The sequence below is a fragment of the Microbacterium sp. GCM10027623 genome (assembly GCF_042666935.1).
Taxonomy (GTDB): Bacteria; Actinomycetota; Actinomycetes; order Actinomycetales; family Microbacteriaceae; genus Microbacterium.
Genome location: NZ_JBHTHE010000001.1, coordinates 283,557 through 340,813, shown reverse-complemented (window position 1 = coordinate 340,813; position 57,257 = coordinate 283,557). Strand labels below are relative to the sequence as shown.

Genomic DNA, 57,257 nt, shown 5'->3' with positions numbered 1-57,257 from the left:
CAATGACCACTCCCACCATGGCGACGCAGTCGCCGACGCCCCCGCAGCAGGACTCCGTCGTGCAGCGCGCGGTGTCCTCCATCGTGCGTGCACCGGTCTTCGGTGCGAGCATCGCCCTGATCGTCGCGATCATCGCCTTCGGCATCATCTCTCCCCGCTTCCTGGCGGCGGGGAACATCTCGCTGATCCTGCAGCAGTCGGTCGTGATCGGCATCCTCGCCGTCGCCCAGACTCTGATCATCCTGACGGCCGGGATCGACCTGTCCATCGGCGCCATCGCCGTGCTCGGCACGGTGGTGATGGCGCAGATGGCCGGCGCGATGGGGCCGGTCACCGCCCTGCTCGCCACCCTGGTGGTCTGCGTCGTGCTGGGTTCGCTCAACGGCGGCCTGGTGACGGTGCTCAGACTGCCCCCCTTCATCGTCACGCTCGGCACGTTCACCGCGATCGTCGCGATCACCCATCTCTACGCCGGCTCGCAGACCTTCCAGGTGAGCGATGCCCTCCTCACGTTCCTGGGCACGACCTTCCACATCGGCAGCTTCGTCACCACCTACGGCGTGGTCGCGATGCTCCTGGTGTACGTCATCGTCGGGTACGCGCTCACGCAGACGGCGTGGGGAAAGCACGTGTACGCCGTGGGCGGCAATCCGACGGCGGCGAAGCTGTCGGGCGTGCGCAGCGACCGGGTGATCTTCTCGGTCTACCTCGTCTCGGGGGTGATCGCGATGATCGCCGCCTGGGCGGCGCTCGGCCGCATCCCGAACGCGGACCCGAACGCCTATCAGAACGCCAACCTCGAGACGATCACCGCCGTCGTGATCGGCGGCACCAGCCTGTTCGGCGGGCGCGGTGGTGTGCTCGGCACGCTCATCGGAACACTGATCGTGGGAGTGCTGCGCAACGGCCTCACCCTCGCCGGGGTCGACAACCTCTACCAGAACATCGCGACCGGTGTGCTGGTGATCGTGGCCGTCGCGGTCGACCAGTTCATGCGCCGCAAGACGACGCGCTAGAAGACCGGAGGAGAGATCAACATGAGTGCGAACGATCAGGTCGTCCCACGGCCGATGGCACTGCAGGCCCGCGGACTCGTCAAGCGCTACGGCAGCGTGACGGCCATCAACGGCGCGGATTTCGATCTGCGCGACGGCGAGGTGCTCGCCGTGATCGGCGACAACGGCGCCGGCAAGTCGAGCCTCATCAAGGCGCTCGCCGGTGCGGTCGTGCCGGATGCCGGCGAGATCCGGATGAACGGCGAGGTGGTGAACTTCCGCAGCACGGGAGACGCCCGCGCGCACGGCATCGAGACCGTCTACCAGGATCTGGCGGTGATCCCGGCGCTCGACATCGCGTCGAACCTCTACCTGGGTCGCGAAGTGCGACGCAAGGGCTTCCTGGGCACGGTGCTGCGACGACTGGACATGCCCGCGATGCGCGCCGAGGCGGCCAGGCACCTCTCGGAGCTGAAGATCGGCATCAAGTCGGTCAGCCAGTCGGTCGAGACCCTGTCCGGTGGCCAGCGGCAGGGCGTCGCCGTGTCTCGCGCAGCGGCATTCGGCCGCGGCGTCATCATCATGGACGAGCCGACGGCGGCGCTGGGCGTGCGCGAGTCCGGTCAGGTCATCGAGCTGATCAGGTCGATCCGCGAGCGCGGCATCCCGGTCGTGCTGATCAGCCACGACATGCCGCACGTCTTCGAGGTCGCCGACCGGATCCACGTGCACCGCCTGGGCCGTCGCGCCGCGGTCGTGGATCCGCGCGAACGCAGCATGTCCGAGGTCGTCGCCCTGATGACCGGCGCCGAGCGTCCGACCGATCGCGAGGCGGCCGGAGGTGAGTGAACCGCGTCCGCGCGGAGTGTTCGCCGGGTTGGCGACGCTCGACGTGGTCCACCGGGTCGCCGCCCCGCCGTCGGGCAACCAGAAGATCACCGCCGCCGCCCAGTTCATCGCCGCCGGCGGGCCGGCCGCGAATGCCGCCGTCACCTTCGCCGCTCTGGGTGGTGACGCGACCCTGGTGACCGCGCTCGGCAGCTCGCCGGTGGCGCGGGCGATCACGGGCGAGCTGCGGGAGGTCGGGGTCGAGGTGATCGACGTGCATCCGGACTTCTCGGGGAGCGCTCCCGTGTCGTCGGTCATCGTCACCGAATCCAACGGCGACCGTGCGGTGGTCGGCGCAGACGCGCTGGGCATGCAGGCCCCTGCGCCAGCGGCTGACGCCCTCCGCACCGTGCTCGCGGGCGCGGATGTCGTGCTCGTCGACGGTCACCATCCCGCCGTCTCGGTCGGCGTCGCGCGCGCCGCGCGGTCCGCGGACATCCGGGTGATCGTCGACGCCGGCCGCTGGAAGCCATCGATGCCGGATGTGATCGGCGCGGCGTCGGACGTGGTGGCATCCGCCGACTTCCGGATGCCGGATTCCTCGAGCTCCGAGGACACCGCGGCACAGCTGGCGGGTATGGGTGCGCTCACCGTCGTGGTGACCGACGGTGCGAACCCGGTTCGGTGGTGGCGCGGCGATGATGCGGGTGTCATCGCCGCGGAGGCCGTCGCGGCGGTCGATACGCTGGCAGCCGGTGACGTGTTCCACGGAGCATATGCCTTCGCGTCGGCGAGAGGTCTGCCGCTGGATGCGATCATCGTCTTCGCGTCGAGGGTCGCGGCCGTGCGGTGCACCCTCGTGGGGCCGCGCTCGTGGCTGTCGGCCATCGCCGAGGTCCCCTTGGTACGAACGCCGTTGGCATGAGGAGTCGAGTGAACACTGTGCAAGGGGTCGAGCTGTCGTTCGCGCAGCTCGTCGAGAGAGCGACGACGCTGGCGGGGCAGGGGCGACGCGCGCTGCTCGGCATCACGGGCGCGCCCGGGGCGGGCAAATCCACGCTCGCGGAGCGGCTCGTCGACGAGCTCGGCCCCGAGACGGCGGTCTTCGTGCCGATGGACGGATTCCACCTCGCCAACCGGGAGCTGGTGCTGCTGGACCGCCTCGAGCGCAAGGGAGCACACGACACGTTCGACGGCTGGGGCTACGCCGCTCTGCTGACGCGGCTGCGCGATCAGCGGGTGCGCGCGGATCAGGGGGTCGAGGGCGTCGTCTACGCCCCGCAGTTCCGCCGCGATCTGGAGGAACCGGTGGGTTCGGCCATCCCGGTGCGGCCGGAGGTGCCGCTGGTCGTGACCGAGGGGAATTATCTGCTCCTCGACGGGCCGGCGTGGACGCGTGCACGGGAGACGATCGACGAGGTCTGGTTCCTCGCACCCGACGAACCGCAGCGGATCGCCCAGCTGATCGCCAGGCACGAGCGCTACGGCCGGTCGCCCGAAGAGGCCAAGGAGCGATCACTCGGCAGTGATCAGCGCAACGCCGAGCTGATCGGTGCGACGGCGAGCCGCGCCGACCTGGTCGTCACTCTGACCGACCGCCTGCTCTGACCGCGGTTTAGGCTGTCGGTATCGGAGGTGCAGATGACCGAGCCGACGCAGGATCCGAATGACGTGGAGCAGGACAAGCCGCCCATGGCGCTCAACGCGCAGAACAAGGCGGAGTTCGTCGAGACGGCGATCCAGCTGGCGATCCGGCGCGGCGACTTCGACGATCTGCCCGGCGCGGGCAAGCCCATCGAGGGGCTCGGAACGCATCACGACCCGGACTGGTGGATCCGTCGCAAGATCGAGACCGAGAACCTCTCCGGCCTGGGTCCGCCCGCGCTGCTGCTGCGCAACGAGGATCGCGGTCTGGACGACGAGCTCGATCTGCTGGCGGGCGAGGACGACGTGCGCGAGGTCGTCGAGGACTTCAACCGTCGCGTGATCGCGGCGCGGCGTCAGCTGCTCGGCGGACCGCCCGTGGTCACGAGGACCCGGGATGTGGAGGTCGAGATCTCGGCCTGGAGGGCGCGCCGTGCTGCCGCCGCGGCGAATCCGCAGCCGGATGACACGGTTGCGGAGACGACGGATGCCGTCGCGCGACGCGGTCTGTGGCGCTGGCTGCGCCGCTGACACAGGCGCCGGTTCGCCCGGTACCGATCAGGGCAGCGGTCCCAGGGACTCCCTCTGGGCCCGTTCCATGACCTCTTCCAGATGCCCGGCGCGGAACGCGCGGGGGGAGACGCCGTTGACCCGGCGGAACTGCCGGGAGAAGTAGTACGGGTCGGTGTAGCCGACAGCGGCCGCGATCGCCTGCACGCTCAGGCGGGTCGTCAGCAGCAGTTCGCGGGCCCGAGCGCTGCGCAGGCGGGTGAGGTACTCGATCACGCCCATGCCCGTCGTCGACTTGAACAGGGCGGCGAAGTGCGACGGGCTGAGGTTCGCCATCTCGGCGAGTTCCGCGACGCCCGCCCTGGTCCCCAGGTTCTCCCGGAGGTACGCCATCGCGGCGTGCACGCGGGATCCGGGTCCGCTGCCGCCACGCAGTCGGTCCGCCCGCAGATGCGCGAGAAGATGCCAGGCCGCCCCTGAGGCCTCGTAGAGCGAGGCGGCCGTGTCGTCGACGTCGAGCTTCTCGACCACCTGCGTGATCAGGGCGGTCGCGGCGTAGACGTCATGCAGGCGCAGCACCGGCGAGGCCGAACGATCAGCCGGCTCGGGCAGCAGGCCGGCGACGTCCTCTCCCGCCACGTGCATCCACCAGATGCTCCACGGATCGGTCTGATGGGCGACGTACATGTGCGGTCGGCGCGCGGGGATGATCACCGCGTCGCCGGCGGTGACACGGTGCGCCGTGCCCTCCAGGACGACGCGTCCCTCACCGGCGGTGCAGATGATGACGATGGTCTGCTCGGCACCGGACGGCCGCACGCGGCCGTGGTCCACGGCATGCGGGAAGAACCCCGCGTCGGTCACGAGCAGGCGGTCGGTGATGGGCGCCGCGAGCGCGGCTGACGTGATCGGCACGGGCAGCACCCGTAGGCGCTGACCCGGGAATCCGTCGCGGACGAGCATGCGGCGACTCTAGTGCAGGATCAGAGGATCATCCAGGTTTCTCCGAAGGAACAGACATTCAACCCGTCCCGGCGAGGTGCCTACCATTCCCGTATGGTCACTGCAGACAGTCAGCTCGGGCGGTATTCTCCGGTCCCGCCGGCCCCGCATCTGCCCGGTGCTCTCACGATCACCCTCTGGGATTTCTCCTGGTACGTGCGCACGGGCGAGGGGGAGCCGTTCGCGGATCTGGACGCCGCGGCCGCCGCAGCCGTCGAGCGCGGATACAACACCATCCGGATCTGCGCCATGCCGTTCCTGCTGTTCGGCTCGGGTCTCGACACCTCGGACGTCTCGCTGGACCGGCTCGGCGGCGAGTACGCCCAGGGCGTGCGCTGGTACGACGTGAAGTCGCCGACGCGCTTCGACGGCCGCGCGCTGCTCGTGGAGCTCTTCGAGGCGTGCCGGCGCCACGGCCTGTTCGTGATCCTCTCATCCTGGGAGTACCAGCAGTCGGCGTCGTTCTCGACCGACGACAGGTGGTGGCGTGCGCTGGACGCGGTCGATCCCGAGCGCCGCGCGGAGCGGCTCGCGGAATCGTTCTCGGGGATGATCGACTACCTGCGCGAGCGCGGTCTGGACGACCGGGTCGCCTTCGTCGAGCTGCACAACGAGGTCACCACCGGCCACCTCGCCGACGGTCTGGACGTGGGCGACGAGACCGCGCGCGTCATCGCCATCGAGCCGCGGCTGAGCCGCGGCATCAGCCGCTTCCACGACCTGCAGCCGGACGTGCCCGTCACCGTGAACTACGCACGGGTGCCGGTCGGCGCCATGCGTGCCATCCCGGCCGAGGTCGATGTCATCGTCGTGCACCCGTACGTCTACGGGGTGCTCGACGAGGTGACTCAGGCGTTCGATCTGCGCGGCGCGCTCGCCGACTTCCCGCGGGAGGCGGTCGACGCCGCCGGACTGCTGCGCGCCGGAGCCCCGGAGGCCACCTCGTGGGTGCTGCCGGCCGAGACGGCATGGAAGATGGACGCGACCATCGTCGGCAAGCCCGAGATCTTCATGCACGACTGGATGGATGCCGAGGCCTTCGACCGCTACCTGTACGAGCGGTACGAGAGCCACCGCGTCGAGATGCACCGCGTGCTGTCGATCTGGCTCGATGTCGCCGCCGATGCCGCCGCGGCCCGCGGAATCCCCCTGGTGCTGGGTGAGGGATGGGTGGGCTACACGCCGCTGCGCAGCTGGTTCGAAGAAGGACCGGTCGGTGCGGCGTACTGCCGCTTCGCCGTCGCGGAGTCGGCGCGGGTGGGTGCGTGGGGCACACTCGTGTGCTCGAACGCCGCACCTCACCATCCGATGTGGGGGGAGACCGCACTCCAGCAGGAGTGCAACGAGCTGTTCATCCAACGCCGGTCACAGCAGTGATCCGGCCGTCGTCGAGGAGGACGATCATGGCAGATAAGTGGGAGATGTCACGGCGCGGGTTCCTGGTGAGCTCGCTGGGCGCGGGAGCACTGCTGCTCTCGTCGTGCGCCACGGGCGGAACCGGCCCCAGCGGCGGCGGAGGCGGTGGGGGCGGCGGAGGCGGCATCGTGCTGCAGTCCTCGCTCTCCGATCCCGCACCGAAGAAGGCGCTCGAGAAGCTCGTCGCCGGCTACAAATCGGGAGGGGTCACCCTCAACACGGTCGCCATCGAGCAGTTCCGCGCGCAGCTGTCGACCTACCTGACCTCCGCGAATCCGCCCGACGTGCTCACCTGGTACGCCGGCTCCGTCGCGCGCGACTACGCGAGCAAGGGACTGCTGCTGGACATCTCCGATCTCTGGGAGGGATCGGGCGCGGCATCCGGCTACTCGAAGGCGCTGAAGGACCTCTCCACCGCGGATGACGGCAAGCAGATCTTCATGCCCACCAACTACTACTGGTGGAGCGTGTTCTTCCTGAAGTCGCACTTCACGGAGTGGGGCGTGCAGCCGCCGACGACGTGGGACGAGTTCATCTCGCTCTGCGACAAGCTCAAGAAGGACGGCATCCACCCGCTGGCCAACGGCATCGGATCCACGCCGTGGATGGCGTCGGGGTGGTTCGACATCCTCAACCTGCGCGTCAACGGCGCCGATTTCCATAAGGAGCTCCTCGCAGGAAAGCACTCCTTCGACAGCGCAGAGGTGCGCAAGACGATGTCCTACTACGCGCAGCTCGTGCCGTACTTCGATCCGAACATGGCCTCGTACGCCTGGCAGGACGCGGTCACCCCGCTCGTGCAGGGCAAGGACGCCATGTACCTGACCGGTGCGTTCATCAGTCAGAACATCACCACCGGCGACCCCGACGACCTCGACTTCTTCACCGTCCCGGTCATCGACCCCTCGATCCCGCGTGCCGAGGAGGCGCCCACCGACGGCTACTTCGCCAGCGCCAAGACGAAGGACCCGAAGGCGACGAAGGAGTTCCTCTCGTTCCTGGCCAGTCCCGAATCGCAGCAGCAGTTCATCGAGGCGTCGCAGTCCTCCAACCTCCCCACCTCGCCCGACGTCGACACGAGCAAGTTCTCGCCGCTCGTGAAGAAGGGGCTGGAGATGCTGAACGACACCGAGCAGATCACGCAGTTCTTCAACCGTGACTCGTCGGATGCGTTGCAGACGACGGCGGATGCCGCGCTGACGAGGTTCCTCGCGCAGCCCAAGGACGTCGACGCCATCCTCAAGGAATGGCAGACGGCCGCCGAGCGGGTCTTCGACGCGTGACGGTGATGACCGCCGGTCGGACGGACGACGCCACGTCCCTGATCACGACGGGACGCAGGCGCCGAGGACCCCGACGGGTTCCCCCACTGGTGTGGGCGTTCCTGCTCATCCCGCTTCTCGTCGAACTCGGGCTCGTCTTCTGGCCGGCGGTCAACAGCTTCTACATCTCGCTCACGCGATGGAACGGGGCGGGGGCGCCGGAGTTCGTCGGCCTGAAGAACTTCGAGAACCTGCTCACCGACCCGGTGTTCGGCACCGCGTTCGTGAACAACGTGATCTGGGTGGTTGGATTCGGTGGCGCGTCGGTGGCCCTGGGGCTCGCACTCGCCGTCGCCCTGAACAAGCCGCGCCGCGGAGTGGGCTTCTACCGCAGCGCCATCTACCTGCCCATGGTCTTCTCGCTCGCCGTCACCGGCCTGTTCTGGCGACTGCTGTATCAGCCGGACGGCGCGGTCAACACCTTCCTGGGCCTGGTGGGGCTGGAGAGCTGGGAGAAGCAGTGGCTGGCCGACCCGGACCTGGCGCTATACGCGGTGCTCATCGCGGCGGTGTGGCGGCAGGTGGGCTACATCATGGTGCTCTACCTCGCCGGGCTGAAGGGCGTGGACCCCGCCCTGGAGGAAGCCGCCGCCGTCGACGGCGCCAGCCCCTGGCAGCGATTCTGGCGCATCGTCATGCCGCAGCTGAAGGGGGTCAGCTCGATCGTGTTCGCCGTCACCGTGATCGACTCGCTGCGCACCTTCGACATCGTGTGGGCGATGACCCGCGGTGGCCCCTACAACTCGACGCAGCTGCTGTCGACGTACATGTACCAGACGAGCTTCAGCGTGGTGGATCTCGGATACGGCTCGGCGATCGCCGTCGTGATCTTCCTGCTGGCCATTCTCTTCATCATCGGATACCTGGTGCGCGCCTCGAGGGAGGAGGACTGAGATGAGCGCAACGACCGTCGCCGCTCCGGTGGCACCCGCCCCCTCGGCATCCACGCCGCCGATGCGCCGCCGCCGCAGACACTGGATCTTCCACGTCGTCATGACGCCGATCGCGATCCTCTGGATCCTGCCGCTCGCGTTCGTCGTCCTGGTGGCCTTCCGCACGTTCGCCGACCTGACCTCCAACGGGCTGGGGTCGCTGCCGCAGTCCTTCACCCTGGAGGGCTTCGTGACCGTGTTCCGCGACGGACTCGGCGGCGGGCAGGCGCTGATCAACAGTGTCGTCGTCACCGGCTTCACCGTGGTGTTCTCGCTGCTGCTGGCATCCTGGGCGGCGTTCGCGCTGAGCAGGCACAGCATCCCCGGGCGGCGCGCGGTGCTGCTGGTGATGCTGGCCGGCAACCTGCTGCCACCGCAGATCCTGCTGATCCCCGTCGCACGCATCTGCGAGAGCCTCGGCATCGCCGACACGCTGCTCGCCTTGATCATCGTGCAGGTCGCGTTCGGGCTGGGCTTCTACACGTTCGTGCTGCACGGGTTCATGCGCTCGCTGCCCGGCGAGATCTTCGAGGCGGCCAGGGTGGACGGCGCGGGCCCCCTGCGCACCTATCTGCAGATCGCGATGCCGCTGTGCCGCCCGTCGCTCGCCGCGCTCGCAGCCCTCGCCACGACCTGGGTCTGGAACGACCTGCTGTGGGCGCTCACCGTGCTGCGCACCGAGTCGAAGTTCCCGATCACCGCCGAGCTGCTGAACATCCAGGGCGGCTTCGTCAGCCAGTGGAACGTGGTCGCGGCGGGTGCCGTGATCGCGGCCATCCCCACCGCCGTCGTGTTCTTCGTGTTCCAGAAGCAGTTCGTGTCGGGGCTCGCGATCGGATCGGGCAAGTAGATGGTCCGGCCTCAGTGGACGCTCCGCACCGCTCGGACGCAGTACGTGATCAGTCTCACCTCCGACGGGCGCAATGCCGTGCTGGATCATTGGGGTGCGCCGCTGGAGGCGGTGCCCCGGTACGACCAGTCGCATCGGGTGCTGAGCCACATCACCGAGACGGATGCGCTCCCGCTCGAGTACGCGTCGGACGGACAGCGTCACACCGCCTTCAGCGAGCTCCGCGTCGACCGCGGCGACGCGGGCACGGGAGCGATCTGGACCTTCGATCCCTCCGCGCAGGTGATGACGGATGCCGCCGGCGACGAGCTGGTGCTCACCGCGGTCGATGAGACCACGACGCTGCGCCTCGAGGTGAGATACCGCACCTCTCGCGCCCACGATGTGGTGGCCCGGCGGATCCTGTTGGTCAACGGCGGCCCGGATGCGATCACCCTTCCGCGGGCGTTCTCGGCGGGATGGAACCTGCCGATCGGCCAGCGTGCACGGGTCGAGTACCTGGCGGGCTCCTGGGCGAGGGAGTTCCAGCGCCGCAGCATCGACCTCGACTGGGGCACGTTCTCGATCGGCAGCAGCGACGGCATCACCGGGCTGCGGTTCAGCCCCGTCGTCGCCGTCACCGGTCTCGACGACCACGAGCACGCGCCCCGCTCCGCACCCGTGGCCGGGTACGGCATCGCGCTCGCGTGGAGCGGATCGTGGCGGATGCAGGTCGCCTCCTCGTCCGTCGGCGAGCACGTGCGGGTCTCGGCGGGAGTGGACGACGGCACCACGACTGTGACCCTGCTGCCGGGGGAGCGGTTCGAATCCCCCGACAGTCTCGGTGTCTTCAGTGCCGAGGGCGTGGCCGAACTGCCGCAGCGCTGGCACGAGTACCAGCGCACCCTGCGCCGCGACATCCGACGACCCATCGTCTACAACTCCTGGATGGCGACCGAGTTCGACGTGACCGTGCGGCACCAGTCGCAGCTCGCGCGCCTGGCGGCCGACCTCGGAGTGGAGACCTTCGTCGTCGATGACGGCTGGTTCCTCGGACGAAGCAGCGACAGGGCGGGACTGGGGGACTGGACGCCCGACCCCGGCAAGTTCCCCCACGGACTCGCCGAGCTCGCCGACCTGGTGACGGAACTCGGCATGGACTTCGGGCTCTGGGTCGAGCCGGAGGCGGTCAGCCCCGCCAGCATGCTCTTCGCGGAGCATCCCGACTGGATCCACCGCGCCGAGGGGCGCCCGCTGCTGACCGTCCGCAACCAGTACGTGCTCGACTTCGGCCGCCCCGAGGTCATCGAGTGGGTCGAGCACATGCTGCGCGAGGCGCTGGACTCCGCCCGCATCCACTACCTGAAGTGGGACATGAACCGCACCGTCTCCGACGGCGGCCGCGCCGACGATCCGCACGGACGCGAGTGGCCGGTGCAGCACGCCCGCGGCTATCACCGCGTGATGGACATGCTGCGACGCGAATACCCCGAGGTCGTCGTCGAGGCCTGCGCGTCAGGGGGCGGGCGCATCGACAACGCGGTTCTGGCCGTCTCGGATGTGGTCTGGCCGAGCGACCAGGTGGGGGCGCGGGACCGGCTGGTGATCCAGGACGGCTACCTGAGCGCGTACCCGGCGTGGGCGATGAGCTCGTGGGTGAGCGATGACAACGGCCATCGGGACCGGCGTGCGGTCTCGCTCGGCTATCGGTTCGCGGTGTCGATGTGCGGCGTTCTCGGCATCGGATCCGACCTGCTCGCCTGGTCGGTCACGGAGCGCGCCGAGGCCGCGCGCATGACCGCGGTGTACAAGGACATCCGCCGCATCGTGCAGGACGGCACCGTCCGAACCACGGGGGCGCCCGACCGCGACCTGTACACCGTCACGTTCTGCGGGCCGGCGGAGGATCCCCGGGCGGTGGTCTTCGTCTTCGACAGCGACCGCGATCGCACCAGGGATCGGGAGTTCCCGCGCGTGCATCCCGCCGGGCTCGCGCCCGACGTCGCCTACCGGGTGGATGCGACGGGGGAGACGGTGACGGCGGCGTCGGCCGCCGCGCTCGGGCTGCGGGTGCCGTTCGCCTGGGCTCCCGATGCAGAAGTGCTGGTGCTGACACCAGCAGGGTGAGCACGCGCAGGATGACGCCGCCGGGCGGCGGTGTCGATCATGCCCGCTCAGAGGATTCGACAAAGGAAGGTGGCCGCGACATGCCCCGCAAGGAGACCGTGCCGGAAGAGAGAGTGCGCCCGGTGCGCGATGAGCGCGATGCGCGTCCCCCCGCCGCGCTGCAGGCACGGCTGGATGCCGGCGAGGCGATCGTCTGGGAGTCCGTGCTCACTCTGCCGACCTACGAGCCGGACGAGCCGGTGCGGTTCCCGGTGTACCTCGACAATCGCGTGTACCAGGGCTCGAGCGGGCGGGTCTATCCGATGCCCTTCGTGGAGGGTGTGGCGCGTCAGCCCGTGGACCACGCCTGGCGGGCCGTGCACCTCGAGAATCGTTACATCCGGGTGACCGTCCTGCCCGAGCTGGGCGGACGCATCTACACCGGCTACGACAAGACCACCGGATACGACTTCTTCTACCGCAACCACGTCATCAAGCCGGCACTGGTGGGACTGGGTGGGCCCTGGATCAGCGGGGGAGTCGAGTTCAACTGGCCGCAGCACCATCGGCCAGGCACCTATCTCCCCACCGACGCCGATCTCGTGCTCGGCGACGACGGGTCGGCGACGGTCTGGTGCCGTGATCACGATCCGTTCGCGAGGATGAACGGCATGCACGGCATCCGTCTGCATGCCGACCGGTCGGTGGTCGAGATCATCGGCACGTTCCACAATCGCACCGAGCAGCCGCAGACCTTCCTGTGGTGGGCGAACGCGGCGGTGCGCGTGCACGAGGACTACCAGTCCTTCTTCCCGCAGGACGTCGGGTTCGTCGCCGACCACGCCCGCCGGGCCCTCACCTCCTTCCCCGCGGCGGACCGGCCCTACTACGGCGTCGACTACGCCGCACGCGGACGGGAGACGCCCGGCGCCGATCGGATCGACCGGTACGCGAACATCCCCGTGCCCACCTCGTACATGGTGGTCGAGACGAAGGGGGAGTTCTTCGGGGGCTACGACCACGCGGCCGGCGCCGGCGTCGTGCACTGGGCCGACCGGCGCGTCTCACCCGGGAAGAAGCAGTGGACCTGGGGCGACTCGCCGTTCGGACACGCGTGGGATCGGCACCTGACCGACGGCGACGGACCGTACGTCGAGCTGATGGCGGGCGTGTACACCGACAACCAGCCCGATTTCACGTGGTTGCGCCCCGGTGAGGTCAAGCGGATGCGGCAGGTGTGGTTCCCGATCCCCGCCATCGGCATCGCCCATCAGGCGAACGAGGATGCCGCGGTGCATGTCTCCTTCGACGAGCCCGGCGTCGTCTCGGTGCGCACGGCCGTGACGCGTCCGATGCAGGTCACGGTGCGGGTGTCGGTGGACGGTGACCGGCTCGGCGCGCACGACGTGGCGCTCGAGCCGGGGCAGGTCGACGTGCGGCTGGTCCGGCTTTCCGACGGCACGGATGCCGGCGACGTGCGCGTGCAACTCAGCGAGGGCCCGCGCACAGTGCTGGAGTGGCGCCTGTGCCGGCCGAGCGAGGAGGAGCCGTGGCTCGCGACGGTGCCGCCGCTGCCGAAGGACACCGAGACCGTCGACGAGCTCTACCTGACCGGGCTTCACCTGGAGCAGTACCGTCACCCCACGCGTCTGCCCGCGCCGTACTGGGAGGAGGCGATCCGCCGGGATCCGGGAGACTCCCGCTCCCGGCTGGCCCTGGCCTGGCGCGCGTACCGCAGCGGACAGTACGCGCTCGCCGAGGAGCACCTGCGGATCTCGATCGTGCGGCAGACCGCGCGCAACGAGCGGCTGCGCGACACCGAGCCCTATTACCTGCTCGGTCTCGTGCTCCTCAGGCTCGGCCGCGAGGAAGAGGCGCTGGAGGCGCTCGGGCGCGCCGCGTGGGACGGGGCATGGCATCGGGCGGCGACGTTCGAAGCCTCCTGCCTGCTCGCCCGTCAGGGCAGGACCGCTCTGGCCCGGAGGGACGCGGACGACGCGGCGCTGGACGGCGTGGAGCCACGGCTGACCGCACTGCGTGTCGTCCTCGCGCGCCGCGAAGGGGATCGGGAGGCGGCCGACCGGATGCTGAGGGAGGAGATCGCCCGGGGCGTTCCCGACGATCTGATCCGACACCTCGCCGACGGCTCGCTGCCGACGGACGGGCTGCGGCTGCTCGACCTCGCCGTGGACCTGGATCACCTCGGTGAGACCCCGGCGGCGATCTCGGTGCTGCGCTCCGCCGCGCTCGCACCGGCGGGTCCGGCGGGCAACGCCGCTCCGGTCGCCCACTACCTGCGTGCGGCGCTGCTCGTGCGGCTCGGGCGGCGCGACGACGCGGCGACCGCGCGTCAGGAGGCCAGGGACGCCGATCGACGATGGGCCTTCCCGTCCGGCCTCGATGCCCATGACGCTCTGGTCTCCGCGCTTCACGCCGAACCCGGCGACCCGGTGGCGGCGGGCCTGCTCGGGGAACTCCTCTACCAGGAGGGACGCCGCACGGAGGCCGCGGCGCTGTGGGAGCGCGCCGTCGACAGCGGAACCGATGATCCCGTGATCCTCCGCAACGCCGGACTCGCCGCCTACAACGTGACGCACGACGATGCGCTCGCCTGGCGTCGGTACGAGCAGGCGCGCGCGGCGGATCCGCACGACCCCCGGCTGCTCTCGGAGCAGGACCAGCTCGCCGCGAAGCTCGGGCATCCCGCTCGGGACCGGCTGGCACGGCTGCAGGCGGCGCTGCCGCTGGTGGACAGGCGCGACGACCTCGCGATCGTCTACGCGGAGCTGCTGCGGTCGACCGGCGACCCCGCGGGTGCGCTGGAATGGATGAACTCCCGTCAGTTCCAGCCCTGGGAGGGCGGTGAAGGTCGGGCGCTCGCCGCCTGGGATGCGGCGCGTTCGGCGCTGGGCCTGCCCCGGATCGATCCGCCGCAGAGCCTGGGCGAGCACCGCCCGGTGCACGTGCCGCCGGTGGCTGTGCACGAGGACGGCAGCACCGACTACTTCGCCACGAGCCTTCCGGAATCGCTGCTGTTCCATCGCGACCGGCGGGAGTGAGGGTGTCACCGGTTGTCCTGGAGGCGGGCGGCGTGCGGGCTGCGATCGTCCCGGAGCTCGGGGGACGGATGCTGTCGCTGCGGTTCGACGGCCGCGAGGTGCTCTGGCGTGACCCCGAGCTGCTGGACGACGAGCTCCGGACCCGGCAGCCGGTCGCGCGCCCGCCGCTCGGAGCCGGGTTCGGGCAGTGGCAGAACTGGGGCGGCGACAAGACCTGGCCGGCACCGCAGGCCGGGGCCGGTGGGGGATGGCCGGGGCCGCCGGACGGGGTGCTGGATTCCGGGCCGTACCGGGTGCTGGACGGCGGCCGTGATTTCGTCCGGCTGCGCAGCGGCACCGAGCCGCGCACGGGTCTGCGCATCGAGCGCGAGCTGAGGGCGGAGCCGGGCGCGCTCGTCGTCCGCAGCACACTGGTCAACGTCTCGGGCCCTGCCGCCCGCTGGGCGGTCTGGGAGGTCGCCCAGTTCCCCTTCGGCGCCGATGATCTGGCATCCGATCACGCTGGGATCCACGTGCGCGTGGCCGGACAGGCGCGACCGGTCGTGCTCCACGATCCGATCGGCTCCATCGGCTGGAGCCGTGACGCCGGCACGGTGAGCGCGCAGTTCTGCGCGGCGGTCGGCAAGCTGGGCTTCCCCGGCGCCACCGGGATCGCCGAGCTCGTGCACGCCGACGGGCGCGGCGTGCGCATGTCCTTCGCGACGACGACGGGAGCCGAGTACGCCGACGACTCGCCCGTGCAGCTGTGGATGCAGACACCCGTGGACCGCCCCCTTCCCGGACTCGAGGGGATGAGCGCTCGAGCGCGCTACGTCGAGCTGGAGGCGCTCAGCCCGCTGCGACTGCTCGAACCCGGCGACCGGGTGACACTCGACGTGCGGTGGCAGCCGGTCGAGGGCAGGTCGTCACCGCGACGGGGAGGCGTCTCTGACTAGGCTGGCGGCGTGGCATCGGACCCGTCCCCGTCCCCGGCATCCGGCAGCCGCGCGGATCCCGCGCTGATCCGACTCGTGAGGCGGATGCCGGAACCGATCGTGGCCGTGCTCGCGATCGCGGCGGTCGTGCTCGGCGTCGTGCTCGTCGTGCGCCCCACCACCGCACTCGGCGTGCTGGCGCTGCTGATCGGAGCGGGCCTGGTGCTCGGCGGTGCGCTCGAGCTGGTCGTGCCCGTCGTGCGCGCCGGTCGTGTCCGGATGCTGATGAGCGCGGTGCTGGTGGTCACGGGCGGTGTCGTGCTGGTTCTTCCCGGGCTGACCGTCCGCGCGCTCGCGATCATCGTCGGTGCCGTGCTGATCGTGCGCGGAGCACTCGGCGTCAGCGCGATCGTCGCGCGCGATCGCACGCTCGACCGGCGCGTGGCCGAGGTGCTGCTGGGCGCGGCGGGCGTCGTGTTCGGTCTCCTCGCCATCGTCTGGCCCGACATCACCCTGCTGGTCGTCGCGGTGACGTTCGGGGCCACACTCGCCATCGCGGGGGCGGCGGCGCTGCTGCGGATGCTGCGCGCCCGCCGTGGCCGCCGTCCGCGAGCCTTCCGGCGCGACACCGCAGCGCGCCGATGGACGCGCACCATCGGAGCCGTCTGCGCCGTCGCGCTCGCTGCGGCCGCCGTGGTGACCAGCATCGCCCTGCGCGGCGGCACCCCGGTCGTCGACGACTTCTACGTCGCCCCGCGCACAGTGCCCTCCGAACCCGGGCAGCTCATCCGCGCCGAGGAGTTCACCCGCGGCGTGCCCGACGGCGCCGTCGGATGGCGCATCCTCTACACGACCACGCACGGAGACGGCAGCGCCGCGATCGCCAGCGGGCTGGTCGTCGCTCCCGCGAACGGACGACGGCATCCGGTCATCGCCTGGCACCACGGCACCACGGGCTTCGCCCGCGCGTGCGCGCCCTCGCTGGCATCCGATCCGTTCGGCTCAGGCGCCCTCTACGTGCTCGACGACGTCATCGCGCAGGACTGGGCGCTGATCGCCACCGACTACATCGGCCTGGGCACCGAGGGGCCGCATCCGTACCTGATCGGGCAGGACAGCGCCAGGGCCGAGCTGGACGCCGTGCGCGCGGCGCGTCAGCTCGAGGGCGCCGACCTCGCCGATCGCACCGTCGCGTGGGGGCACTCGCAGGGCGGCGGTGCGGCGCTCTGGTCCGCCGCCATCGCCGCGGACTACGCCCCGGACGTGCCACTGTCCGGCACGGTCGCACTGGCGCCGGCATCCGATCTGATCGGCCTCGTCGAACGTCTGCCGGACGCCACCGGAGGCAGCGTGTTCGCCTCGTTCGTGATCTCCGCCTACAGTGCCGGCTATCCCGATGTCTCCTTCCGCCGGTATATCCGCCCCGGCGCCGAGGTCACGGTGCAGCAGATGGCCGGACGCTGCCTGGCCTCTCCCGAGACGTTCGTGTCGGTGCTGGCGCTGCTCGCGCTGGTCGACGATCCGAACATCCTCGCGGCCGATCCGACGACCGGCGCGCTGGGCGAGCGATTGCGGCAGAACACTCCGCCCGTCGCTCCCGGACCGATCCTGCTCGGGCAGGGCAGGGCGGACGACCTCGTCGACTTCGGCATGCAATCCGCCTTCGCGACGAAGCTGTGCGCGGAGGGGGGAACGGTCGACTTCCGCGGCTACGACGGCCTCGGCCACCTCGGGCTCGTGGAGGCCGAGTCGCCGGCGATCGCGGACGCCTTCGCGTGGAGCGCAGACCGCTTCGCCGGGGAGGCCGTGCCTGCCGGCTGCCGCTGAGGCGCGCGCGGGCTGCCGCTGCGACGGGTGCGCAGACGGAGCGTCGGCACGCGCGTCATGTCGGCGCAGGAGCATAGGCTTGCAGGCATGACAGACGTTCTGCCCTCCGGCCTCGCCGTCTCCGAGTTCACCCCCTCCATCCGTCCCCAGGACGACCTCTACCGCCACGTCAACGGCGCGTGGCTCGAGTCCGCCGAGATTCCTGCCGACAAGGCGCGCTGGGGCTCCTTCCATCTGCTCGCCGAGCAGGCCGAGAAGGACGTCCGCGCGATCATCGAGGAATCGCAGGATGCCGAGCCCGGCACCCTCGCCCGCAAGGTCGGCGACCTGTTCACCAGCTTCATGGACACCGAGCGCATCGAGGCACTCGGTCTCACGCCTCTGCGGGAGCAGCTCGCGAAGGTCGACGCGATCGACAGCATCCCGTCCTTCCTCACCGCCATCGGCACCCTGGACCGCGAGGGCATCGCCGCGCTGATCGGCGTGTTCGTCGAACCCGACCCCGGCAACCCGGAGCGGTACGTCCCCTTCGCGGTACAGGCCGGCCTGTCGCTGCCCGACGAGAGCTACTACCGTCAGGACAGCTTCGCCGAGACCCGTGCCGCGTACCGCGCGCACCTGGAGCGACTGCTGGCGCTCGCGGAGATCGACGACCCCGCGGGAATCGCCGATCGCGCGTTCGGCCTCGAGCACGAGATCGCCTCGCACCACTGGGACAACGTCGAATCGCGTGACGCGGTCAAGACCTACAACCTGAAGAGCTGGGCCGAGTTCCAGCAGCTCGTCGGCATCGACCTGGCGCCGTGGCGCGATGCGGTGAGCGTCGCCAACGCGGACGCGTTCGACGAGGTCGTCGTGTACCAGCCGAGCTTCTTCGAAGGACTCGGCTCGCTGCTCGTCGAGGACCGCTTGGACGACTGGAAGGCCTGGCTGCGCGCCAAGATCGTGCACGGCCTCGCGGCCTACCTGCCGGAAGCCCTCGTCGACGAGAACTTCTCGTTCTACGGCACCGAGCTCACCGGGACCCCCGAGGTCCGCGAGCGCTGGAAGCGGGGCGTCTCGCTGGTCGAGGGCTCGCTCGGCGACGCCGTCGGCAGGATCTACGTCGAGCGGCACTTCCCCGCCGAGTCCAAGGCCGCCATGGATGAACTGGTCGCCAACCTCATCGAGGCGTACCGCCAGAGCATCGAGAAGCTCGAGTGGATGGGGGCGGAGACGCGCAGGAAGGCGCTGGACAAGCTGGCCACCTTCCGTCCCAAGATCGGCCATCCCGAGGTCTGGCGCGATTACGACGGCGTCGAGATCGCCGCCGACGACCTGGTCGGCAACGCCCGCCGCGCGACGGTCTTCGAGCACGACCGTCAGATCTCCAAGGTCGGCGAGCCCATCGACCGCGACGAGTGGTTCATGCCGCCGCAGATGGTCAACGCGTACTACAACCCGCTGATGAACGAGATCGTGTTCCCTGCGGCGATCCTGCAGTATCCGTTCTTCGACCCGCACCGCGACGCGGCTGCGAACTACGGCGGCATCGGCGCGGTCATCGGCCACGAGATCGGCCACGGCTTCGACGATCAGGGCAGCCGCTACGACGGCGACGGACGCCTGCAGGACTGGTGGACCGACGAGGACCGCGCCGCGTTCGAGAAGCGCACCAAGGCGCTCATCGCCCAGTACGACGCGCTCGTGCCCCTCGGCCTCAGCGAGGAGAACCACGTCAACGGCGCGCTCACGATCGGTGAGAACATCGGCGACCTCGGCGGCCTCGGCATCGCGCTGAAGGCGTACGAGCTCTCGCTCCGCAAGGACCCGTCGGTCTCGGAACCGGTCGAGGGGCCCGTCATCGATGGTTACACCGGCGTCCAGCGCCTGCTGCTGTCGTGGGCGCAGGTGTGGCAGCAGAAGAGCCGCGAGGCGGAGACGATCCGACTGCTGACGATCGACCCGCACTCGCCGAACGAGTTCCGCTGCAACCAGATCCTCAGCAACATCGACGCGTTCTACCGGGCGTTCGACGTGACCGAGGGCGACGCCCTGCACCTGCCCGAGGACCAGCGCGTCACGATCTGGTGAACGCGTCGTGATCCCGCCGGTCCGAGATCGGATCGGCGGGGTTACGATAGCCGGGACGGTCGGGCGGCATCCCCCCTCGCGTGCCACCCGGACACCGTCGCTTCCCCCATCCCGTGAGGAATCACGCGTGAGCTCTCACCCCGGTCAGGCGCCCGAGCCCTCCGACGGCACGCCCGGTGCGCCTGTCGACGAGATGGCGACCGCATCGCGTCGCTCGCATCGCGGCGGACGTCGCACACCTCGTCGCGCAGCGGCCGGAAGGCGCTCGTTCACCCCCACGCTGCGGGCCCTGGAAGAACTGGCCCAGTCCGGCGCGCAGGTGTCGGTGCACGTCGCCGATCTCGACACCCAGCGCACGGTGCTCGCCGGCGACGACCACGTGCCGCTGCCCATCGCCGGGCTCGGGTTCGTGCCCGTGCTCGTCGAGACGGCGGCCGCCCTGGACGCCGGCACGATGGACCCGCTGCAGATCGTCGACCGCTCCGCCGACGAGCTGGTCGCGGGATCCGGGCTCTGGCGGAATCTGCGCGCCCCCGCGCTGCCGATGATCGACCTCGCGGTTCTCGCGGCCGCCACCGGCGACCCGAACGCGGCGAACGCGCTGCTCGACGCGGTCGGACACGATCAGGTGCGCGCACGGATGGTCAGCCTCGGGATGCCGCGCAGCGCCGTGCTCGATCATTTCCGCGACAAGCGCGGACCCGATGACGCGCCGCATGTCGCGGTCGGCACGACACGCGAGTTCGCCACCCTGTTCGCCGCCCTGGTGAACTCGTCGGTCGTCGACGCGGGAGTCAGCGCGCAGGTGTCGGAGTGGCTGAGCCTGAATCACGATCTGAGCCTCGTCGCCGCCTCCACGGGGCTGGACCCGTTCGCGCACGAGCACGACGCGCATGGTCTGCTGTTCATCAACAAGACCGGCCGCGACCGCGGCGTGCGCGCCGAAGCCGGAGTCCTCGCCGGACCGCGTGCGGGCGTGGCCTACGCCCTGACCGTGTGCTTCGACGACCTGTCCATCAGCCACCGCCTGCGCGCGCATGACGCGTTCCGCATCCTCGGAACCGACCTCATGGAGTACACGCACTGAGGTGCGGCCGTGGCCCGGGGCGATGCGTCCCGGCGACAGTCGCCCCGTCGAGCCGTCAGTCCCGCAGGGCGGGGCGCTCCTCGGAATGCGGGCGCCTGGGGATGAGGAACGTCAGCAGGAAGGCGATGGCGCCTGCGACGATGGCCAGCCAGAAGCAGACCTGGAACGCCTCGCGCGTCGGCACGGCGACGCCGTCGACCTGAATGCTCATGGCCGCGAGCACGCCGCCCATCACGGCGGATGCCGTCGAGGTGCCGACGGAGCGGAACAGCGCATTCAGGCCGTTCGAGGCCCCGGTCTCGTGGGCGGGCACGGCGCGCATGATGATCATCGGCATGGCGGCGAACGTGAACCCGATGCCGATCCCGATGAGCACGTTGGCGACCAGGAAGTGCCAGATCTGCGTCGACAGGATCAGCACGAACACGTAGGCGAGCACGATCGCGGCGGTGCCGATCGTGAACAGCGGCCGCGGACCGACCGTGCGCTCCAGCCAGCCGGACAACGGCGAGACCACCATCATCATGACGCCCGACGTGGCGACGATCAGCGCCGCGCCGAGCATGTCCATGCCCAGACCGGAGCCCGTCTCCGCGGGCAGCTCCAGCATCTGCGGGAACGTGACGTTCGACGAGAACAGCGCGAAGCCCATCCCGATCGCCGCGATGTTGGTGAACAGCACAGCCGGGCGCACGGCGACCCGCAGGTCGAGCAGCGGATCCGTCGCTCTCAGCTGGTACCAGCCCCAGAGGAACAGGACCACGAGGCCGCCGACCAGGCAGAGCAGCGCGAAGGGGGCCGCCCAGCCCCACTCGGCACCCCGCGACACGTACAGCAGCAGACCGGTCAGTCCGATCGCCAGCCCGATCGCGCCCGGGATGTCCAGCCGTCCCGGCGCGAGCAGCACGTCATCGGGGATCACCATAATCACCAGCACGAGCCCCACGACGCCCAGGCCCGCAGCGAGCCAGAACAGCGTGTGCCAGTCGGCGTGCTCGGCGAGCAGGGCCGCGACCGGCATCCCGACCGCGCCGCCGACGCCCATGGTCGCGCTCATCAGGGCGACGGCCGTGCCCAGTCGCGCCGGGGGCAGGACGTCGCGGAGGATCGCGATGCCCAGCGGGACGACCCCCGTCACGGCGCCCTGGAAGGCGCGCCCGATGATCACGCCGACGATCGAGGTCGAGACCGCCGCGATCACCGAGCCCAGGATGAGCACGCCCAGCAGGGCGATCACGACCCGACGCTTGCCGTACATGTCGCCGAGCCGGCCGGAGATCGGGGTGGCGACGGCGGCGACGAGCAGGGTGATCGTGACCACCCAGGTGGTGTCCTCACGGGACGCATTCAGCAGCACCGGAAGTTCGGCCTGCAACGGCACGACCAGCGTGAACATGAACGCCGAGCACAGTCCGACGAACGCCAGCACGGCGATGATCGCCGGATGCGAGGGGCTGTGCGACAGGCGTCTTCTCGCTCTGTCGTCGCTCCTGCCCATCGCGCCAGGCTATCGGCTCCCGGTACGCTCCGGGCCGCTTCCCCTCCCACCCCTGATCGGTAGAGAGCACGGGACCTCGTCGAGCGCACGGCTTGTTCGCGCGCGGATGCCGTGCTCTCGGCAGCATGTCGTGCACTCGAGCCCGGCCAGGCTTCAGGGACACCGGGCCGGTCGGCTACCGTCGAGTGATGCTCCCCGATGACTGGACACCGCACCGGCGCGACGACGGCGAACTGCTCGGCTGGATCCGGCCAGAGGGAGCGCACTGGGTCGCCGTGGACGTGCTCGGGCGCACGGCATCCGACCCTGTCGACTGGCTCGACGCGGAGGCGGCTCTGGAGAAGGTCGGACTCGGCTGGCTCGCCGACATCTGGATGCTGGAGGATGAGGCGCCCGACGCGCTGCGCGTCCGCTTCGTCGAGGTGACGCCCTCAGACGGGCGCACCGCGGGCCGAGTGGTCGTGAAGGTCGACGACTTCGGCGACATGCAGCGCCCGCCTGCCGAGCACTTCACGCTGCCGTGGCCCGCGCCCTCCCGTCTGCGGCCCGTGCGTCCAGGCGATCCCGACGGTCGCACCCTCTGACAGCTGCGCGTCAGACGGCGGTGCGGTCCGACGAGCTGCGTGCGCGGAGCAGGCCGATCACGCCTGCCACCAGGATCACCACGGCGGCGACGATGGCCACGACCCCGATCGGGGTGCTTTCGGGCTCGCCCCCGAATCGGCCGAACGCCAACCAGACCAGGCCCCATGCGGTCGCGAGCGCCGGTGCCAGGCGACGGGTGACCAGAGCGCTCGCCGCGCCGATCGCCGCCACCACGACGAGCACCGCGATGCCCCAGGCATCCGCCTGCTTCCCCATCCCGTCGGGGAGGGTCTGCGTCAGCCACGCACCGGTGTTCGCGACGGTGGCGATGGTGACCCAGCCGAAGTGCAGGCCCATGACGGCGTCGAACAGGACGAGCTCGAGCATGCCGGCGGCGCGCCGCCGACCCAGCAGCACGATGATGCGTGCCAGCACGACCAGCAGCGCGGCGATGACGATCACCGTGAGCACGAGGTTCAGGTACCGGGCGGTGACGAGCCAGAGGCCGTTGACCACCATCGACGCGGCGACCCAGTATCCCGCCGCGCGCTGCCGGGAGTTCCCCCTCTGCCCGGGGAGCGCCTGCCAGATCGTGTACGCGGCGAGTCCCAGGTAGATCAGCGACCAGATCGCGAACGCCGGTCCGGCTGGAGCGAGGTAGGAGCTCTCGGCGGACAGGGCGCCGTCCTGCAACTCCGACACCGGCTCCCCGCCGAAGGCGCCGCCGCCGACGGCCGCGGCGATGAGCATGAAGACCGCGGCGGCGATGACGGTCGACTGGCGTGTGATGTCCTGCCCGGTGGTGGTCATGCGTCGACGCTAACCGGATCATTCATCCTGGTCAGACGGGTTCCGCTGATGGTTCGATGGGTGATATGAGCCACGACGACTGGCGCGTCAGCGGCGGGATGCAGGGGCCCACCGGCATCCCGTTCGTCGGTGCGATATCGCCGCGCGGGCACGTGCGTCTGGAAGACGCTCCGCTCGAGGTGCTCGCCGAACGCGGTGGGAAGGCGTTCCCGGCGCGCTGACATGACACGGCGTTTCGTCTTGAGCGCGGTGAGGGGCAGACTGGGAGCGTGCGAAGCATCCGTGATCTGGACACCGTAGAACTCATCATCGACGCGCAGGGACTGCTGGATTCCATCCGTGGCCCGGAGCGAGTGATCGATGCCGGCACGCTGCGTGCGTTGGAGCACTCCGGCAACTACGTCGTCGGTCTCTTCGACGACGAGGGCGGAGAGGAGCGCATGGTCGGCGCGTCGATCGCCTTCTTCGGTGAGCCCGGCAAGCGCACCATGCACTCGCACATCACCGCCCTGCTGCCGGAGTACCGCGGCCGCGGTTGGGGGCGCGAGCTCAAGGAGCATCAGCGCCAGTGGGCGTTCTCCCGGGAGGTCGGCCGCATCACGTGGACGTTCGATCCGCTCGTCGCGCGCAACGCGCACTTCTTCCTCACGGTGCTCGGTGCGCGCGTGACCGGCTACACGATCAACCGATACGGCATCTTCGGCGGCGGCGACGCGGGCGATGAGAGCGACCGGCTCGACGTCGAATGGATGCTCGCGGACATCGCCAAGCCGCCGGCATCCGACGCCGTCGTCGCGGTCGTCGAGATCCCCTCCGACGTCGAGTCGATGCGTCTCTCCGACCCCGATGCCGCTCACGAGTGGCGGCTGCGTCTGCGCGCCGAGATGGAGAAGCAGCTGGGCCAGGGCCGCCGCATCGCCGGTTTCGAGACGGGCCGAGGCTACCTGTTCACGAAGTAGGCAGCACGAAGGCGCCGGTGTCCCCGGGGTTGACGGCGATCTCCCAGCGGAACCCGTCGGGGTCGGCGAAGTAGCCGGAGTAGCCGCCCCACTCGCGCCGGCTCGCCCTCTGGGTGCGGGCGCCGAGCCGCTCGGCTTCGGCGAGCACCGCATCCACCTCGGCCTCGGTGGCGAGGTTGTGCGAGAGCGTGATGGGCGCGAGGCCGGATGCCGGCGCCTCACCGAGCTCGGCCGTGAAGCCCTCGACGCTCCACAGCGACAGGATCACGCGGTCCGCGACGGGCAGCATCAGCACCTCGTCCGCCTCGAAGATCGGCTGCCAGCCGAGACCGTCCACGTAGAACGCCCGCGAGCGCGCGACGTCGGTGACGGCCAGGGTGATGAAGCTCACTCGCTGTTCCATGGACACAGCATGCCACCGGCATCCGACACCCGCACCCTTCCGTGCTCTCGACGGGAGGGGGGCGAGGTGCGCCAGCGGGGGCGACGGTAAGATCGAAGATGCCCGTGATCACGGGCATCTTCCCCGTAGCATCCGACCATTGGAGCCACCGTGGCCGAACAGTCCCGTCTTGACAAGGTCATCGCCCTCGCCCGTCACCGCGGGTTCGTCTTCCAAGCGGGTGAGATCTACGGCGGTTCGCGTTCAGCATGGGACTACGGCCCCCTCGGCACCGAGCTGAAGGAGAACATCCGACGGCAGTGGTGGCAGACCTTCGTCCGCGGTCGCGGCGACATGGTCGGCCTGGACTCCAGCGTCATCCTCCCCAAGCGCGTCTGGGAGGCGTCCGGCCACGTCGCCACCTTCACCGACCCGCTGGTGGAGTGCCTCAACTGCCATAAGCGCTTCCGCGCCGACAACCTCGTCGAGGACTTCGAAGCACGCAAGGGGCGCAAGGCCGAGACCGGGCTGGCCGAGATCCCCTGCCCGAACTGCGGCAACAAGGGGCAGTACACCGAGCCCAAGGCGTTCTCCGGTCTCGTGAAGACCTACCTCGGCGTCGTCGACGACGAGTCCGGCCTGCACTTCCTGCGCCCCGAGACCGCGCAGGGAATCTTCGTGAACTTCTCGAACGTCCTCACCGCATCGCGCAAGAAGCCGCCGTTCGGCATCGGCCAGATCGGCAAGGCGTTCCGCAACGAGATCACGCCCGGCAACTTCATCTTCCGCACCCGGGAGTTCGAGCAGATGGAGATCGAGTTCTTCGTCCCGCCCGCCGACGCGCAGGAGTGGTTCGACCACTGGGTCGAGGCGTGCTGGGCCTGGTTCGAGGACCTGGGCATCGACACCGACAACATGCGCCGGTTCGACGTTCCCGAAGACGAGCGCGCGCACTACTCGGCGGCCACGATCGACTTCGAGTACCGCTTCGGCTTCCCCGGCAAGGAGTGGGGCGAGCTGATGGGTGTGGCCAACCGCACCGACTACGACCTCTCCAGCCACTCCGAAGCGTCCGGCTCCTCCCTGACGTACTTCGATCAGGCGTCCGGCGAGCGCTACACGCCGTACGTGATCGAGCCGTCGTTCGGCCTGACCCGCTCGATGATGGCCTTCCTCGTCGACGCCTACACGGAGGAGGAGGTGCCCAACGCCAAGGGCGGCACCGACACCCGCACCGTGCTCAGGCTCGACCCCCGCCTGGCGCCCATCAAGGTCGCCGTGCTGCCCCTGTCGCGCAATGAGCGGCTCTCGCCGCTCGCCCGCCAGGTGGCCGACGCGCTGCGTGGGCGCTGGACGATCGACTTCGACGACGCCGGTGCCATCGGCCGCCGGTACCGCCGCCAGGACGAGGTCGGCACACCGTTCTGCGTCACCGTCGACTTCGACTCCCTCGACGACGACGCGGTGACCGTGCGCGACCGCGACACCATGGCCCAGGAGCGCGTGCCGCTCGACGGCCTGGAGGCCTACCTGGCCGAGCGCCTGCGCGGCGCCTGACCGGCCGCGCGTCATCCTGCGGGACCGCGTGCGTCCCGCCGAACCGCCCCTGCTGATCCACGTGAACCAGCAGGGGCGGCGTCATTCAGCAGGTGCGGCGCGCCCTCGCGTCTCGGCGTTCCGAACGGGTCAGAAGTCCTCGCCCTCCGCCTGTGACGGGTGACGGTCGAACCAGTAGGGCCGTCCGATGTACAGCAGAGCGTCGCTGTCGAAGAGGTCGTTGCTCTCGTTGTGCTCCATGAGGTTGCTCCCTTGCATCGTGGTCTTCTTCCAGCCTGGCTCACAGGAGAGCGCTCTTATGGCCTCGCGGCGCCGAAAGAAGCGCAGATCCTTTGCATTCCGCAAGGAGTCGGTCAGCGCGCGAGCGGATGCTCCGACGCGAGGCCCGCCAGCTTGTGCGGGTTGGCCGTCGAGAAGACCCGCGTGATGCGGTCGTTCTCGACCGTGAAGTTCACCACCGCGACGAGTTCCCCACCGACGGTGATGCGCGCCGCGAGCCTGCCGTTGACCAGGATCGGTGCGACCGAGTACGCGACGTCGAGCTTGGCGATGCTGCCGCGCAGGAACGCCACCACGCGCTCCGCTCCATGCAGAGGGCGCCGGGCGGCACCCGAGACGAGCCCGCCGCTGTCGGTCACCGACACCACATCCGGCGCGAGCACATCCATCAGCCCCTGCACGTCGCCGGAGCCGAACGTCGCGATGAAGCGCCGCACCACACGGTCGTGCTCCGAGGCATCCACCTCCACGCGCGGTCGCCGCGCCGCCACGTGACCTCGTGCCCGGTGCGCGATCTGCCGCACGGCCTGCGACGTCTTGCCGACGGCATCGGCGATCTCGTCGAACGGCAGATCGAACACCTCGCGCAGCACGAAGACGGCGCGTTCGGTGGGCGCGAGGGTCTCCAGCACCGTGAGCACAGCCACCGAAAGGCTCTCGGCGAGGATCGCATCGTCGGCGACGTCCCGCGTGGTCAGCAGCGGCTCCGGCAGCCACGGTCCGATGTAGTCCTCGCGCCGCCGTGAGACCGTGCGCAGCTGGTTCAGCGCCTGCCGGGTGACGATGCGGACGAGATAGGCCCGTGGATCGTGCACCCGGTCGTGATCCACATCCGCCCAGCGCAGCCACGACTCCTGCAGCACGTCCTCGGCATCCGCCGCCGATCCGAGGATCTCGTACGCGACGGTGAACAGCAGGCCGCGGTGGGTGACGAAGGGGTCCTCGGATGCCGGGTGCGCCGTGCCGCTCATGACTGCGACGCTACGCCGCTCGCCGCGCCGGTCGCCAGGGGTGCCAGACCGCAGGCATCGGCGAGTCCGTCGGAGCGGATGCCGAGGGCGACGTTCATGCGCGCCGTGGCGTTCAGGTAGCCGACCTTCGCCGCGAGCTCCAACAGGGCCGGGGCGCCGAGGTACGCAAGCAGCGCGTCGGAGAGCTCGTCCGTGACCGCCGGTGGCGTCTGGCTCATCGCTTCGGCGTACTCCATCACGCGTCGCTCGAGCGGAGTGAACCGGCTCGACTCGCGCCAGATCGGCACCTCCCTCGCCTTCTCCTCGGTGAGTCCGTGGTCGCGGGACATGAAATAGTGCAGGTCCAGGCAGAAGCTGCAGCCGACGGCCGCGGCGGAGGCCATGGCCGCGAGCGTGCCGAGGCTCTTGTCGAGCTCGCGCCACTTCTCGGTCCTGCCGCCGAACTTCATCATGTCCATCATCACGGGACGGTGCTGCCACATCGCGCCGAGGGAGTCCGGCACCTTGCCGAGCATCCTCTTCGCGGCGAACTTCACCACGGCGCCGTACAGGCCGGTGACGGGTGTCGCGGGGATCCGGGCCTCGTTCATCATCACTGCTCCTTCGCCGGCACGTCTCTCATGCCGTCGACATAGGACACCGCCCGGCGCGGAGATGTGACACCCGGTCCAGGGGACCGGCCCGCGAGCGGAGATGCGGCTCACCCCCGCGGAGGGTCCGGCGGGCTCAGCCCCGCGCGATGCGGAGCGTCCGCACCTCGAACGGATGCAGCACCAGCTCGCCGCCGGTGCGCGGTGACTCCAGCTCGTCCTCGATCAGCGACACCTCGCGGATGCCGGTGTGCGCGAAGTCCACATGCAGCGCACCGCGCGTGCGCCGGCCGAGCGACTCGTACACGCGCACGATCACGTCGCCCGAGCGGTCGTCGGCCAGCTTCACCGAGGAGACCACGATGCCGGTACCGGTGACCGACACCAGCGGCTCGACCTCGTTCGCGCCGTGCACGACCGTCGGCAGCGCGTTGAGGCGGATGCCCTCGGCGGTGGCGATCTCGGCATCCGCTCCGATCACCAGGCCCACCTCGATCTCGTGGCGGCCGTGGTCGGTGTCCGGATCGGGGAAGCGCGGGGCGCGCAGCAGCGACAGCCGGATGGTGGTGGTGACGTCGTCGCCGTCCGCATCGCGCGTGGTGTCGTAGCCGTAGATCGAGTCGTTGACGAGCGCGACGCCGAAGCCGTCATCCTCCTGCACCAGCACGAACCGGTGCATGGAGGTCTCGAACCTGGCGGCCTCCCAGCTGGTGTTCACGTGCGTGACGCGGCGCTGGAACCCGAACTGGGTCTCGGCGAGAGTCTCGCGGGCGAACAGGTCGAGGGGGAACGCGAGCTTGAGCAGTTTCTCGGTCTCGTGCCAGTCGATGTCATTGCGCAGCAGCACCGTGCGCGACCCGGGTGCGAGGGAGATCGTCTGCGTCAGGCGCGACGCCGAGAACACGCGCTCGACGACGACGGTCGCGACACCGCCCTCGGCGGAGGCCGTGATCGACGACACCGAGGTGAGGTCGTCGACCCGATTGCGGTAGTAGCGGTCGATGTCCCACGCGTCCCACATGTTGGGGAAGTCCTGGTGCAGCTGGAACAGGTTGGCGGGCCGGTCGGCCGGGATCGTCTCGCGACCGGATGCCAGGTCCACGGCGGACGTGATCAGACCCTCGGCGGAGATGAGCACCGAGACCACGTCGTTGGTGAGACGATGGCCGCCGTCCTCCGGGGTCACGGTGGTCGCCGCCTGCCCGCTCCCTGTGGTGACCGCGTCCTGGTACCGGGCGCCCAGAGCCCGTCCGCCGCCGACCGAGGTCGGGGTGAACACCAGTGCGCGGTCGCCGTCGCCCGCGAGTGCTCTGCGCGCGGCATCCGCCAGCCCGTCGGCGTCCGACAGCACACCCGAGAGCGCCTCGACGGCCTCTCGATGCACCCATGCGATCGACGTGCCGGGGAGGATGTCGTGGAACTCGTGCAGCAGCACGAGCTGCCACAGTCGGTCGAGCTCCTCGTACGGGTAGTCGGCGCCCGACCGCACCGATGCGGTCGCGGCCCACAGCTCGGCCTGGATCAGCGCCTGCTCCGACCAGCGGTGCAGCGCCTTCGTGGCGTGCTGGCTGGTGAGCGTGCCGCGGTGCAGTTCGAGGTACAGTTCGCCGACCCAGACCGCCGGGTCGGTCAGCTCGGCGCGAGCGTCGGCGAAGAAGGCATCCGGATGCGTCCACTCGACCTGCGCGGCACCCTCCAGCGATGCCATGCGTGCGGCCCTGCCGGTCATCTCGCGGGTCGTGCCGCCGCCGCCGTCACCCCAGCCGACCGGGGCGAGCGACATGGTCGCCACGCGATTCTCCTTGAACTGCCGGCTGGCTCTGGCCACCTCCATCCCGCTCAGCTGCGAGTTGTAGGTGTCCATCGGCGGGAAGTGCGTGAACATGCGCGACCCGTCGATGCCCTCCCAGAGGAAGCTGTGGTGCGGGAAGACGTTGCGCTGGTTCCAGGAGATCTTCTGCGTGAAGAACCACTCGAACCCTGCCCGGCGCATCAGCTGAGGCAGGGCGGGGGAGTACCCGAAGCTGTCCGGCAGCCAGACGCCCTTCGAGCGGATGCCGAACTCGCGCTCGAAGAAGCGCTGGCCGTACGAGAACTGGCGCACCAGCGATTCGCCGGTCGGCATCACGGTGTCGGACTCGACCCACATGCCTCCCAGCGGCAGGAAGCGGCCGGCGTCGACGGCGTCCTTCACCCGTGCGAAGACCTCGGGTCGGTGCTCCTTGAGCCACGCGTACTGCTGCGCGCTCGACATCCCGTACAGGAAGTCGGGCTGCTCGTCGATCAGCGCGGTCATCGACGAGGTGGTGCGGGCCACCTTGCGGATGGTCTCGCGCAGCGGCCACAGCCACGCCGAGTCGATGTGCGCGTGACCGATCGCGGCGATGCGGTGCGCGCTGGCGTCCGCAGGGGAGGCCAGCACCTCGGTCAGCTGCGCCCTGGCATCCGGAGCGGTCGCGACGATGCGCTGCAGGTCCAGCGCGTCCAGCGCGTCGTCGAGAGCCTGCAGGATGCGCATGCGCCGTGGCGAGGTCTCCGGCAGTTCGGCCTGCAGCTCGATCAGCACCTCGAGGTCGAGCGCCAGCTCGAACACGGCGGGTTCGAACACGGCGAGGTCCATGTGCCGCACCCGGTAGAGCGGTTCGGAGGAGGAGGTGCGGATGTCGCCCTCCCGCGTCGGGAGGAAGGGGTGGTAGTCCAGCAGCACGGGGTTCGAGGCGCCTTCGAGGTAGAACTCGACGGCCTGCCCGGCCTCGGCCGCCTCCGCCACCGGCAACCACTGGTTGCGGGGGTTGAGGCTCTTCACGGGCACCGGGCCGGAGTCGGATGCCAGATAGGCGAGGGCCTCGCACTGGAACCCGGTCATGTTCACGTCGAAGCCGAGGTCGACCAGAGCCTCGACCTTTCGTCCCGCCCACTCGGCCGGGACCTCGCCGCGCACCCGGAACCAGGTGGTGCCCCACGCGGGGCCCCACATGCCGCCCGCGGCGAACGGCTCGTAGTCCAGCGCGAGACCGTCTGCGGGGGCGATCGGCTCGCCGGGCAGGGCGTGCGCGGCGATCTGCAGCGGGACGCGGGCGGAGTGGATGGCGGGGCGGACGCGCTCGGTGAGGACGCGGTTCACGCGGCCGACGGTGAGCGAGGTCTCTTCGTGCACGGTGGCGCTCCTTCGCGATGGGAGAGATCGGACGACCGTCTGAGGTCGGACGACGGTGTTGGATCAGACGACGGTGTTGTTCGACGAGTAGACACCGACCCCCGACGACAGGTCGGGGTGCACCAGCTCGGCGATGCCCCGCCGCTCCAGGAGCGCGGTGTCCACGGCATCCGTCGACGTGACGAAGGCGGCGTCGACGCCGGACTCGCAGGCGTCCACCCAGGCCTGGAAGATCGCGCCGCCCGGGCTCATCGCCGCACGGCTGACCGGAACACCGCCGTCATCCACCTCGACCACGATGCCGAGTCGGCGCACCGGCGTCGTCTGCCGCTCGCGCAGTTCGGGGATGATCTCGGCGAACCGCCGGCCGATCGGCTTCGCCGCGCCGCCGTTCTCGATCAGACCCAACGAGTACTCCAGCTCGGGATAGTCGCTGAGCGCCCTGCTCACGTCATGGGAGCACCACCACGTGACTCCCCAGAGGTTCTCGGTGCGGGCGGCTGCTCTCACGGTCGCCTCCAGGAATCCGGGCGTCTCCTCCGGCATCAGGCAGTTCGAGGGCGCGCCCACTTCCTGCAGCCAGATCGGCCGCGCCGCGTCGACGGCGAACGCCCGGGAGAGCTCGATCAGGTACTCGGCATGACGGTCGGATGCCGTCGAGCGTCCGCCGTAGCGCTGAGCGGTGCCGTTGAAGATCCAGGAGTGCACGGTGGTCATCGCACCCAGCCGTGAGGCCAGCGCCGGTGTGAAGCCGTGGCCGTCCATGTACCAGGCGGCGTCGTACTCGCTGTGCACATGATGGCGGCCCGGTGCGACGCGCTCGGCTGCGGCCAGCAGCGTGACGATCCAGTTCGTCGCCTCGGCCTCGGTGACCGGCCACTGATGCGGATGCGTCTCGGCCGAGAACTGGTTCGTCTCGTTGCCGAGGGTGAAGCCGAGGAAGTTGTCGGCATCGCGCAGCGCCCCGCCGAGCTTCTCGACCAGAGCGACCTGGCCGTCGAGGGCATCCGGGTGGGTGAACATGTTCTTGTCGTGCCAGGTGGACAGCCAGGCGGGGACGAAGTCGAAGCTCGACAGGTGGCCCTGGATGACATCGACGCCGGCATCCATCCCGAACTCGGCCGCCACGTCGACGACCGCGCGCACATCGTCGACGGCTTCCTGCCGGATGAGCGTGCGATTGGGCTGCAGCACCGGCCACAGCGGGAAGACGCGCACGTGATCCAGCCCGAGCTCGGCCAGGCCCGCGAAGTCGCGGCGCACGTCATCGAGATCCAGTGACAGCCAGGAGTGCATCCAGTTCTGCGATGGCGTGTAGTTCGCTCCGAAACGCAGCGGTGCATCGCCTGTGGCGTCTGCGTCGTGCATGATGTTCCTTTCGGGTGCGGCTGGACGGCGGCATCCGTGCATTCACTGTACTGAGGCGGACGAACAGATGTCCCGATGGCCAATAGACTCGGAGCACAGGCACCTGAGAGGACGACGATGACAGTTGAGACGGCGAAGAAGCACCAGGACTACAACCCCGGTCCGCGGGTGGGGATCACCTTCTCGACTTTCGACCTGCTGCACGCGGGGCACATCATGATGCTCGCCGAGGCGAAGCGGCAGTGCGACTACCTCATCTGCGGCCTGCAGATGGACCCGACACTGGACCGGCCCGAGAAGAACGCGCCGACCCAGACCGTGGTGGAGCGCTACATCCAGCTGCGGGGTTGCGAGTATGTCGACGAGATCGTGCCGTACTCCACGGAGCAGGATCTCGAGGACATCCTGCGCGCATTCAAGCTCGACGTGCGCATCGTCGGCGACGAGTACGCGGACCGCGACTTCACAGGCCGTGCGTACTGCGAGGAGGCCGGCATCGAGCTGTACTTCAACAGCCGCGACCACCGCTTCTCCAGTTCCGGGCTGCGCAAGATCGTCGCCGCCCGGGAGGCCGAGCGCACCGCGCGCGACTGAGGATCAGTCGAGGACCGTCAGCTGCATCCCGTCGCTGCCGCCGGCCTGGACCCAGGCGAGGGAGCGGGTGAGGATGCCGCGGAGCACGGCGAGGTCGACCTTCTCGAGGTCGGGGATGTACAGGCACCCGGCTCCGGTCGTGTGCGGACCGAGCGCGGCGAGCTCGACGGCGTGGGCGTCCGCGCCGTCGATGAGGTAGATCGTCGTGGCGGCCCTGCGGGGAGCGAAGGACAGCAGCGCCGTCTCCCCGGTGCGACCCGTGGGATAGCGGTACTCGCAGCGCCCGAAGCCGACGATGGTGCCCCAGGTCTTCGGTTGGCGACCGGAGACCTCCTGCATCAGCGCGGTGAGCGTCTCGGCATCCCGTCGCCTGATCGCCGGTGAGCTGCGGGCGATGAGTCCCGCGACATCGTCCCCGGTCGGATTCACGCCTTCCCCGCCTTCGCCGCGGCCTTCATCGCCTTCTTGTGCTCCCGCACCCTGGTGAGCGACTCCGGTGAGACGATGTCGGCGACACTGCGGAAGGATCCGTCCTCGCCGTAGGGGGCGGATGCCTCGCGCCATCCCTCCCCGGCGAAGCCGTACTGCTTGCCGAGCAGGGCGAGGAAGATCTTCGCCTTCTGCTCCCCGAAGCCGGGCAGGCTCTTCAGGCGCTTCAGCACCTCCGGGCCGTCCGGCTGGGTCTGCGAGCCGGCCGCAGGGCGCGTCCACAGTGCCGAGGCGTCGCCGCCCCAGTCGTCCACGATCGTCTGGCAGAGCGTCTGCACGCGGGTCGCCATCGAACCCGGGAAGCGGTGCACGGCGGGCGTCTGCTGGAACGCGGTGAGGAATTCGTCCGGATCCTGCGTGGCGATCGCGGAGGCGTCCACGGCGCCCGTGCGCTGGTGAATCTTCAGCGGACCGGCGAACGCGGTCTCCATCGGCACCTGCTGATCCAGCAGCATGCCCACCAGCAGTGCCAGCGGGTTGTTCGTGAGCAGCTCGTCGGCGGCGGGGTCTCCGGTGATGTGAAGGGCCATGGGACAAGTCTCGCAGGCGCCGGGCGAGGTCCTCTAGTTGATGATCTCGCCGCGCGTCTCGCGGATCTCGTTCAGCCTGTCGCGCCAGGTCTGCAGCGCTTCGGGTGTCAAGCGCGTCCAGTCGTCGACCTCGCTGAGTACGCGCAGCGGCGCGGCTGCGGTAGGACCGGGTGGGGTTGCCGGGAAACTTCTTGTCGGTCACGTTCGGGTCGTTCTCGAACGGCCCGGTGGGCTCGACCAGGTAGACGTGCGGCTCGCCATCACCGGCTGCCAGTTCGGCCGCCAGCCCGGCCCCGTCGCGCAGCGCCGTGAAGTAGATGTGGTTCATCAGGATCTCGGGCCGGTAGTTCGACGCGAACCCCGGGGTCAGCAGATCACCGGTCCGCAGCTCGGCCTTCGTGCCGTGGAAGAACGGGCCCTCGTCCAGCGCGTCGTTCACGTCGCTCATGGACTCAGTGTCGCTCATCTCCGCCCGCTCAGGCGACGTCGGATGCTGCCGCTCCTGGGGATGCCGTCTCCGGCGTGATGCCGTACAGGGTCTCCAGCGCGGCGGTGAATTCCGCACCGCGGCCCTCCGCGGCGAGCTCGTGCGCACGCGTCGTCGGCGTGTGCAGCAGCACGCCGGCGAGGTGGCGCATCGCCTGCTCCACCCGTCCGTCATCATCTCCCCGGCGTCGTGCACGATCGATCTCGGCCTCGAGAAGACCGAAGATGTGGGTGCGCATCGCGACGACGGCGGGCGTGACGGTCGAGCGGGAGCCGGCGGCGAGGAAGTCCTCGGCGGCCTCGCGCACGACGGCGCGGGCGGCGTCCGTCGCCTGCAGCTCCTCGATCGGGGCGTGCAGGCGGATGGTCTCCAGATCCAGCAGGGCGACGCCTTCCAGCTGCGCGACGGCGGGGTCGACGTTGCGCGGCATGCCCAGGTCGATGACCAGCTGCGAACCGCCGGGCTGGGGCAGAGGGCATCCGGCGGACGCTGCGCGCTCGCGGCGCTGCAGCTGCACGGGCCCCAGCACGGGCTCGGTCGCCGCGGTGCAGGTGATCAGCAGAGAGGCGCGCTGAGCGGCCGTGGCGTACTCGGATGCCGAGACGGCCCGGATGCCGTGCTTCTTGGCGAACAGCTCGGCGCGGCCCGACGGGGAGTACACCGAGATGTCGACCGCGCCGCGCTCGCGCAGGGTCGCCAGGGTGACCGCGGCGTACGAGCCGGTGCCCACCAGCAGCACGCGCTCGACGGCCCAGTCCGCGATGCGGCTGTCGGCGAGTTCGAGCGAGAGGCGCACCAGCGAGCGGCCGGCACGCTGCAGGGCGGTGACGTTCTTGACCTTGCGCTGCGCCTGGCTCGCGCGCTGGAAGAGGCGCTCGAGAGCCGGCGAGGTGGTGCCCTGCTTGCGGGCGCCGGTCAGCGCGCGGCGCACCTGACCGGCGATCTCTCCCTCGCCGGAGACGACGGACTCCAGACCGGATGCCACCGCGAACAGGTGCTCGGCGACCCGGCGGTCCTCGACCACGCGGTAGGAGCCGTCCAGGTCTGCGGCGGGGACGCCGGTGGCCTGCGCGACGGCCTCCAGGACGGCACCCGTGTCGAGGTCCTCGGTCTCGACGTAGGCTTCGAAGCGGTTGCAGGTCGCGAGCACGACGGCTCCCTGCGCTCCGGCTTCGACAAGTGTCGGGGCGACGGTCTCGGGGTGGCGGCTGAGGCGTTCGAGCAGTTCGAAGGCAGCGGTCTTATGACTCGCTGTGACGCAGAGCAGCACCAGACCAGGATACGCCGGGTGGCTATGAGCGGCATCCGAGGTGAGCCTTACCCGCCTGCGGTCGCGCGGCTGCCATGACATCGGCATCCGCCCGTGCCCGGCATCCGCATAGCCGGGAGTGACAGGATCGGAGGCATGACTGATCTGCTGCGCGCGCTCGCCGGCCAGAAGCCCGAGCGCACCCCCGTCTGGTTCATGCGTCAGGCCGGCAGGTCGCTGCCCGAGTATCGCGAACTGCGCGTCGGAACCCGGATGCTCGACGCCTGCCTCACCCCCGACCTCGCCGCCGAGATCACACTGCAGCCGGTGCGCCGGCACGGCGTGGACGCGGCGGTCTTCTTCAGCGACATCGTCATCCCGCTGCGCCTCGCCGGCGTCGAGGTCGAGATCGAACCGGGCCGCGGCCCCGTCTTCGCCGACCCCGTGCGCACGGCGGACGACGTCGCCCGCATCACCGCGATCGACCCCGCCGACCTCGACGGCACCGCGATCGCCGAAGCGGTGCGCATCGTCACCGCCGAGCTCGGGGAGACCCCGCTCATCGGCTTCGCGGGCGCACCCTTCACCCTCGCGGCCTACCTGATCGAGGGCGGCCCGTCCAAGGAGCACCTGCGTGCGCGGGCCATGATGCACGCCGACCCCGAGTCCTGGGACAAGCTCGCGGGCTGGCTGTCGCGCATCTCTCGTCGTTTCCTCGAGATCCAGCGCGACGCCGGGGCCTCCGTCGTGCAGCTCTTCGACTCGTGGGCGGGCTCCCTCAGCCCTACGGACTACCGCACGCACATCGCCCCGCACTCGCACGCCGCGCTCGACGGCATCGGTGCGCCCAGCATCCACTTCGGCGTCGGCACCGGGCCGTTCCTCGACGACATGCGCCTGGGCGGCATCGTCGACGCGGTCGGCGTCGACTGGCGGATGCCGCTGGATGAGGCGGTCCGCATCGTCGGCGACGACGTCGCCGTGCAGGGCAACATCGACCCGGCCCTGCTGCAGGCGCCGTGGCCGGTGCTCGAGGCGCACGTGCGCGATGTCATCGCACGCGGACGCGGCGCCAAGGGTCACATCCTGAACCTCGGCCACGGCGTGCCGCCGGAGACCGACCCCGACCAGCTCACCCGCATCGTGCAGCTGGCCCACGGCGAGCTCTGAGCCTCAGCCCGTCGTCCTGTCGCGGCATCCGGTCCGTCCCTTCACCGTTCACGTCGCAATGGATGCCGTCGCGTTCGCCTGGAAGCGGCCTCCATTGCGACCCGGACGGGTGGGACCGCGGCCAAGCGGCATCCGTTGCGACCCGGACGGCGCGACACGGACACCGGGACGACCTGGTGGCTCCGACACCCGCACAGACTCGCCTGGAAGAATCGACCCATGACCGCAGAGCACTCGGCTGAACTCGCCGCCCGCGCCGCCGAGCAGCACGTCGTCGTCATCGGCGGCGGCATCGGTGGGCTCGTCGCCGCGCGCGAATGCGCGAAGGTCGGCATGCGCGTGACCGTGCTGGAGGCGCAGCCGCAGCCGGGCGGCAGCATCCGGTCCGCCGTGCTCGACGGCATCGTGGTCGACGCCGGCGCCGAGAGCTTCGCCACGCGGGGCGGGCATGTCAGGGCACTGGTCGAGGAACTCGGGCTGTCGGATGCGATCGTGCGCCCCGAGGGCGGCGGTGCCTGGCTCAGTGGCATCCCCGACGCGCCCGACGCCCCGCTGCCCCAGGGCGGAATGCTCGGCATCCCCGCCAACCCGTTCCAGGAGGATGTGCGAGCGATCATCGGCTGGCGCGGCGTCTGGCGCGCGTACGTCGACCGGCTGCGACCGCCGCTGACCATCGGTCACGAGCGCAGCCTCGGCAAGCTCGTCGCCTCCCGCATGGGGCCTCGCGTACGCGACCGGCTCGTCGCGCCGGTCACCGCCGGCGTGTACTCGGCACTGCCTGAGGACGTCGACGTCGACGTCGCGGCACCCGGGCTGAACGCCGCTCTCACACGGGTGGGCTCGCTGAGCGGTGCGGTGCTGGCGCTGCAGGGCGAGCGGGCGGGCACGAAGCCCGGCGCCGCCGTGCTGGGCATCGACGGCGGCATGAGCCGCCTGGTCGAGGCGCTGCGCACGGACCTGGAGAAGTACGGCGCCCAGATCCGCACCGGCTGCCGGGTGACAGGGCTCGAGCGCGACCGAGACCAGTGGACGGTCGCGTACGACGAGACCGCGGATGCCGACGAGCACGCCGCCGAGGACCCCGATCCCGTCGCGCCCCTCACGGCGACGGCTCTCGTCGTCGCCACCGCCGAACCCGCCGCCCGAGACCTGCTCCTCCCTCATGTCGCCGGCTTGCCGGAACCCGGGGACTCCCCGGAGATCGAGATCGTCACCCTGCTGCTGGATGCGCCCGAGCTCGACGCGTCCCCGCGGGGCAGCGGCGTGCTCACCGTCCCAGGCAGTCACACGGCGAAGGCTCTGACGCACTCCACCGCCAAATGGGGGTGGCTGCGTCGTGATGCCGGCGCACGCCACGTCGTGCGGGTGTCGTTCGGAACGCAGGGCGAACCGGCCGCCACCAGCGCGCTGGATGATGACGCCGCGGCGACTCTGGCGCTGTCGGAGGCGTCCGCCCTGCTCGGCGTCGCTCTGCGGCCGCACCAGCTGCTGGCCGCGCACCGGTCGCGGTTCGTCCAGTCGCAGCCGACCTCGCTGATCGGCGCGGGGGAGCGTCGCGCCGCCGTGCGCGCGGCCGTGCGCCGCACATCGCGGCTCGCGGCGGTGGGTGCGTGGCTCGCCGGAACCGGCCTCGCCCAGGTCGTGCCGGATGCCATCGCCGAGGCGGATCGGCTGCGTGGCGAGCTGCTCTGGCAGGACGGAACAGACCCCCATACGTCCTAATGACGTCGTGCGCAAGGGCAGATGCCCAATCAGGCATATGCGACTAGCCTGGAGGTCCATTGTCGGGGGCGGGACCGCGTTCAGCCGTCGACGAAGACGCCGCAACCATCGTCAGGAGGCTCCCATGAAGGGCAAGATCGGACTCGTCATCGGGCTCGGAGCAGGGTACGTGCTCGGCACGCGCGCAGGTCGCGAACGCTATGAGCAGATCAAGACGCAGTGGCTCAAGGTCTGGCACCTCGACCCGGTCCAGTTCAACGTCACCCGCGTGCAGGACTTCGCCAAGGCGCAGGCTGCGGCGGTTCCCGGTGCGCTCTGGACGGGCGCGGTTAAGGTGGTCAAGGCCGCATCCGCGTCCGGCACCCCCGAGCAGCGCCTGCACTCCGCGGTGGATGCGACCAAGGACGTCGCGGACGAGGTCGCCGACACGGTGAAGGACGCCGCGGCGGAAGCCAAGCGGACCACGGACGCCAAGACGGCAGGCGGCTCCAAGAGCCAGGGGTCGTCGACGGCCACGTCCGGATCGGCAGCGAAGAAGTCCACAACAGAGGGCGAGTGACATGACACGCGGATACCGCGACCGCGCCGACGACAGCCTGCTGACTCTGCTCGGAGACCTGCCCGAGCTGGTGCGCAATCTCGTCACCGCGGAGATCGCCGCGGCGAAGGCGTGGGTGTCGCGAACCGCGAAGGATGCCGGGATCGGCAGCCTGTGGTTCGTGATCGTGCTGTTCCTGCTGTTCTGGGCGATTCCCGTGCTGCTGGCGTTCGCGATCATCGGGCTCTCCTCCTGGTGGCCCGCGTGGGTCGCGGCTCTCGCCGTCTTCGGATTCCTGCTGGTGGCGGTCGCGATCTTCGCCCTGCTCGGCGTGGCGCGCTTCCGCAAGGTCGTCAAGCGCGACAACCCGGGTCAGGCCGTGGCGACCGACGTACGTCTCGTGAAGGAGGCCGGACATGACGATCTCTGAGCCGAACAGGGGACCGGTGGAGGTCCGTACGGCCGGCCAGGCCCGCACGGTGGTGCCCGCCGGCATCGTCGACCCCGTGGCGTCCGCTCGGGCGGAGCTGAAGGCCGCGCTGGCCGCCATCGAGATCAAGGGCAACATCCCCCGCAGGGTCGAGCAGGCATCCCAGCGCGGCATCCGACGTGCCCGTGCGTTCGCCCGGCGCAATCCGGTCGGCGCGGCGGCGTCCGTCGCGGGTGTCGCCGTCGCCATCGGCGGAGTGGTGTGGGTGCTCGCCAGGGCGATCTCGCGCTGACGCCTCAGAGCACGGCGAAGACCTGAGTACCGGAGGGCGTGGTTCGTTGCGCCCCCGGGAAGGGGCAGACTGGAAGCATGTCGGAAGTTCTTGAAGACTCTGTGTCCGAAGCCACCCCCTCGGGTTTCACGCTCTGGGCGGTCTGGCGCCGAAATCCTGATGCACCGGTCGTCGAGGCCGATGCGACGGAGCTCGAGACGATCGTCGGGTACATCGAGGACTCCGGTGTCTCGGTGCGTGGGTTCTACGACGTCAGCGGGCTGAAGGCGGATGCCGACCTGATGGTCTGGCTGCACGGGCCGACGGCGGAGGAGCTGCAGCGTGCGCTGCGCCGCCTGCGCCGCACCGATCTGCTGCGCACGCTGCTGCCGGTGTGGAACGTCATGGGTGTGCACCGCGACGCGGAGTTCAACCGGTCGCATGTGCCCGCGTTCCTGCGCGGCGTCGACGCCAAGGGATGGCTCTGCCTGTACCCGTTCGTGCGCACCCCCGAGTGGTACCTCGCCTCGGACGAGGACCGTCGCCGGATGCTCGCCGATCACGGGCGCAAGGGTGCGGCGCACCGGGGTGTGCTCGCCAACACCGTCGCGGCGTTCGCGCTCGGCGACTACGAGTGGCTGCTGCCGCTCGAAGCCGATGATCCGACCGAGCTGGTCGACCTCATGCGCGACCTGCGCTACACCGACGCGCGCCGCTATGTGAAGGAGGAGGTGCCCTTCTACACCGGGCGCCGACTTCGTCTCGACGAGATCGCCGACGTGCTGCAGTGACCACCCCCATCCGTCTCGGCACACGCCGCAGCGCGCTCGCGCAGGCGCAGTCCGGGCATGTCGCCGATGCGCTCGCGAAGGTCGCCGGTCGGCCGGTCGAGCTCGTGCCGATCGTCTCGGAGGGCGACACCAACCGCGCCTCGCTGTCGGAGATCGGCGGAACCGGGATCTTCGCGAACCGGCTGCGCGAGGCGCTCATCGCCGGCGAATGCGACATCCTCGTGCACTCGTTGAAGGATCTGCCGACGGCAGTGCCCGCCGAGCTCGTCATCGCGGCGACCCCGGTGCGCGAGGACGCCCGCGACGTGGTCATCACCCGGGACGGCACCGCACTGCACGCCCTTCCCCCGGGTGCCAAGGTGGGCACCGGCGCCCCGCGCCGCATCGCGCAGGTGCGCAGACGCGCCCCCCGTGCCGAGGTCGTCGACATCCGCGGCAACGTCGACTCGCGCCTGGCGCGCGTCGAATCGGGAGAGCTCGACGCCGTCATCCTGGCCGCCGCCGGCCTGTCGCGTCTCGGCTCGGACTCGGCGCTGCAGCGCGAACACCTCGGGCTGTCGGAGTGGCCCACCGCTCCCGGCCAGGGCTCCCTGGCCGTCGAGACCGTGTCGGATGCGGATGCCGAGCTGCTCGCTGCACTGGCCCAGCTGGATGATGAGGACACCCGCATCGCGGTGACCGTCGAACGGGCGATCCTGGCCGGCCTCGAGGCGGGATGTCAGGCTCCGATGGCCGCGCACGCACAGGTGACGGGCGACGATATCCGTGTTCGCGCCGTGGTCTACGACCCCCGAGGAGACCGCCGGATCGGACTCGACGTCACGGAGTCCCTGAACCGGGGGTATATTCGTCGGAACGGCAGTGGCAACGGAGCGAGTGCTGCCGATGGTGCAGACCCGATGCATGCGATCCGTGAAATCGGCATGTCTGCAGCCCATCGGCTGCTCGAACAGGGAGCGGCCGACCTTCTCCCGCGAGAGTGATCCTGATGACTGCTTCCGAAACGAAAACGGCTCGGCCGCTGGACGGCTGGCGCATCCTCGTGCCCCGTGGCGGACCCTGGGGTGACGGCGTCGCGGCCAGTCTGCGGGCGCAGGGGGCGGTGCCGGTCGTGGCCCCGCTGATCAACTTCGCGCCCACGACGGATCAGGACGCCCTGGATGCCGCGCTCGAGCGCCTCCAGGAGGGCCACTACGACTGGCTCACCGTCACCAGCGCGACCACGGTGGACGTGCTCTTCGCCCACCGGGTCACTGTTCCCAAGCGCACCAAGATCGCCGCTGTCGGTGAGACCACGGCGGCCGCTCTCCTCGCCGTCGGATACGACGTCGCCCTCGTGCCGGAGCTCGACAACTCGGCGGCCGGCATGGCCGAGCAGATGATCGCTCTGGAACCCGACGCCCGCCGCATCCTCTCGCTGCGCAGCGAGATCGCCAAGCCGGTCCTGTCGGTCATGCTGAGCGAGGCCGGTCATGACGTGGACAGCGTCGTCGCCTACCGCACGGTCGGCGTCCCGGTCACCGACCGCATCCGTCGCGACGTGGAGAACGGGCGCATCAACGCGATCCTCATCACCAGCGGATCCGTCGCGAGCCAGGTGCGCGAGCAGTTCCCCGAGATCCCCGACACCACCCTGCTGGCGGCGATCGGACCGCGCACGGCCAAGGACGCGCGCAAGGCCGGACTGCCCATCTCGGCGGTCGCCGACCGGCAGACCGTCGACGCCCTCATCGAGACGGTGTCGCACTTCACCCTCCCGCACGCGTCGGACGAGTTCGCGCCGTGAGCCGGTTTCCCGAGACCCGCCTGCGCCGCCTGCGACAGTCCCGGCCGGTGCGGAACCTGGTGCGCGAGACCTCCCTGGAGGCACGCCAGCTCGTGCTGCCCATGTTCGTGCGCGAGGGGCTGACCGAGCAGACTCCCATCGGATCGATGCCCGGTGTCGCCCAGCACTCGCTCGACTCGCTGCGTGCGGCCGCCGCAGACGCCGCGGAGGCGGGGATCGGCGGCGTGATGCTGTTCGGTGTTCCCGAGGAGCGGGATGCCGACGGCTCCGGCGCCGACGATCCCGACGGCATCCTGAACGTGGCCACCGCAGCCGTCGTCGCCGAGGTGGGCGACGCCCTGGTCGTGCAGACCGACCTGTGCCTGGACGAGTTCACCGATCACGGTCACTGCGGTGTGCTGGGCGCCTCGGGCGGCGTGGACAACGACGCCACCCTGGACCGCTACCGCTCGATGGCTCTCGCCCAGGCCCGCGCGGGTTCTCATCTTCTCGGTCTCAGCGGCATGATGGACGGCCAGGTGGGCGCACTGCGCGAGACGCTCGACTCGGAGGGCTTCCAGGACACTCTGCTGATGGCCTATTCGGCCAAGTACGCCAGCGCGTTCTACGGGCCGTTCCGCGAGGCGGTCGATTCGCAGTTGCAGGGCGACCGGCGCACGTACCAGATGGATCCGGGCAATCGGCGCGAGGGCGTCCGCGAAGCGCTGTTCGACCAGGAGGAAGGCGCGGACATCGTCATGGTCAAGCCGGCGATGGGCTTCCTCGACGTGCTGCGCGAAGTGCGTGACGCCGTGGACGTGCCGGTGTGGGCGTACCAGGTCTCGGGCGAGTACGCGATGGTCGAAGCGGCCGCCGCCAACGGCTGGATCAACCGCGACGCGGCGATCCTGGAGTCGCTGATGTCGATCCGCCGTGCCGGGGCGGACGCCGTGCTCTCGTACTGGGCCGTCGAAGTCGCCCACTGGCTGCGCTGACAGGCCCGTGTTCCCTGCGGTGCACGTCCATCCCTGAACTGGACGCATAGCCGATATCCGTAGTCTGGAACGATGACCGACCGCAATGACACCCTGTTCGACGCTGCCCGCTCGGTGATCCCCGGTGGAGTGAACTCGCCGGTCCGCGCCTACGGGTCGGTCGGCGGGACGCCGCGGTTCCTGGCGTCCGCGCGCGGCGCGACGGTGACGGATGCGACCGGCCGCGAGTACGTCGACCTGGTGGCGTCCTGGGGGCCGGCGCTGCTCGGCCACGCGCAGCCGGACGTGGTGCGGGCGGTGCAGGATGCCGCAGCGCGAGGGCTGTCCTTCGGCGCTCCCACCGAGGGCGAGGTGGAGCTCGCCCAGCTGATCGCCGACCGTGTGCGTGTCGGCGACGCCCGCCCGGTCGAGCGCGTGCGTCTGGTGTCCACCGGCACCGAGGCCACCATGACGGCCATCCGCCTCGCACGCGGAGCCACCGGCCGCGATCTGCTGGTCAAGTTCGCCGGCCACTACCACGGCCACTCCGACGGCCTGTTGGCGGCCGCGGGCTCGGGCGTCGCGACGCTGGCGCTGCCCGGCTCGGCCGGTGTGCCCGCACCGATCGCCGCGCAGACCCTGGTCATCGACTACAACGACCCGGACGCGCTGGCCACCGTGTTCGCAGAGCACGGCGACCGCATCGCCGCAGTGATCGTCGAGGCCGCGTCCGCGAACATGGGCGTCGTCGCGCCGCTTCCGGGGTTCAACCGCCTCATCGCCGACACCGCCCACGCGCACGGTGCGCTGATGATCCTCGACGAGGTGCTCACCGGCTTCCGCGTGCACCCTGCCGGATACTGGGGTCTGCAGCAGGAGGCGGGCGAGGCGTACCTGCCCGACATCATCACCTTCGGCAAGGTCGTCGGCGGGGGGATGCCGCTGGCAGCGCTCGGCGGCAGTGCCCGGGTGATGGATCTGCTCGCGCCGGTCGGACCGGTCTACCAGGCGGGCACCCTCTCCGGGAACCCGCTGTCGGTGGCTGCGGGCCTGGCCACGCTGCGGCTCGCGACCCCGGAGGTGTACGCGGCCGTGGATGCCGCCGCATCGCGCGTCGCGGGTGCGCTCGGCTCGGCGCTGACGGATGCCGGCGTCACCCACGCCGTCCCCCGCGCGGGGAACCTGTTCGGTGTGGTCTTCGCGTCCGCGGCGCCGACGACGTACGCCCAGGCGCAGGCGCAGGAGTCGTTCCGCTACGCACCGTTCTTCCATGCGATGCGCGAACAGGGGATCGCCCTGCCGCCGAGCGTGTTCGAAGCCTGGTTCCTCACCGCCGCGCACGGCGAGGAGGAGCTCGCCGCGATCGAGGAGGCCCTTCCTGCGGCGGCCGTCGCCGCGGCATCCGCCACCGCCTGACGCACGCGACCGGCCCGCGACGGTGGCACCGTCACGGCGCGCGCGGGGTGTGCGATCTCCGTCGACGGATCGTTGTCGCGTTGTGAGCAAGTCGTAGGCATCTTGCCTGGCGTCGCTGGCAGACTGTACGCATGGTGACGCTGCTGCTGGATCAGACGCGACTCGAGGTCGTGCTGTCCCCGGTCGAGCGCGCGTCGACGTTCCATCGGGAGAACCTGCACATCGTGCGCAAGCACATCACCCGCGTGCAGCTGACCGATGATGCCTGGACCTGGTTGCGCGGGGTTCCCGGCCCCGGAACCTACATCCCGGGGATCCTCGCCGGCGGCACCTGGAAGGGTGCGGGCACGACCGATTTCGTCCTGATCCGCAGGCGTCGCCCGAGTGTGGTCATCGACCTCGACGGCGATGCGCAGTATCAGCGGCTGATCCTCACCACTCGGCACGGTCTGGCCCTGACGCAGGCGCTGCGTCTGGAGGTCAGCGACGAGCCGGAGGATGTCGTGGACATCGCCTCGACGGCGCCGGCGCCGGTCGGCATACCCCGTCAGCGGCCGGTCATCCGCCCTCGTCCCGCCTGATCGGCCACGCGGTTCGGCCGCGCGGTTCAGCTCTGCGGGTGGTCCCCGTCGTGCTGATCCTGAGTGCGACCCTGATCGTCGTCCTGGTCGGCGGATCGGCCCTCGTGGCCGTCCTCACCCTGCCGACCATCGTCCTCGGACGGCGCATCCGCACTCGCCGCGGACTCCTCTGCGCCGGCTTCGGCACCTGCATCGGGTTCGGCGCCGGCGTCACTCCCGGCACCCGATCCGGTAACCGGCTCGGCCCCGCTTCCGGCGCGGACCGGGCTGAACGGGTAGGCGGGTGCGGGGCCGTCGAAGAAACGGCTGGCGGCACTCGACAGTGAGGTGCGCATCGCGGCGAGGTGCGGGTCGTCCTCCGCGTCATCGACGGCGGAGTCGTCATCGTCGTCGTTGGACAGCAGCGGCGCGAACACGGCGATCGCCTCGGTGGCCGGCGCGGTCGGTTCGGCGTCAGCCGGAGAAGCGGATGCCGGGATGCCGGTGATCAGCTCGGTGAAGGTGCTGGGCTCGGTGGTCCCCACCACCGAGACCGCCTCGGTGGCGAGCGGAAGCACCCGGGTCGCGTCCGGGTCGTCGGAGTGCGCGGTGTCGTCGGAGGCGTCGCCGTCCTGAGCGAGCGCGGTGTCGCCGGCGTTCGCGGCATCCACGGCGTTCTCGGTGTCGCGGGCGTCCTCGGGGGAGGCGTCGGATGCGGATTCCTCGCCTTCGGGGTCCTGCCCGTGCGAGTCCTGCACGCGCGTGTCTGCGTCGGACGGCTCCGGCGCAGGGGCGGCCGGACGGTCCCACAGGCTCGCCACTGCTGCCTGCAGCGGGTCGCTCTCGGGCTGTGCGTCCTGGTCGGCCGGGTCGCTCTCCGCGACGTCCTCCCCGACCGCGGCCTCACCGACGGCTGCGTCCGCGTCGGCTCCCCGCTCGCCCGCGACGGATGCGTCGGCGTCGGCTTGGGCGCCTTCGTCCGCAGCGGCGGTCTCCGCTTCGGCAGGCGTCTCGGTCGCGGCCTCCGCCTCCGCAGGAGTCTCGGTCTCGGCGGCGTCGGCGGCGGCCTCCGCCTGGCTGTCCTCGGCCGCTGCGGTCGCATCGGCCTCGGCATCTGCATCGGCATCCGCCTGCGCGTCGGTGCCCTCTTCCGCCGGACGCGGCGCATCGCCCGTCAGGGCGGCAGGGGCTTCGTCGGCGACGCCGGCAGGAGCGCCGCCGGCGACGACCGCCGCCGCGCCGGCCGTGGCCAGCCCGCTGGCGGAGAGCGCCGTGTCTCCGGCGGAGACGCCGTCATGCAGCGGAGCGTGCGCGACCGGGTTGGCGACCTGATCGAGGCGCGGACTGTCGGCGCGCCGACCGTAGACGAGGTCCAGGAAGACGTCCTCGAGGCTGGGCCCGCGCTGCTGCAGCATCGTCAGCGGCACGCCTGCCGCTGCGGTGATCGCGCCGACCGCAGCGGAGTTCGAGTCGCGCACCGTCACTCCGGAGCGCAGCACGTCGAACGAGAGCTTGGCGGCGGACAGGGCGGTGATGAGCTGCGCGCGGTTCTCGGCATCCACGATCACGGCGCCTCCCGCCGGATCGGCGAGCTCCTCGATGCCGCCGGAGTACACCGCGCGACCCTTCGAGAGCACCACGACGTCGTCGGCGACCTGCTCGATCTCACTGAGCACGTGCGAGGACACCAGCACCGTGCGGCCCTCGTCGGCCAGACGGCGCATGAGCAGGCGCATCCAGCGGATGCCCTCCGGGTCGAGACCGTTGGCCGGCTCGTCGAGGACGAGCACACCGGGGTCGCCCAGAAGGGCGGATGCGACGGCCAGTCGCTGGCGCATCCCCAGTGAATAGCTGCCCAGGCGCGTGTCGGCGTCGTCCTGCAGCCCGACCAGGCGCAGCACCTCGTCGACCCGGGCGACCGGGATGCCGTTGCTCTTCGCCGCGATCAGCAGCTGACGGGCGGCGGTGCGACGCGGCCGGTACGCGGCCTCTTCGAGCACCGCGCCGACCGTGCGCAGCGGATTGCGCAGCTCGGAGTAGGACGAACCGCCGATCGTCGCGGTGCCGGACGTGGGACGGATCTGCCCCAGCAGCATCCGAAGCGATGTCGTCTTGCCCGCCCCGTTCGGGCCGAGGAAGCCGGTGACGACACCGGGCTCGACCCGCACCGAGAGGTCGGCGACCGCCGTCACGGCGCCGTAGCGCTTCGTGACACGGTTGAACTCGAGCACCTGTCCTTCGGGCATGGCGACCTCTCCTGATCTGGGCAGTTCCTCCCATCTTCGCGGAAATCCCTGAGAATACCGCTTCCACCTGCCGGAATCGCTGATCCTGACCCCTGAATCGGCGCGAAACGCGAAGCGGAGTAGCCTGACGGTCGTGACCGACGTCGAAGCTGCCACCGTCCTGATCCGCACCGAGAACTCGCTCGGGAGGATCACCCTGAATCGTCCGCGCGCGATCAATGCGCTCGACCTGGACATGATCGAGCGCATCACCGCCGCGCTGACCGCGTGGATCGACGACGTCGACATCGAGACGGTGCTCATCGACGGCGAGGGCGAACGGGGCTTCTGCGCGGGCGGCGACGTGCGCGCGCTGTACGAGCACATCGTCAGCGGTCGTCCCGGCGACATCGCCGAGTTCTTCCGTGCCGAGTACGCGATGAACGTGCTCATCGCCGAGTACCCCAAGCCGGTCGTCGTCTTCGCCGACGGCATCACGATGGGCGGCGGGATCGGCCTGGCAGGGCACGCCGCCGTGCGGGTCGTCACGGAGCGCTCGAAGCTGGCGATGCCGGAGACGCGCATCGGCTTCACGCCCGACGTCGGCGGCACCTGGCTGCTCGGGCGTGCGCCGGGCCGGTTCGGGGAGTACTTCGGGCTGACCGGGCAGACCATGACCGGTGCGGATGCCCTGTATCTGGGATTCGCCGACCACTTCGTGCCGTCGGACCGGCTCGACGGGCTGCGCGAGGCACTGGCGTGGCGCGCCGACCCCGGCACCCCGAACGAGATGGTGCTGCTGTTCGACGAGACGCCGGACCCGTCGACGCTGGCGGCCGAACGCGCCTGGATCGACGACGCATTCTCCGCACCGACCGTCGGTGAGATCGCGGAACGGCTGCGGGCGTCGGACGCTCCGGCTGCCGCCGCGGCGCTCGCCGTACTCGAGGAACTGGCCCCCACCGGGCTCGCGGTGACGCTGGACGCCGTGCGGGAGGCCCGCGCGATGCACAGCGTGCGCGAGGCGCTGGAGGGCGAGTACCGCCGGGTCATGTGGTTCGGCACCCATCCCGACATGGTGGAGGGCATCCGCGCGCAGCTGATCGACAAGGACCGCAACCCGCGGTGGCAGCCGGCGACGATCGCCGAGCTCGGTGAGGACCCCGGATTCGGCGCCCGGGAATTCGTGCCCGAGGTGCCCTTGTTCTGAGGGAGAGTCGGGCGACGTGCGACCCGGAGGCGGGACGCACGCGGATGACCGGTCGCGGAGCGCCTGAGGCAGCAGGGAACTCAGACGCGCGCCGAGGCGATGAGCTCCTGCAGGCGGGCGACGTGCGCGGCGGCCACGCGCTCGCGCGCATAGGCGAGGGCGCTCTCGCGCGGGGCGTCCAGCAGGGAGCGGTCGGCCTCCAGCCGCAGGATCAGCTCCGCGAGCCCCGCGGCGTCCGGAGTCGGCGTGAGCAGCGCGGCATCGCCGAACTCGCCACCGAGCACCGGGTCGCTCACGATCACCGGGCGGCCGTGCGCGAACGCCTCCAGGGCCACCATCGGCTGGTTGTCGAACCCCAGCGAGGTGATGAGGGCGGCATCCGCGGCATCCATCAGCGCGGCCACGCGCTCACCAGGCACCGCGCCGTGGAACGTGACTCCCGGTACGGGTCGATGCGTGCCGCCGGCCACGTCCAGGTGCACGCGATCCGCTCCCAGGCGGGCGACGACCTGGCGCATGGCGTCGAGGGCGACGTCCACGCGCTTCTCGGGGGCGAAGCGGGCCACCCACAGCAGACGCAGCGGGCCGTCGGTCGACGGCGCGGCGGCGCGCAGCGGCTGGGCGACGTTCGAGAAGGCCTCCACGCGTCCGGCGCCCGCGTCGCGCAGCGCCTCGGCCTGATGCCGCGACGGGGAGAGCACGACGTCGGCGCGCTCGGCGAGGCGCAGGGTCATGGTGCGCAGAGCGTTGTTCAGCGGGTGGCTGCCGGTGTAGCGGGCGCCGCCACGAAGGCCGGTGAGCGCACTGTGCAGGCGCGAGACGACGGGGGCGAACGGAGCGAGGACGGCCGGAGCACGCCAGAAGAACGTGTGAACCGTGTGCAGCACGGGGATACCGAGCCGCTCGCCGACGGCGAGAGCCGCCGCCGCGAGAGCGAACTCGGAGTGCACCACGATCGCCCCGACACGGTGCCTGCGCACGAGGGATGCCACCAGCGGTTCGAGATCGCGGGCCCGGCCCAGGAGCGGCAGGTCGAGCACCGGGACGGTGCCGCGGCGGGGCGGGGCGACGGTGACGACCGGATGCGACGATGCGGTCGGCCCGGTGACGACGGCCGACCCATCGGCATCCGGCGCCAGCACGACAACGGGAACGCCCTCCGCCGCGAGAGCCTGCGCCTGGCGGATGAACGCCGTCTGCGCGCCGCCGAGATAGCCCAGGGAGTAGTCGCACACCAGCAGGACAGCGGGGGCGGGGACGGGGGCGTGCGGCATGCCTGCGAGTCTATTCGCGGCGACGGGCCGGTTCTTCGATCAGGTGCAGGAAGCGGCTCCGGCCAGGCGTTCGTTTCGCTTTCAGCGAAGGTCATCCCTCAGGGGGATACGGATGTCGGTGGATCGTGGCACGCTGTCTTGTGGCCGATTCTCGGTCCACTCCGAATCTCGCAAGGAAGTCCGCCCGTGCTGGGAAAGATCCTCGTTCGTTACATCACCAGATACTGGTGGCTGCTGCTGCTGGTCGTGGTGCTGCAGTTCGCCAGTGTGATGGCCTCGCTGAACCTGCCCGAGATCAACGCCGACATCATCAACAACGGTGTCGCCAAGGCTGATATCGGCTACATCTGGAGCCGCGGCGCGTTCATGCTGCTGGTCTCGCTCGGCCAGATCATCGCCTCGATCGTCGCCACCTTCTTCGCCGCCCGCATGGCCATGGCCGCAGGTCGCGACATCCGCGCCGACGTCTTCTCCCGCGTGAGCGGATTCTCCGAGCGCGAAGTGTCGCAGTTCGGTGCCGGGTCGCTGATCACCCGCAACACGAACGACGTGCAGCAGGTGCAGATGCTCGCCATGATGGGTGCGACGATGTTCGTCACCGCCCCGCTGCTCGCCATCGGCGGCATCATCAAGGCCGTGCAGACCGACGTGGGCCTCAGCTGGCTGATCGCCGTGTCCGTGCCGGTCCTGCTGCTCATCGCCGTGCTGATCATCGGCCGCATGGTGCCGCTGTTCCGGGCGAATCAGCGCAAGCTCGACGAGGTCAACCGGATCATGCGCGAGCAGCTGACCGGTGTGCGCGTGGTGCGCGCCTTCGTGCGCGAGCGCATCGAGGAGCGCCGTTTCCGCGAGGTCAACACCGACCTGATGACACTGGGACGCAACATCGGCTCGCTGTTCGTGCTGATGTTCCCGCTGTTCATGCTGGTGCTCAACGTCACCGTCGTCGCGGTCATCTGGTTCGGCGGCGTCGAGATCAACGCCGGCAACGCGGAGATCGGCACGATCTTCGCCTTCATGCAGTACATCGGGCAGATCATGATGGGCGTCATCATGTCCAGCTTCATGGCGATGATGATTCCGCGCGCCGCCGTGTCGGCCGAGCGCGTCGGAGAGGTGCTCGACGCCGAGTCGTCCATGACGCGCCCCGAGAACGGCGCGACCGAGTTCCCCCACCCCGGAGCGGTGGCCTTCGAGGACGTGGAGTTCACCTACCCCGGCGCCGAGGCGCCTGTGCTCACCGGCATCAGCTTCCGCGCCGAACCCGGTGAGACCGTCGCGATCATCGGCTCGACGGGCTCGGGCAAGACGACCCTGGTCTCGCTCATCCCGCGCCTGTTCGACGCGACCGGCGGGTCGGTGTCCGTCGGCGGCGTCGACGTGCGGGAAGCCGACCTCGACGCGCTCTGGGCCGGCATAGGCCTGGTGCCCCAGCGTCCGTTCCTGTTCACCGGCACCGTGGCGTCGAACCTCCGCTACGGACGTGAGGACGCGACCGATGAGGAGCTCTGGAACGCTCTCGAGATCGCGCAGGGCCGCGACTTCGTCGAGGAGATGCCCGACGGGTTGGACTCGCGGATCGCGCAGGGCGGTACGAACGTCTCGGGCGGCCAGCGCCAGCGTCTGGCGATCGCCCGCGCCATCGTGCACCAGCCGAAGATCCTCGTGTTCGATGACTCGTTCTCGGCTCTCGACCTGACCACGGACGCCCGCCTCCGGCAGGCGCTGTGGCGAGAGCTGCCGGATGTGACCAAGATCGTCGTGGCGCAGCGCGTGTCGACCATCACGGATGCCGATCGCATCGTGGTCCTCGAGGACGGCGCCGTCGTCGGCGTCGGAACCCACGAGGAACTGCTCGAATCGAGCGAGACCTACAAGGAGATCGTCGTGTCGCAGCTGGGGGTGGACGCATGACGCAGAACACCGACAGGAAGAGCCTGCGCCGCGAGCGCATCGCCGCAGCGCGCGCCGGCGCGACGGCCGAGGATTCGACGGCCGTGGAGATGACCGCGGCCGAGAAGGAAGAGGCCGAGCAGGCGGAGAAGGCGCGCCAGCAGGGCGGCGGCATGTTCGACGGGCCCGCGCCCGGCAAGGCCGACCACTTCGGTCCGAGCTTCCGGCGCATGCTCGGGCTGCTCAAGCCCTCGGCGGCCTGGCTCGTGCTCGTGTCGTTCTTCGGTGCGATCGGCGTCGTGCTCTCCGTCGCGGCGCCGAAGATCCTCGGCGAGGCGACGAACATCGTCTACGAGGGATTCATCTCCAAGACGCTCGGCGACAACGGCTTCCCGAAGGGGCTCAGCCAGGATCAGGTCGTCGAGGGACTGCGCCAGGCGAACCAGGGCACCTTCGCCGACATGGTCGCCGCCATGGACGACTTCTCGGTCGGTGACGGCGTCGACTTCGAACGGCTGCGGTGGATCATCCTTGCGGTGATGGCGATCTACATCGTCGCCTCGGTGCTCAGCTGGCTGCAGGGCTACGTCATCAACGTGATCATGGTGCGCACGATGTGGCGGCTGCGCGAGGACGTCGAGGCGAAGATCAACCGCCTGCCGCTGTCGTACTTCGACAAGGTGCAGCGCGGTGAGCTGATCTCGCGCGTGACGAACGACATCGACAACATCACGCAGACCATGCAGCAGTCGCTGTCGGGCGCGCTGACCTCGGTGCTCACGGTCGTGGGCGTGCTGGTCATGATGTTCTCGATCTCCTGGCAGCTCGCACTGGTGGCACTGGTGTCCCTGCCGCTGATGGCCGTCATCTTCGGCGTCATCGGACCGCGTTCGCAGAAGGCCTTCGGCATCCAGTGGCGCAAGGTCGGTCGTCTGAACGCCCGCGTCGAGGAGGCCTTCTCGGGCCACGCCCTCGTGAAGGTCTTCGGACGGGAGCAGGACGCCCTGGACAGCTTCCAGGTCGAGAACGAGGAACTCTTCCAGGCGAGCTTCAAGGCGCAGTTCCTGTCGGGCATCATCATGCCCGCCATGATGTTCGTCGGGAACCTGACGTACGTGGGCATCGCGGTGCTCGGCGGTCTGATGGTCGCCGGCGGCAACCTGCGCCTCGGTGACGTGCAGGCGTTCATCCAGTACTCCCAGCAGTTCAGCCAGCCGCTCAGCGAGCTCGGCGGCATGGCCGCGGTCGTGCAGTCCGGCACGGCGTCTGCGGAGCGGGTGTTCGACTTCCTGGATGCCGACGAGCAGGACCCGGATGCCGAGGACGCTCCGACCCTTCGGCGGGCTCAGGGACCGGATCACGGAGGGGTGATCGAGTTCGACCACGTCGAGTTCTCGTACAGCGAGGATCGTCCGCTGATCCGTGATCTGTCGTTCCGCGTCGAACCCGGTCAGACGGTCGCCATCGTCGGACCGACCGGCGCGGGCAAGACCACGCTGGTCAACCTGATCATGCGGTTCTACGAGCTGAACTCCGGACGCATCCTGCTCGACGGGCAGGACATCGCCGAGATGACCCGTGACGACCTGCGTCGCCGCACCGGCATGGTGCTGCAGGATCCCTGGCTGTTCGGCGGCACCATCCGCGACAACATCCGCTACGGAAACGACTCCGCGTCCGACGAGGAGATCGTGGCCGCGGCGACCGCCACCTACGTCGACCGATTCGTGCACTCGCTGCCCGACGGGTACGACACTGTGCTGGACGAGGAGGCGTCGAACGTCTCCGCCGGTGAGCGCCAGCTCATCACGATCGCCCGGGCGTTCGTCGCGCAACCGTCGATCCTCATCCTCGACGAGGCAACCAGCGCGGTCGACACCCGCACCGAGCTGCTGCTGCAGCAGGCCATGGCGGCGCTGCGCAGGGGGCGCACGTCGTTCGTGATCGCGCACCGTCTGTCGACCATCCGCGACGCGGACCTGATCCTCGTCATGGAGCACGGTGACATCGTCGAGCAGGGCGATCACGACTCCCTCATCGCCGCGCAGGGCGCGTACTGGCGGCTGTACCAGTCGCAGTTCGAGCAGGCCGCGGCCGACATCGACGCCGAGGACGCGCTGACCGGAGCCACTCCCGTCATGGTGACCGGCGATGCCGAGGACGAAGCGGTCGCCGAAGCCCCGGACGCCGTCCAGTTCGCGGAAGCCGTGCGGGAATCCGAGTCGTCGGCCTCCGACGGCCCAGCAGGATCCGGCCGCGCCTGACACACGGCACGACGCCCGTCCCTCTCCGGGGGCGGGCGTCTTCGTGTCCCCCCTGAGCGAGGTTTCGCACGGGTGCAGGACCGAGAGACGGGTCGGGCAGCGGACGGAGGCTCCGGACGAGCCCGGGCCGTGAGGGTCAGCCGGTCAGCCGTTGTCGATCCCGAACAGCTCGAGCGGATGGGTCAGGCGCCACCAGATGCTCGGGGCGGTCACTGCCTTCGCGAGCGAGACCCGCGTCTCGACGGTGTCGACCGGGCCCTCCGTGACGAGGCGGCCTGCCGCCGAGCCCGCCGCGGTCGTCGCCCCGAGCTCGAGCTCGGGTGTCGCCGTGGCCGACGCGCCGTTCCACAGCACGACCTTCGCGTCGGCGTCGGTCACGACATCGACGCGGTCGCCCCACTCGGTCGTGACCTGACCGACCACGGTGCCCTTCGGAACCGAGACGGGCTGGTCGGCCAGCGACTTCTCGACGCCGGCGAAGAGCTGACGGGTCACCGCGACCCGGTCGGCGTTGCTGTCCTGACCGAGCACTGCGGCGAACAGGCGCACGGTGGTGTCACCGCTGGGAACGTCCTTGGCGGTGAGCAGGTTCCAGTGCGAGAGGGTGCCGGTCTTCATACCGACCACGCCGTCGTCCTCGAGCATCTGGTTGGTGTTGGTGACGGTGCCGACTCCGGGGATCTCCGCAGAGCGCGTGCCCACGATCTCGGCGAGCACCGGATGCGCCATCGCCACTTCGCCGAGGCGGACCACCGCTGCCGGCGACGCCACGTTGTCGCGGTCGAATCCCGACGGGCTCTCCAAGGAGATCCCCTCGATGCCGTGGTCGCTGAGCCAGACCTTCGCAGCGTCCGCGAAGGCCTGCTCGCTGCCCCACAGCTCGCGGGCCAGGCGGTCGATGTAGTTGTTCGCCGACCCCAGGAGGATGCCCTGCAGCATCTGGTACTCGGTCAGACTGCCGTCGACGGGAACGTCCAGCGAGGACTGGTTCCCCCAGCGGTAGTCGAGGTATTCCTGCCGGTCGGACCGCGTGAACGCGAAGCTCGGACCCTGCTCGCCCACCTCGAGAGGCAGTTTCTCCAGCACCATCATGGCGCTCGCGATCTTGGTGATGCTCGCGATCTCGTCCCGGTCGGTGGTCGACGCCAGCGTCGACATCCCCTGAACGCCGACGGCCGCGCTGCCGTTCGTCGGCCACGCGACCGTGGCCGCCGGGGCGGATTCGACCGCCACCTGCTCGGCCGTGATGGTCGGTGCGACGGCATCCAGCGGGCACAGGAGAGTGCCCCCGGCGTAGGCCGCGCCGAGCGCGACGATGATGCCCACCGGCAGCAGTGCGCGGGGTCGGCGCCAGCCAGGGGTCAGCCGGGCTCCGGCGAACAGGTCCGGTGCGGGCTGCGTCTCGGAGGCGGACTCCGTCGCGATCCTCTGCGTGTCGAGCCAGGTCAGCGCGGTGGTGGGGTTCTCTGCGTCCGCCCAGGCGGCGGACCCTGCCGCGACGCTGTGACCGGGCTGCTCCTGGTCGCCGGGATCGCGCTGGTGGTCGGGCTCGGGCCGGTCGCCGGACTTCCCCTGGTCGCCGGGCAGCGAAGCCTCCTCGACGACATCCACAGCCTCAGTATTGCGGTTGAAGACCGCGGAGGCCGGCGTTTCCGGCTCGGCGTCGGCGTGCGTGTCGGATGTTTCCCCGGCCGGACGGTGGTCGTGCGCCGATTCTGTGCGCGCCCTCGTGCGTTCGCGAAGGGCTCTGCGCGTGACAGGACGCGTGGAATCGGGGGAGACGGTCACCTGATCTACGGTACCCAATCACATCGAGCCGCGGGCTGTGAGCCCGGCTATGATCGATGTCATCACCACGGGAGTCCGGCGTGCCGGGCTGAGAGGAAGCGAACCGCGCTTCGACCGTCGAACCTGACCCGGATCATGCCGGCGCAGGGAGGAGTTCCTATGAGCACGTCCACATCCGCACCCGTCACCCGGACGGCAGCCCTGGCCGGCGGATTCCGCTGGCGGGTTGTCGACATCGTCGTCGCCAGTGTCCTCGGCGTCGCATGCGGCTTCCTGTTCCTCGCCTGGAACGTCGGGTATCTCGGCCCGAAAGCGCTGCTCGAGCCGCTCCTGCCCGGAGTGCAGGGCCTTCTCGACGGGCCCTGGCTGATCGCCGGTGTGCTCGGCGGCCTCATCATCCGCAAGGCCGGCGCGGCCATCTTCGTCGAGACCGTCGCGGCTGTCGTCTCGGCACTCGCCGGTGCGCAGTGGGGCGGGTTCCTCACCATCGAGGCGGGACTCGTGCAGGGTCTGGGTGCGGAGCTGGTCTTCCTGATCTTCGCGTACCGGCTGTGGACGCTGCCGGTCGCGATCCTCGCCGGTGCCGGGGCGGCGATCGCGGGCGGCATCAACAACATGCTGCTGTGGTTCGCCGGGTCGGACGCCGCCTTTACCACCGTCTACCTCATCTGCACCACGCTGTCCGGGGCGGTGCTCGCCGGGCTGCTCGGCTGGCTGCTGGCGCGCGGCCTCGCCGCGACGGGCGCTCTGGACCGTTTCGGGGCGGGCCGAGAGGTGCGGGCTCGGGTCTGAGATGACCATCGACACCCGACCGGCCACCGTCGAGGCGCGGGGGTGGGGCTGGCGGCATGCCAGTCGCCTCGCGTGGGCACTGCGCGACGTCTCGCTGCGCATCGAGGCAGGTGAGCGGGTCCTGC

The 57,257-nt window shown here is 70.2% G+C and carries 51 protein-coding genes, 1 pseudogene and 1 riboswitch (1 of these 53 only partly in view); of the genes and pseudogenes, 36 read left to right on the top strand and 16 right to left on the bottom strand.

The window, feature by feature from the left end; genetic code table 11:
* Positions 1-2 precede the first annotated feature (2 nt).
* Genes ACFQY2_RS01520 through ACFQY2_RS01500 form a run of 5 tightly spaced genes read left to right on the top strand, consistent with a single transcriptional unit; the run spans position 3 to position 3,998 of the window.
* Positions 3-1,016: an ABC transporter permease gene (locus ACFQY2_RS01520; protein WP_378743842.1), complete on the top strand. Its 1,014-nt coding sequence runs from the start codon at positions 3-5 to the stop codon at positions 1,014-1,016.
* A gap of 21 nt (positions 1,017-1,037) precedes the next feature.
* Entirely contained in the window at positions 1,038-1,844 is an 807-nt protein-coding gene (locus ACFQY2_RS01515) for an ATP-binding cassette domain-containing protein (protein WP_378743841.1), read from the top strand.
* Positions 1,837-2,748: a PfkB family carbohydrate kinase gene (locus ACFQY2_RS01510; RefSeq protein WP_378743840.1), complete on the top strand. Its 912-nt coding sequence runs from the start codon at positions 1,837-1,839 to the stop codon at positions 2,746-2,748. Before ACFQY2_RS01515 ends, ACFQY2_RS01510 begins: the two co-directional genes overlap by 8 nt.
* 8 nt (positions 2,749-2,756) lie before the next feature.
* Positions 2,757-3,431 carry a nucleoside/nucleotide kinase family protein gene (locus ACFQY2_RS01505; protein ID WP_378743839.1) on the top strand — a complete coding sequence of 225 codons (675 nt, stop codon included), beginning with the start codon at positions 2,757-2,759 and terminating at the stop codon, positions 3,429-3,431.
* Between the two features lie 33 nt (positions 3,432-3,464).
* Positions 3,465-3,998 carry a DUF1992 domain-containing protein gene (locus ACFQY2_RS01500; RefSeq protein ID WP_378743838.1) on the top strand — a complete coding sequence of 178 codons (534 nt, stop codon included), beginning with the start codon at positions 3,465-3,467 and terminating at the stop codon, positions 3,996-3,998.
* Between the two features lie 27 nt (positions 3,999-4,025).
* On the opposite strand, the gene ACFQY2_RS01495 is transcribed toward ACFQY2_RS01500, so the two are convergent.
* Entirely contained in the window at positions 4,026-4,940 is a 915-nt protein-coding gene (locus ACFQY2_RS01495) for a helix-turn-helix domain-containing protein (protein ID WP_378743836.1), read from the bottom strand.
* A gap of 93 nt (positions 4,941-5,033) precedes the next feature.
* On the opposite strand from ACFQY2_RS01495, the gene ACFQY2_RS01490 reads away from it, so the two are divergent.
* From ACFQY2_RS01490 to ACFQY2_RS01445, 10 genes are all read left to right on the top strand, one after another.
* Positions 5,034-6,356 carry a cellulase-like family protein gene (locus tag ACFQY2_RS01490; RefSeq protein ID WP_378743835.1) on the top strand — a complete coding sequence of 441 codons (1,323 nt, stop codon included), beginning with the start codon at positions 5,034-5,036 and terminating at the stop codon, positions 6,354-6,356.
* Positions 6,357-6,382: 26 nt separating this feature from the next.
* Positions 6,383-7,678 carry an ABC transporter substrate-binding protein gene (locus ACFQY2_RS01485; RefSeq protein ID WP_378743834.1) on the top strand — a complete coding sequence of 432 codons (1,296 nt, stop codon included), beginning with the start codon at positions 6,383-6,385 and terminating at the stop codon, positions 7,676-7,678.
* The gene (locus ACFQY2_RS01480; RefSeq protein WP_378743833.1) at positions 7,642-8,610 is read left to right on the top strand and encodes a carbohydrate ABC transporter permease; all 969 of its coding nucleotides are present in this window, start codon (positions 7,642-7,644) and stop codon (positions 8,608-8,610) included. Before ACFQY2_RS01485 ends, ACFQY2_RS01480 begins: the two co-directional genes overlap by 37 nt.
* A gap of 1 nt (position 8,611) precedes the next feature.
* Positions 8,612-9,499 (top strand): carbohydrate ABC transporter permease, encoded by an 888-nt coding sequence (locus tag ACFQY2_RS01475; RefSeq protein ID WP_378743832.1) that lies wholly within the window; start codon positions 8,612-8,614, stop codon positions 9,497-9,499.
* Between the two features lie 45 nt (positions 9,500-9,544).
* Positions 9,545-11,605, top strand: coding sequence for an alpha-galactosidase (locus ACFQY2_RS01470; RefSeq protein WP_378743831.1), 2,061 nt, complete (start codon positions 9,545-9,547; stop codon positions 11,603-11,605).
* A gap of 80 nt (positions 11,606-11,685) precedes the next feature.
* The gene (locus ACFQY2_RS01465; protein WP_378743830.1) at positions 11,686-14,643 is read left to right on the top strand and encodes a DUF5107 domain-containing protein; all 2,958 of its coding nucleotides are present in this window, start codon (positions 11,686-11,688) and stop codon (positions 14,641-14,643) included.
* 2 nt (positions 14,644-14,645) lie between these two features.
* The gene (locus ACFQY2_RS01460) at positions 14,646-15,578 is read left to right on the top strand and encodes a hypothetical protein (RefSeq protein WP_378743829.1); all 933 of its coding nucleotides are present in this window, start codon (positions 14,646-14,648) and stop codon (positions 15,576-15,578) included.
* A 9-nt stretch (positions 15,579-15,587) separates the two neighbouring features.
* Complete coding sequence (locus ACFQY2_RS01455) at positions 15,588-17,384, top strand: lipase family protein (RefSeq protein WP_378743828.1); 1,797 nt, start codon at positions 15,588-15,590, stop codon at positions 17,382-17,384.
* 87 nt (positions 17,385-17,471) lie between these two features.
* Positions 17,472-19,457 carry a M13 family metallopeptidase gene (locus ACFQY2_RS01450; RefSeq protein WP_378743827.1) on the top strand — a complete coding sequence of 662 codons (1,986 nt, stop codon included), beginning with the start codon at positions 17,472-17,474 and terminating at the stop codon, positions 19,455-19,457.
* Between the two features lie 127 nt (positions 19,458-19,584).
* Complete coding sequence (locus ACFQY2_RS01445) at positions 19,585-20,544, top strand: serine hydrolase (RefSeq protein ID WP_378743826.1); 960 nt, start codon at positions 19,585-19,587, stop codon at positions 20,542-20,544.
* Between the two features lie 55 nt (positions 20,545-20,599).
* Here the strand turns inward: ACFQY2_RS01445 and ACFQY2_RS01440 are convergent, their stop codons facing one another.
* Positions 20,600-22,042 (bottom strand): MFS transporter, encoded by a 1,443-nt coding sequence (locus tag ACFQY2_RS01440; RefSeq protein WP_378743825.1) that lies wholly within the window; start codon positions 22,040-22,042, stop codon positions 20,600-20,602.
* Between the two features lie 188 nt (positions 22,043-22,230).
* On the opposite strand from ACFQY2_RS01440, the gene ACFQY2_RS01435 reads away from it, so the two are divergent.
* On the top strand, positions 22,231-22,626 hold the full coding sequence (locus tag ACFQY2_RS01435; protein ID WP_378743824.1) for a hypothetical protein: 396 nt from the start codon (positions 22,231-22,233) through the stop codon (positions 22,624-22,626).
* Positions 22,627-22,636: 10 nt separating this feature from the next.
* Here the strand turns inward: ACFQY2_RS01435 and ACFQY2_RS01430 are convergent, their stop codons facing one another.
* Positions 22,637-23,437, bottom strand: coding sequence for a TspO/MBR family protein (locus tag ACFQY2_RS01430; RefSeq protein WP_378743823.1), 801 nt, complete (start codon positions 23,435-23,437; stop codon positions 22,637-22,639).
* A gap of 65 nt (positions 23,438-23,502) precedes the next feature.
* On the opposite strand from ACFQY2_RS01430, the gene ACFQY2_RS01425 reads away from it, so the two are divergent.
* Positions 23,503-23,658, top strand: a complete 156-nt coding sequence (locus ACFQY2_RS01425) for a hypothetical protein (RefSeq protein WP_378743822.1) — start codon at positions 23,503-23,505, stop codon at positions 23,656-23,658.
* A gap of 48 nt (positions 23,659-23,706) precedes the next feature.
* Positions 23,707-24,396: a GNAT family N-acetyltransferase gene (locus tag ACFQY2_RS01420; protein ID WP_378743821.1), complete on the top strand. Its 690-nt coding sequence runs from the start codon at positions 23,707-23,709 to the stop codon at positions 24,394-24,396.
* Here the strand turns inward: ACFQY2_RS01420 and ACFQY2_RS01415 are convergent.
* Positions 24,386-24,799 carry a VOC family protein gene (locus ACFQY2_RS01415; protein WP_378743819.1) on the bottom strand — a complete coding sequence of 138 codons (414 nt, stop codon included), beginning with the start codon at positions 24,797-24,799 and terminating at the stop codon, positions 24,386-24,388. The two genes, ACFQY2_RS01420 and ACFQY2_RS01415, sit on opposite strands and share 11 nt — an antisense overlap.
* A gap of 150 nt (positions 24,800-24,949) precedes the next feature.
* On the opposite strand from ACFQY2_RS01415, the gene ACFQY2_RS01410 reads away from it, so the two are divergent.
* Positions 24,950-26,335: a glycine--tRNA ligase gene (locus tag ACFQY2_RS01410; RefSeq protein WP_378743818.1), complete on the top strand. Its 1,386-nt coding sequence runs from the start codon at positions 24,950-24,952 to the stop codon at positions 26,333-26,335.
* A gap of 129 nt (positions 26,336-26,464) precedes the next feature.
* Here ACFQY2_RS01410 and ACFQY2_RS01405 read toward each other — a convergent pair whose 3' ends face one another.
* From ACFQY2_RS01405 to ACFQY2_RS01385, 5 genes are all read right to left on the bottom strand, one after another.
* Entirely contained in the window at positions 26,465-26,593 is a 129-nt protein-coding gene (locus tag ACFQY2_RS01405) for a hypothetical protein (RefSeq protein WP_378743817.1), read from the bottom strand.
* A 95-nt stretch (positions 26,594-26,688) separates the two neighbouring features.
* Positions 26,689-27,585 carry an RNA polymerase sigma-70 factor gene (locus tag ACFQY2_RS01400; protein ID WP_378743816.1) on the bottom strand — a complete coding sequence of 299 codons (897 nt, stop codon included), beginning with the start codon at positions 27,583-27,585 and terminating at the stop codon, positions 26,689-26,691.
* Positions 27,582-28,178, bottom strand: a complete 597-nt coding sequence (locus ACFQY2_RS01395) for a carboxymuconolactone decarboxylase family protein (protein ID WP_378743815.1) — start codon at positions 28,176-28,178, stop codon at positions 27,582-27,584. Before ACFQY2_RS01395 ends, ACFQY2_RS01400 begins: the two co-directional genes overlap by 4 nt.
* 133 nt (positions 28,179-28,311) lie before the next feature.
* Positions 28,312-31,332 (bottom strand): alpha-mannosidase, encoded by a 3,021-nt coding sequence (locus ACFQY2_RS01390; protein WP_378743814.1) that lies wholly within the window; start codon positions 31,330-31,332, stop codon positions 28,312-28,314.
* Between the two features lie 63 nt (positions 31,333-31,395).
* On the bottom strand, positions 31,396-32,700 hold the full coding sequence (locus ACFQY2_RS01385) for a glycosyl hydrolase (protein WP_378743813.1): 1,305 nt from the start codon (positions 32,698-32,700) through the stop codon (positions 31,396-31,398).
* 117 nt (positions 32,701-32,817) lie between these two features.
* On the opposite strand from ACFQY2_RS01385, the gene ACFQY2_RS01380 reads away from it, so the two are divergent.
* On the top strand, positions 32,818-33,294 hold the full coding sequence (locus ACFQY2_RS01380; RefSeq protein WP_378743812.1) for an adenylyltransferase/cytidyltransferase family protein: 477 nt from the start codon (positions 32,818-32,820) through the stop codon (positions 33,292-33,294).
* Between the two features lie 3 nt (positions 33,295-33,297).
* Here ACFQY2_RS01380 and ACFQY2_RS01375 read toward each other — a convergent pair whose 3' ends face one another.
* The 4 genes and pseudogenes from ACFQY2_RS01375 to ACFQY2_RS01360 form a co-directional block, all read right to left on the bottom strand.
* Positions 33,298-33,723: a DUF1801 domain-containing protein gene (locus tag ACFQY2_RS01375; protein WP_378743811.1), complete on the bottom strand. Its 426-nt coding sequence runs from the start codon at positions 33,721-33,723 to the stop codon at positions 33,298-33,300.
* Positions 33,720-34,313 carry an HhH-GPD-type base excision DNA repair protein gene (locus tag ACFQY2_RS01370; protein WP_378743810.1) on the bottom strand — a complete coding sequence of 198 codons (594 nt, stop codon included), beginning with the start codon at positions 34,311-34,313 and terminating at the stop codon, positions 33,720-33,722. The genes ACFQY2_RS01375 and ACFQY2_RS01370 overlap by 4 nt, the downstream gene beginning before the upstream one ends.
* 33 nt (positions 34,314-34,346) lie before the next feature.
* A pseudogene (arr, locus tag ACFQY2_RS01365) lies at positions 34,347-34,779 on the bottom strand (NAD(+)--rifampin ADP-ribosyltransferase).
* Positions 34,780-34,789: 10 nt separating this feature from the next.
* Positions 34,790-36,070: a glutamyl-tRNA reductase gene (locus tag ACFQY2_RS01360; RefSeq protein ID WP_378744999.1), complete on the bottom strand. Its 1,281-nt coding sequence runs from the start codon at positions 36,068-36,070 to the stop codon at positions 34,790-34,792.
* Positions 36,071-36,205: 135 nt separating this feature from the next.
* Here ACFQY2_RS01360 and hemE point away from each other — a divergent pair, with 135 nt between their 5' ends.
* The 11 genes from hemE to ACFQY2_RS01305 all read left to right on the top strand — a co-directional run bounded on the left by hemE (position 36,206) and on the right by ACFQY2_RS01305 (position 45,707).
* Entirely contained in the window at positions 36,206-37,219 is a 1,014-nt protein-coding gene (gene hemE, locus ACFQY2_RS01355) for a uroporphyrinogen decarboxylase (protein ID WP_378743809.1), read from the top strand.
* 219 nt (positions 37,220-37,438) lie between these two features.
* Entirely contained in the window at positions 37,439-38,941 is a 1,503-nt protein-coding gene (locus ACFQY2_RS01350) for a protoporphyrinogen/coproporphyrinogen oxidase (protein ID WP_378743808.1), read from the top strand.
* A 124-nt stretch (positions 38,942-39,065) separates the two neighbouring features.
* Positions 39,066-39,500, top strand: coding sequence for a hypothetical protein (locus tag ACFQY2_RS01345; protein ID WP_378743807.1), 435 nt, complete (start codon positions 39,066-39,068; stop codon positions 39,498-39,500).
* Between the two features lies 1 nt (position 39,501).
* Complete coding sequence (locus ACFQY2_RS01340; protein ID WP_378743805.1) at positions 39,502-39,909, top strand: phage holin family protein; 408 nt, start codon at positions 39,502-39,504, stop codon at positions 39,907-39,909.
* Entirely contained in the window at positions 39,896-40,201 is a 306-nt protein-coding gene (locus tag ACFQY2_RS01335; RefSeq protein ID WP_378743804.1) for a hypothetical protein, read from the top strand. Before ACFQY2_RS01340 ends, ACFQY2_RS01335 begins: the two co-directional genes overlap by 14 nt.
* 77 nt (positions 40,202-40,278) lie before the next feature.
* Positions 40,279-40,971 (top strand): hydrogen peroxide-dependent heme synthase, encoded by a 693-nt coding sequence (hemQ, locus tag ACFQY2_RS01330; RefSeq protein ID WP_378743803.1) that lies wholly within the window; start codon positions 40,279-40,281, stop codon positions 40,969-40,971.
* Positions 40,968-41,954 (top strand): hydroxymethylbilane synthase, encoded by a 987-nt coding sequence (gene hemC, locus ACFQY2_RS01325; RefSeq protein WP_378743802.1) that lies wholly within the window; start codon positions 40,968-40,970, stop codon positions 41,952-41,954. The genes hemQ and hemC overlap by 4 nt, the downstream gene beginning before the upstream one ends.
* Positions 41,955-41,959: 5 nt before the next feature.
* A complete protein-coding gene (locus tag ACFQY2_RS01320) occupies positions 41,960-42,757 on the top strand; it encodes a uroporphyrinogen-III synthase (protein WP_378743801.1) in 798 nt (265 codons plus the stop codon).
* Positions 42,754-43,731: a porphobilinogen synthase gene (gene hemB, locus ACFQY2_RS01315; RefSeq protein ID WP_378743800.1), complete on the top strand. Its 978-nt coding sequence runs from the start codon at positions 42,754-42,756 to the stop codon at positions 43,729-43,731. Before ACFQY2_RS01320 ends, hemB begins: the two co-directional genes overlap by 4 nt.
* A gap of 72 nt (positions 43,732-43,803) precedes the next feature.
* Entirely contained in the window at positions 43,804-45,126 is a 1,323-nt protein-coding gene (locus tag ACFQY2_RS01310) for a glutamate-1-semialdehyde 2,1-aminomutase (RefSeq protein WP_378743799.1), read from the top strand.
* A 131-nt stretch (positions 45,127-45,257) separates the two neighbouring features.
* The gene (locus tag ACFQY2_RS01305) at positions 45,258-45,707 is read left to right on the top strand and encodes a hypothetical protein (protein WP_378743798.1); all 450 of its coding nucleotides are present in this window, start codon (positions 45,258-45,260) and stop codon (positions 45,705-45,707) included.
* A gap of 26 nt (positions 45,708-45,733) precedes the next feature.
* Here the strand turns inward: ACFQY2_RS01305 and ACFQY2_RS01300 are convergent, their stop codons facing one another.
* Positions 45,734-47,932 carry an ATP-binding cassette domain-containing protein gene (locus ACFQY2_RS01300; protein WP_378743797.1) on the bottom strand — a complete coding sequence of 733 codons (2,199 nt, stop codon included), beginning with the start codon at positions 47,930-47,932 and terminating at the stop codon, positions 45,734-45,736.
* Between the two features lie 133 nt (positions 47,933-48,065).
* Here ACFQY2_RS01300 and ACFQY2_RS01295 point away from each other — a divergent pair, with 133 nt between their 5' ends.
* Positions 48,066-49,121, top strand: a complete 1,056-nt coding sequence (locus ACFQY2_RS01295) for an enoyl-CoA hydratase/isomerase family protein (protein ID WP_378743796.1) — start codon at positions 48,066-48,068, stop codon at positions 49,119-49,121.
* Positions 49,122-49,201: 80 nt separating this feature from the next.
* Here the strand turns inward: ACFQY2_RS01295 and ACFQY2_RS01290 are convergent, their stop codons facing one another.
* Positions 49,202-50,395 (bottom strand): glycosyltransferase family 4 protein, encoded by a 1,194-nt coding sequence (locus tag ACFQY2_RS01290; protein ID WP_378743795.1) that lies wholly within the window; start codon positions 50,393-50,395, stop codon positions 49,202-49,204.
* Positions 50,396-50,581: 186 nt separating this feature from the next.
* Here ACFQY2_RS01290 and ACFQY2_RS01285 point away from each other — a divergent pair, with 186 nt between their 5' ends.
* Both ACFQY2_RS01285 and ACFQY2_RS01280 read left to right on the top strand, forming a co-directional pair.
* Positions 50,582-52,309, top strand: coding sequence for an ABC transporter ATP-binding protein (locus ACFQY2_RS01285; protein ID WP_378743794.1), 1,728 nt, complete (start codon positions 50,582-50,584; stop codon positions 52,307-52,309).
* 89 nt (positions 52,310-52,398) lie between these two features.
* Positions 52,399-54,552 carry an ABC transporter ATP-binding protein gene (locus tag ACFQY2_RS01280; protein WP_378744998.1) on the top strand — a complete coding sequence of 718 codons (2,154 nt, stop codon included), beginning with the start codon at positions 52,399-52,401 and terminating at the stop codon, positions 54,550-54,552.
* Positions 54,553-54,696: 144 nt separating this feature from the next.
* Here ACFQY2_RS01280 and ACFQY2_RS01275 read toward each other — a convergent pair whose 3' ends face one another.
* A complete protein-coding gene (locus ACFQY2_RS01275) occupies positions 54,697-56,163 on the bottom strand; it encodes a D-alanyl-D-alanine carboxypeptidase family protein (RefSeq protein ID WP_378743793.1) in 1,467 nt (488 codons plus the stop codon).
* Positions 56,164-56,397: 234 nt separating this feature from the next.
* A riboswitch (TPP riboswitch) is annotated at positions 56,398-56,507 on the top strand.
* Here ACFQY2_RS01275 and ACFQY2_RS01270 point away from each other — a divergent pair.
* Together ACFQY2_RS01270 and ACFQY2_RS01265 are read left to right on the top strand one after the other, a co-directional pair.
* Positions 56,500-57,132 carry an ECF transporter S component gene (locus tag ACFQY2_RS01270; RefSeq protein ID WP_378743792.1) on the top strand — a complete coding sequence of 211 codons (633 nt, stop codon included), beginning with the start codon at positions 56,500-56,502 and terminating at the stop codon, positions 57,130-57,132. Its footprint overlaps the riboswitch before it by 8 nt.
* A 1-nt stretch (position 57,133) precedes the next feature.
* Positions 57,134-57,257: the 5' end (the start) of an ABC transporter ATP-binding protein gene (locus ACFQY2_RS01265; protein WP_378743790.1), read on the top strand. The gene runs 1,334 nt beyond the window's last position; only the first 124 of its 1,458 coding nucleotides appear in the window; the start codon lies at positions 57,134-57,136; the stop codon falls past the right edge of the window.

Coding starts and splice junctions, on each gene's coding strand:
- ACFQY2_RS01520 (WP_378743842.1), top strand. CDS start 3: ATGACCACTCCCACCATGGCGACGCAGTCGCCGACGCCCCCGCAGCAG.
- ACFQY2_RS01515 (WP_378743841.1), top strand. CDS start 1,038: ATGAGTGCGAACGATCAGGTCGTCCCACGGCCGATGGCACTGCAGGCC.
- ACFQY2_RS01500 (WP_378743838.1), top strand. CDS start 3,465: ATGACCGAGCCGACGCAGGATCCGAATGACGTGGAGCAGGACAAGCCG.
- ACFQY2_RS01495 (WP_378743836.1), bottom strand. CDS start 4,940: ATGCTCGTCCGCGACGGATTCCCGGGTCAGCGCCTACGGGTGCTGCCC.
- ACFQY2_RS01490 (WP_378743835.1), top strand. CDS start 5,034: ATGGTCACTGCAGACAGTCAGCTCGGGCGGTATTCTCCGGTCCCGCCG.
- ACFQY2_RS01485 (WP_378743834.1), top strand. CDS start 6,383: ATGGCAGATAAGTGGGAGATGTCACGGCGCGGGTTCCTGGTGAGCTCG.
- ACFQY2_RS01480 (WP_378743833.1), top strand. CDS start 7,642: ATGGCAGACGGCCGCCGAGCGGGTCTTCGACGCGTGACGGTGATGACC.
- ACFQY2_RS01475 (WP_378743832.1), top strand. CDS start 8,612: ATGAGCGCAACGACCGTCGCCGCTCCGGTGGCACCCGCCCCCTCGGCA.
- ACFQY2_RS01465 (WP_378743830.1), top strand. CDS start 11,686: ATGCCCCGCAAGGAGACCGTGCCGGAAGAGAGAGTGCGCCCGGTGCGC.
- ACFQY2_RS01450 (WP_378743827.1), top strand. CDS start 17,472: ATGACAGACGTTCTGCCCTCCGGCCTCGCCGTCTCCGAGTTCACCCCC.
- ACFQY2_RS01440 (WP_378743825.1), bottom strand. CDS start 22,042: ATGGGCAGGAGCGACGACAGAGCGAGAAGACGCCTGTCGCACAGCCCC.
- ACFQY2_RS01435 (WP_378743824.1), top strand. CDS start 22,231: ATGCTCCCCGATGACTGGACACCGCACCGGCGCGACGACGGCGAACTG.
- ACFQY2_RS01430 (WP_378743823.1), bottom strand. CDS start 23,437: ATGACCACCACCGGGCAGGACATCACACGCCAGTCGACCGTCATCGCC.
- ACFQY2_RS01425 (WP_378743822.1), top strand. CDS start 23,503: ATGAGCCACGACGACTGGCGCGTCAGCGGCGGGATGCAGGGGCCCACC.
- ACFQY2_RS01415 (WP_378743819.1), bottom strand. CDS start 24,799: ATGGAACAGCGAGTGAGCTTCATCACCCTGGCCGTCACCGACGTCGCG.
- ACFQY2_RS01405 (WP_378743817.1), bottom strand. CDS start 26,593: ATGCAAGGGAGCAACCTCATGGAGCACAACGAGAGCAACGACCTCTTC.
- ACFQY2_RS01400 (WP_378743816.1), bottom strand. CDS start 27,585: ATGAGCGGCACGGCGCACCCGGCATCCGAGGACCCCTTCGTCACCCAC.
- ACFQY2_RS01395 (WP_378743815.1), bottom strand. CDS start 28,178: ATGATGAACGAGGCCCGGATCCCCGCGACACCCGTCACCGGCCTGTAC.
- ACFQY2_RS01385 (WP_378743813.1), bottom strand. CDS start 32,700: ATGCACGACGCAGACGCCACAGGCGATGCACCGCTGCGTTTCGGAGCG.
- ACFQY2_RS01380 (WP_378743812.1), top strand. CDS start 32,818: ATGACAGTTGAGACGGCGAAGAAGCACCAGGACTACAACCCCGGTCCG.
- ACFQY2_RS01370 (WP_378743810.1), bottom strand. CDS start 34,313: ATGGCCCTTCACATCACCGGAGACCCCGCCGCCGACGAGCTGCTCACG.
- hemE (WP_378743809.1), top strand. CDS start 36,206: ATGACTGATCTGCTGCGCGCGCTCGCCGGCCAGAAGCCCGAGCGCACC.
- ACFQY2_RS01350 (WP_378743808.1), top strand. CDS start 37,439: ATGACCGCAGAGCACTCGGCTGAACTCGCCGCCCGCGCCGCCGAGCAG.
- ACFQY2_RS01345 (WP_378743807.1), top strand. CDS start 39,066: ATGAAGGGCAAGATCGGACTCGTCATCGGGCTCGGAGCAGGGTACGTG.
- ACFQY2_RS01340 (WP_378743805.1), top strand. CDS start 39,502: ATGACACGCGGATACCGCGACCGCGCCGACGACAGCCTGCTGACTCTG.
- ACFQY2_RS01335 (WP_378743804.1), top strand. CDS start 39,896: ATGACGATCTCTGAGCCGAACAGGGGACCGGTGGAGGTCCGTACGGCC.
- hemQ (WP_378743803.1), top strand. CDS start 40,279: ATGTCGGAAGTTCTTGAAGACTCTGTGTCCGAAGCCACCCCCTCGGGT.
- ACFQY2_RS01320 (WP_378743801.1), top strand. CDS start 41,960: ATGACTGCTTCCGAAACGAAAACGGCTCGGCCGCTGGACGGCTGGCGC.
- ACFQY2_RS01310 (WP_378743799.1), top strand. CDS start 43,804: ATGACCGACCGCAATGACACCCTGTTCGACGCTGCCCGCTCGGTGATC.
- ACFQY2_RS01305 (WP_378743798.1), top strand. CDS start 45,258: ATGGTGACGCTGCTGCTGGATCAGACGCGACTCGAGGTCGTGCTGTCC.
- ACFQY2_RS01300 (WP_378743797.1), bottom strand. CDS start 47,932: ATGCCCGAAGGACAGGTGCTCGAGTTCAACCGTGTCACGAAGCGCTAC.
- ACFQY2_RS01290 (WP_378743795.1), bottom strand. CDS start 50,395: ATGCCGCACGCCCCCGTCCCCGCCCCCGCTGTCCTGCTGGTGTGCGAC.
- ACFQY2_RS01280 (WP_378744998.1), top strand. CDS start 52,399: ATGACCGCGGCCGAGAAGGAAGAGGCCGAGCAGGCGGAGAAGGCGCGC.
- ACFQY2_RS01270 (WP_378743792.1), top strand. CDS start 56,500: ATGAGCACGTCCACATCCGCACCCGTCACCCGGACGGCAGCCCTGGCC.